58 protein-coding genes, 1 tRNA gene and 1 pseudogene (1 of these 60 running past the window's edge) are annotated in these 57,671 nt (G+C 43.2%); 30 read left to right on the top strand and 30 right to left on the bottom strand.

Features of this window, described 5'->3' with window-relative positions; genetic code table 11:
• Positions 1–637 precede the first annotated feature (637 nt).
• The 3 genes from ABD894_RS26300 (at position 638) to ABD894_RS26310 (ending at position 3,055) form a co-directional block, all read left to right on the top strand.
• Entirely contained in the window at positions 638–1,147 is a 510-nt protein-coding gene (locus tag ABD894_RS26300) for a hypothetical protein (RefSeq protein ID WP_345214084.1), read from the top strand.
• Between the two features lie 31 nt (positions 1,148–1,178).
• A complete protein-coding gene (locus tag ABD894_RS26305) occupies positions 1,179–2,111 on the top strand; it encodes a bestrophin family protein (RefSeq protein ID WP_345214085.1) in 933 nt (310 codons plus the stop codon).
• A gap of 248 nt (positions 2,112–2,359) precedes the next feature.
• On the top strand, positions 2,360–3,055 hold the full coding sequence (locus ABD894_RS26310; protein WP_345214086.1) for a response regulator transcription factor: 696 nt from the start codon (positions 2,360–2,362) through the stop codon (positions 3,053–3,055).
• 58 nt (positions 3,056–3,113) lie between these two features.
• Here ABD894_RS26310 and ABD894_RS26315 read toward each other — a convergent pair whose 3' ends face one another.
• Positions 3,114–3,317, bottom strand: a complete 204-nt coding sequence (locus ABD894_RS26315; protein WP_345214087.1) for a hypothetical protein — start codon at positions 3,315–3,317, stop codon at positions 3,114–3,116.
• 217 nt (positions 3,318–3,534) lie between these two features.
• The gene (locus ABD894_RS26320; RefSeq protein ID WP_345214088.1) at positions 3,535–5,262 is read right to left on the bottom strand and encodes a tetratricopeptide repeat protein; all 1,728 of its coding nucleotides are present in this window, start codon (positions 5,260–5,262) and stop codon (positions 3,535–3,537) included.
• Between the two features lie 281 nt (positions 5,263–5,543).
• Here ABD894_RS26320 and ABD894_RS26325 point away from each other — a divergent pair, with 281 nt between their 5' ends.
• Positions 5,544–7,073, top strand: a complete 1,530-nt coding sequence (locus tag ABD894_RS26325; protein ID WP_345214089.1) for a choice-of-anchor I family protein — start codon at positions 5,544–5,546, stop codon at positions 7,071–7,073.
• A gap of 75 nt (positions 7,074–7,148) precedes the next feature.
• Here the strand turns inward: ABD894_RS26325 and ABD894_RS26330 are convergent, their stop codons facing one another.
• Positions 7,149–7,490, bottom strand: coding sequence for a hypothetical protein (locus ABD894_RS26330; RefSeq protein ID WP_345214090.1), 342 nt, complete (start codon positions 7,488–7,490; stop codon positions 7,149–7,151).
• Between the two features lie 120 nt (positions 7,491–7,610).
• Positions 7,611–8,042, bottom strand: coding sequence for a DUF1801 domain-containing protein (locus tag ABD894_RS26335; protein WP_345214091.1), 432 nt, complete (start codon positions 8,040–8,042; stop codon positions 7,611–7,613).
• Between the two features lie 212 nt (positions 8,043–8,254).
• Between ABD894_RS26335 and ABD894_RS26340 the strand changes: the two genes are divergently transcribed.
• Positions 8,255–9,430 (top strand): GAF domain-containing sensor histidine kinase, encoded by a 1,176-nt coding sequence (locus ABD894_RS26340; RefSeq protein WP_345214092.1) that lies wholly within the window; start codon positions 8,255–8,257, stop codon positions 9,428–9,430.
• A gap of 5 nt (positions 9,431–9,435) precedes the next feature.
• Here the strand turns inward: ABD894_RS26340 and ABD894_RS26345 are convergent, their stop codons facing one another.
• Entirely contained in the window at positions 9,436–10,131 is a 696-nt protein-coding gene (locus ABD894_RS26345; protein ID WP_345214093.1) for a proline and serine-rich protein 1 family protein, read from the bottom strand.
• A gap of 193 nt (positions 10,132–10,324) precedes the next feature.
• Positions 10,325–10,615, bottom strand: a complete 291-nt coding sequence (locus ABD894_RS26350) for a glycosylhydrolase-like jelly roll fold domain-containing protein (protein ID WP_345214149.1) — start codon at positions 10,613–10,615, stop codon at positions 10,325–10,327.
• Positions 10,616–10,928: 313 nt separating this feature from the next.
• Between ABD894_RS26350 and ABD894_RS26355 the strand changes: the two genes are divergently transcribed.
• The 3 genes from ABD894_RS26355 to ABD894_RS26365 all read left to right on the top strand — a co-directional run bounded on the left by ABD894_RS26355 (position 10,929) and on the right by ABD894_RS26365 (position 12,832).
• Positions 10,929–11,000, top strand: a tRNA-Arg gene (locus tag ABD894_RS26355).
• Positions 11,001–11,208: 208 nt separating this feature from the next.
• Positions 11,209–12,243: a hypothetical protein gene (locus tag ABD894_RS26360; protein WP_345214094.1), complete on the top strand. Its 1,035-nt coding sequence runs from the start codon at positions 11,209–11,211 to the stop codon at positions 12,241–12,243.
• A gap of 124 nt (positions 12,244–12,367) precedes the next feature.
• A complete protein-coding gene (locus tag ABD894_RS26365; protein WP_345214095.1) occupies positions 12,368–12,832 on the top strand; it encodes an OmpA family protein in 465 nt (154 codons plus the stop codon).
• A gap of 362 nt (positions 12,833–13,194) precedes the next feature.
• Here the strand turns inward: ABD894_RS26365 and ABD894_RS26370 are convergent, their stop codons facing one another.
• Both ABD894_RS26370 and ABD894_RS26375 read right to left on the bottom strand, forming a co-directional pair.
• The gene (locus ABD894_RS26370; RefSeq protein ID WP_345214096.1) at positions 13,195–14,118 is read right to left on the bottom strand and encodes a helix-turn-helix domain-containing protein; all 924 of its coding nucleotides are present in this window, start codon (positions 14,116–14,118) and stop codon (positions 13,195–13,197) included.
• A gap of 9 nt (positions 14,119–14,127) precedes the next feature.
• Positions 14,128–15,168 carry an NAD(P)-dependent alcohol dehydrogenase gene (locus tag ABD894_RS26375; protein ID WP_345214150.1) on the bottom strand — a complete coding sequence of 347 codons (1,041 nt, stop codon included), beginning with the start codon at positions 15,166–15,168 and terminating at the stop codon, positions 14,128–14,130.
• 184 nt (positions 15,169–15,352) lie between these two features.
• Here ABD894_RS26375 and ABD894_RS26380 point away from each other — a divergent pair, with 184 nt between their 5' ends.
• Together ABD894_RS26380 and ABD894_RS26385 are read left to right on the top strand one after the other, a co-directional pair.
• Complete coding sequence (locus tag ABD894_RS26380; protein ID WP_345214097.1) at positions 15,353–15,721, top strand: BlaI/MecI/CopY family transcriptional regulator; 369 nt, start codon at positions 15,353–15,355, stop codon at positions 15,719–15,721.
• Complete coding sequence (locus ABD894_RS26385; protein WP_345214098.1) at positions 15,718–17,895, top strand: M56 family metallopeptidase; 2,178 nt, start codon at positions 15,718–15,720, stop codon at positions 17,893–17,895. Before ABD894_RS26380 ends, ABD894_RS26385 begins: the two co-directional genes overlap by 4 nt.
• Positions 17,896–18,171: 276 nt before the next feature.
• Here the strand turns inward: ABD894_RS26385 and ychF are convergent, their stop codons facing one another.
• The gene (gene ychF, locus ABD894_RS26390) at positions 18,172–19,275 is read right to left on the bottom strand and encodes a redox-regulated ATPase YchF (protein WP_345214099.1); all 1,104 of its coding nucleotides are present in this window, start codon (positions 19,273–19,275) and stop codon (positions 18,172–18,174) included.
• Between the two features lie 200 nt (positions 19,276–19,475).
• On the opposite strand from ychF, the gene mgtE reads away from it, so the two are divergent.
• Positions 19,476–20,849, top strand: a complete 1,374-nt coding sequence (gene mgtE, locus ABD894_RS26395; RefSeq protein WP_345214100.1) for a magnesium transporter — start codon at positions 19,476–19,478, stop codon at positions 20,847–20,849.
• Between the two features lie 382 nt (positions 20,850–21,231).
• On the opposite strand, the gene ABD894_RS26400 is transcribed toward mgtE, so the two are convergent.
• Complete coding sequence (locus tag ABD894_RS26400; RefSeq protein WP_345214101.1) at positions 21,232–21,552, bottom strand: DUF3276 family protein; 321 nt, start codon at positions 21,550–21,552, stop codon at positions 21,232–21,234.
• A 229-nt stretch (positions 21,553–21,781) separates the two neighbouring features.
• Complete coding sequence (locus ABD894_RS26405; RefSeq protein WP_345214102.1) at positions 21,782–23,566, bottom strand: ABC transporter ATP-binding protein; 1,785 nt, start codon at positions 23,564–23,566, stop codon at positions 21,782–21,784.
• A gap of 553 nt (positions 23,567–24,119) precedes the next feature.
• Between ABD894_RS26405 and nusB the strand changes: the two genes are divergently transcribed.
• From nusB to ABD894_RS26445, 8 genes are all read left to right on the top strand, one after another.
• A complete protein-coding gene (nusB, locus tag ABD894_RS26410) occupies positions 24,120–25,067 on the top strand; it encodes a transcription antitermination factor NusB (protein ID WP_345214103.1) in 948 nt (315 codons plus the stop codon).
• Positions 25,068–25,129: 62 nt separating this feature from the next.
• Positions 25,130–25,594, top strand: coding sequence for a DUF1573 domain-containing protein (locus ABD894_RS26415; protein WP_345214104.1), 465 nt, complete (start codon positions 25,130–25,132; stop codon positions 25,592–25,594).
• A gap of 29 nt (positions 25,595–25,623) precedes the next feature.
• Positions 25,624–25,917: a preprotein translocase subunit YajC gene (yajC, locus tag ABD894_RS26420; protein WP_345214105.1), complete on the top strand. Its 294-nt coding sequence runs from the start codon at positions 25,624–25,626 to the stop codon at positions 25,915–25,917.
• Positions 25,918–25,983: 66 nt separating this feature from the next.
• Positions 25,984–26,931: a CdaR family protein gene (locus ABD894_RS26425; RefSeq protein WP_345214106.1), complete on the top strand. Its 948-nt coding sequence runs from the start codon at positions 25,984–25,986 to the stop codon at positions 26,929–26,931.
• Positions 26,931–27,530: a dephospho-CoA kinase gene (gene coaE / locus ABD894_RS26430; RefSeq protein WP_345214107.1), complete on the top strand. Its 600-nt coding sequence runs from the start codon at positions 26,931–26,933 to the stop codon at positions 27,528–27,530. Before ABD894_RS26425 ends, coaE begins: the two co-directional genes overlap by 1 nt.
• The gene (locus ABD894_RS26435; RefSeq protein ID WP_345214108.1) at positions 27,530–28,468 is read left to right on the top strand and encodes an MBL fold metallo-hydrolase; all 939 of its coding nucleotides are present in this window, start codon (positions 27,530–27,532) and stop codon (positions 28,466–28,468) included. The genes coaE and ABD894_RS26435 overlap by 1 nt, the downstream gene beginning before the upstream one ends.
• A gap of 2 nt (positions 28,469–28,470) precedes the next feature.
• On the top strand, positions 28,471–28,632 hold the full coding sequence (locus ABD894_RS26440; protein ID WP_345214109.1) for a C1orf53 family protein: 162 nt from the start codon (positions 28,471–28,473) through the stop codon (positions 28,630–28,632).
• Positions 28,633–28,664: 32 nt separating this feature from the next.
• On the top strand, positions 28,665–29,114 hold the full coding sequence (locus ABD894_RS26445) for a MarR family winged helix-turn-helix transcriptional regulator (protein ID WP_345214110.1): 450 nt from the start codon (positions 28,665–28,667) through the stop codon (positions 29,112–29,114).
• Between the two features lie 159 nt (positions 29,115–29,273).
• Here ABD894_RS26445 and ABD894_RS26450 read toward each other — a convergent pair whose 3' ends face one another.
• Positions 29,274–29,984, bottom strand: a complete 711-nt coding sequence (locus ABD894_RS26450; RefSeq protein ID WP_345214111.1) for a ZIP family metal transporter — start codon at positions 29,982–29,984, stop codon at positions 29,274–29,276.
• Complete coding sequence (locus ABD894_RS26455; RefSeq protein ID WP_345214112.1) at positions 29,985–30,548, bottom strand: phosphatase PAP2 family protein; 564 nt, start codon at positions 30,546–30,548, stop codon at positions 29,985–29,987.
• Between the two features lie 120 nt (positions 30,549–30,668).
• On the opposite strand from ABD894_RS26455, the gene glmM reads away from it, so the two are divergent.
• The 3 genes from glmM (at position 30,669) to ABD894_RS26470 (ending at position 33,933) form a co-directional block, all read left to right on the top strand.
• Positions 30,669–32,057, top strand: coding sequence for a phosphoglucosamine mutase (gene glmM / locus ABD894_RS26460; RefSeq protein WP_345214113.1), 1,389 nt, complete (start codon positions 30,669–30,671; stop codon positions 32,055–32,057).
• Between the two features lie 84 nt (positions 32,058–32,141).
• A complete protein-coding gene (locus tag ABD894_RS26465) occupies positions 32,142–33,278 on the top strand; it encodes a cysteine desulfurase family protein (RefSeq protein ID WP_345214114.1) in 1,137 nt (378 codons plus the stop codon).
• Between the two features lie 124 nt (positions 33,279–33,402).
• A complete protein-coding gene (locus ABD894_RS26470; RefSeq protein ID WP_345214115.1) occupies positions 33,403–33,933 on the top strand; it encodes a hypothetical protein in 531 nt (176 codons plus the stop codon).
• A 118-nt stretch (positions 33,934–34,051) separates the two neighbouring features.
• Here the strand turns inward: ABD894_RS26470 and accD are convergent, their stop codons facing one another.
• The gene (gene accD, locus ABD894_RS26475) at positions 34,052–34,906 is read right to left on the bottom strand and encodes an acetyl-CoA carboxylase, carboxyltransferase subunit beta (RefSeq protein ID WP_345214116.1); all 855 of its coding nucleotides are present in this window, start codon (positions 34,904–34,906) and stop codon (positions 34,052–34,054) included.
• Between the two features lie 626 nt (positions 34,907–35,532).
• Between accD and fbaA the strand changes: the two genes are divergently transcribed.
• The 3 genes from fbaA to ABD894_RS26490 all read left to right on the top strand — a co-directional run bounded on the left by fbaA (position 35,533) and on the right by ABD894_RS26490 (position 37,590).
• On the top strand, positions 35,533–36,612 hold the full coding sequence (gene fbaA, locus ABD894_RS26480) for a class II fructose-bisphosphate aldolase (RefSeq protein WP_345214117.1): 1,080 nt from the start codon (positions 35,533–35,535) through the stop codon (positions 36,610–36,612).
• A gap of 83 nt (positions 36,613–36,695) precedes the next feature.
• Positions 36,696–37,202 (top strand): low affinity iron permease family protein, encoded by a 507-nt coding sequence (locus tag ABD894_RS26485; protein WP_345214118.1) that lies wholly within the window; start codon positions 36,696–36,698, stop codon positions 37,200–37,202.
• A complete protein-coding gene (locus tag ABD894_RS26490; protein WP_345214119.1) occupies positions 37,159–37,590 on the top strand; it encodes a GNAT family N-acetyltransferase in 432 nt (143 codons plus the stop codon). The genes ABD894_RS26485 and ABD894_RS26490 overlap by 44 nt, the downstream gene beginning before the upstream one ends.
• Positions 37,591–37,896: 306 nt before the next feature.
• Here the strand turns inward: ABD894_RS26490 and ABD894_RS26495 are convergent, their stop codons facing one another.
• The 6 genes from ABD894_RS26495 to ABD894_RS26520 form a co-directional block, all read right to left on the bottom strand.
• Complete coding sequence (locus ABD894_RS26495) at positions 37,897–39,216, bottom strand: NAD(P)/FAD-dependent oxidoreductase (RefSeq protein ID WP_345214120.1); 1,320 nt, start codon at positions 39,214–39,216, stop codon at positions 37,897–37,899.
• 111 nt (positions 39,217–39,327) lie between these two features.
• Complete coding sequence (gene secDF, locus ABD894_RS26500; protein WP_345214121.1) at positions 39,328–42,285, bottom strand: protein translocase subunit SecDF; 2,958 nt, start codon at positions 42,283–42,285, stop codon at positions 39,328–39,330.
• A 118-nt stretch (positions 42,286–42,403) separates the two neighbouring features.
• The gene (locus ABD894_RS26505) at positions 42,404–42,886 is read right to left on the bottom strand and encodes a dihydrofolate reductase (protein WP_345214122.1); all 483 of its coding nucleotides are present in this window, start codon (positions 42,884–42,886) and stop codon (positions 42,404–42,406) included.
• 8 nt (positions 42,887–42,894) lie between these two features.
• Positions 42,895–43,269, bottom strand: coding sequence for a type II toxin-antitoxin system death-on-curing family toxin (locus tag ABD894_RS26510; protein ID WP_345214123.1), 375 nt, complete (start codon positions 43,267–43,269; stop codon positions 42,895–42,897).
• Positions 43,266–43,448 carry a hypothetical protein gene (locus ABD894_RS26515; RefSeq protein WP_345214124.1) on the bottom strand — a complete coding sequence of 61 codons (183 nt, stop codon included), beginning with the start codon at positions 43,446–43,448 and terminating at the stop codon, positions 43,266–43,268. Before ABD894_RS26515 ends, ABD894_RS26510 begins: the two co-directional genes overlap by 4 nt.
• Positions 43,449–43,867: 419 nt before the next feature.
• On the bottom strand, positions 43,868–44,689 hold the full coding sequence (locus ABD894_RS26520) for a thymidylate synthase (RefSeq protein ID WP_345214125.1): 822 nt from the start codon (positions 44,687–44,689) through the stop codon (positions 43,868–43,870).
• Positions 44,690–44,890: 201 nt separating this feature from the next.
• Here ABD894_RS26520 and ispE point away from each other — a divergent pair, with 201 nt between their 5' ends.
• A complete protein-coding gene (gene ispE, locus ABD894_RS26525) occupies positions 44,891–45,694 on the top strand; it encodes a 4-(cytidine 5'-diphospho)-2-C-methyl-D-erythritol kinase (protein WP_345214126.1) in 804 nt (267 codons plus the stop codon).
• Here the strand turns inward: ispE and ABD894_RS26530 are convergent.
• The 6 genes and pseudogenes from ABD894_RS26530 to tgt form a co-directional block, all read right to left on the bottom strand.
• Complete coding sequence (locus tag ABD894_RS26530; RefSeq protein ID WP_345214151.1) at positions 45,691–46,128, bottom strand: NAD-binding protein; 438 nt, start codon at positions 46,126–46,128, stop codon at positions 45,691–45,693. The two genes, ispE and ABD894_RS26530, sit on opposite strands and share 4 nt — an antisense overlap.
• Positions 46,111–46,590, bottom strand: a pseudogene (locus ABD894_RS26535) (NAD(P)-dependent oxidoreductase); the annotation flags it as partial. The gene ABD894_RS26530 and the pseudogene ABD894_RS26535, both read right to left, overlap by 18 nt.
• The gene (locus tag ABD894_RS26540; RefSeq protein ID WP_345214127.1) at positions 46,584–46,862 is read right to left on the bottom strand and encodes a hypothetical protein; all 279 of its coding nucleotides are present in this window, start codon (positions 46,860–46,862) and stop codon (positions 46,584–46,586) included. The gene ABD894_RS26540 and the pseudogene ABD894_RS26535, both read right to left, overlap by 7 nt.
• 889 nt (positions 46,863–47,751) lie before the next feature.
• Positions 47,752–48,657: a DMT family transporter gene (locus ABD894_RS26545; RefSeq protein WP_345214128.1), complete on the bottom strand. Its 906-nt coding sequence runs from the start codon at positions 48,655–48,657 to the stop codon at positions 47,752–47,754.
• The gene (locus ABD894_RS26550) at positions 48,658–49,764 is read right to left on the bottom strand and encodes an LptF/LptG family permease (protein ID WP_345214129.1); all 1,107 of its coding nucleotides are present in this window, start codon (positions 49,762–49,764) and stop codon (positions 48,658–48,660) included. It lies immediately after the preceding gene.
• Positions 49,765–50,895, bottom strand: coding sequence for a tRNA guanosine(34) transglycosylase Tgt (gene tgt, locus ABD894_RS26555; protein ID WP_345214130.1), 1,131 nt, complete (start codon positions 50,893–50,895; stop codon positions 49,765–49,767).
• Positions 50,896–51,009: 114 nt separating this feature from the next.
• On the opposite strand from tgt, the gene ABD894_RS26560 reads away from it, so the two are divergent.
• From ABD894_RS26560 to rsmG, 3 genes are read left to right on the top strand one after another with little or no spacing between them, the layout of a single operon-like run.
• The gene (locus ABD894_RS26560) at positions 51,010–52,128 is read left to right on the top strand and encodes a glycosyltransferase (protein WP_345214131.1); all 1,119 of its coding nucleotides are present in this window, start codon (positions 51,010–51,012) and stop codon (positions 52,126–52,128) included.
• Positions 52,119–52,724: an RNA polymerase sigma factor gene (locus tag ABD894_RS26565; RefSeq protein ID WP_345214132.1), complete on the top strand. Its 606-nt coding sequence runs from the start codon at positions 52,119–52,121 to the stop codon at positions 52,722–52,724. The genes ABD894_RS26560 and ABD894_RS26565 overlap by 10 nt, the downstream gene beginning before the upstream one ends.
• On the top strand, positions 52,714–53,340 hold the full coding sequence (gene rsmG, locus ABD894_RS26570) for a 16S rRNA (guanine(527)-N(7))-methyltransferase RsmG (RefSeq protein ID WP_345214133.1): 627 nt from the start codon (positions 52,714–52,716) through the stop codon (positions 53,338–53,340). The genes ABD894_RS26565 and rsmG overlap by 11 nt, the downstream gene beginning before the upstream one ends.
• 2 nt (positions 53,341–53,342) lie before the next feature.
• On the opposite strand, the gene ABD894_RS26575 is transcribed toward rsmG, so the two are convergent.
• Together ABD894_RS26575 and ABD894_RS26580 are read right to left on the bottom strand one after the other, a co-directional pair.
• The gene (locus tag ABD894_RS26575; RefSeq protein WP_345214134.1) at positions 53,343–55,037 is read right to left on the bottom strand and encodes a TonB family protein; all 1,695 of its coding nucleotides are present in this window, start codon (positions 55,035–55,037) and stop codon (positions 53,343–53,345) included.
• 67 nt (positions 55,038–55,104) lie between these two features.
• Positions 55,105–55,482: a BlaI/MecI/CopY family transcriptional regulator gene (locus ABD894_RS26580; protein WP_345214135.1), complete on the bottom strand. Its 378-nt coding sequence runs from the start codon at positions 55,480–55,482 to the stop codon at positions 55,105–55,107.
• Between the two features lie 126 nt (positions 55,483–55,608).
• Between ABD894_RS26580 and dprA the strand changes: the two genes are divergently transcribed.
• Complete coding sequence (gene dprA / locus ABD894_RS26585; protein ID WP_345214136.1) at positions 55,609–56,709, top strand: DNA-processing protein DprA; 1,101 nt, start codon at positions 55,609–55,611, stop codon at positions 56,707–56,709.
• Here dprA and ABD894_RS26590 read toward each other — a convergent pair.
• Entirely contained in the window at positions 56,706–57,182 is a 477-nt protein-coding gene (locus ABD894_RS26590; RefSeq protein ID WP_345214137.1) for a SixA phosphatase family protein, read from the bottom strand. The two genes, dprA and ABD894_RS26590, sit on opposite strands and share 4 nt — an antisense overlap.
• Before the next feature lie 74 nt (positions 57,183–57,256).
• On the bottom strand, positions 57,257–57,671 hold the 3' portion of the coding sequence (locus ABD894_RS26595) for a porin family protein (protein WP_345214138.1). It continues 332 nt past the right edge of the window; the window shows 415 of its 747 coding nt (coding positions 333–747); its start codon lies beyond the right edge, outside the window; it ends in the stop codon at positions 57,257–57,259.

Genomic DNA, 57,671 nt, shown 5'->3' on the forward strand with positions numbered 1-57,671 from the left:
TGAAAGCTGATGAACAACTTTTCCTGGTGGCTTTTCTTCCCTTGCATATTACAAGATAAGAAACACCTCGCCTTTCATTATTAATGTCTTTTCAACATTGTGTTAGTTGTGCAACAGCCACTTTCTCCCAAAAGAAAAAAGTACCAAAAAAGAAAAGTCGCGGCTGCGCAAGGAACTGTGTTGGCGTTGTGCTGTGGCAGGGATAGTACTCCCGTTCCTTACGATGCCGCATTTTTTAGGTTATGTTAGGGTAGTGCTTTTGCATAGTTATGAATAACTTCTGAATGCGCCTTGCTGCATGGTCCTCTATTTCGCAAGCGAAAAGAGGACGCAAATAAATTAAAAATTAGAATTTCAAATCCCTCTTTACGAAGTAGAGAGGGTGATCCAGCGAAGCGAAGATCGGGTGAGTTGCTCTAACGCGTTCTGCGCCCCCGCAGTCGCTTGGCTCCAGCCAAGTGTCAGCTATCCCGCGGCGTCCCGCCGCACTATAAATAACAAGCAGTAAAAAGCCCCCAATTTCCTCACATATAAATTATTTTCAATTCTAATCATTCTCTAATCTCGCTCTTAAATCATTCTAATGCGCTGTGCGGATACTTGTAGTATCAAAGTTGAACAATAAAATTTAATACCTATGCAAGTAAAAAAGATCATAATCCCTACAGATTTCAGGATGGAATCTTTGGATGTTATCCATTCGTTAGTATTAAATCAACCTAACGATAAATTCGATATCGTGTTGATGCACTTCTTTAGCTTGTCCGATTCTATAACTGATCTGCTGATGCTTTCACGCCGCAGCCGCGAGTATCAGTACGTGAGCGAAGAGTTTAATGATAAATGCCTTGAATTAACAGCTTTTTACAGCGATAATATCAGCAATATCAGGGTAGAGTTTTTCTACGGCAACACCGTTACATTGTTTAAACACTTCATCGAAGCTCACGAGATTGACGCCATCGTTAACCTGCAAGGTTATACTATTGCAAAATTGGCCAAAAATAGCTTCGACCCGGCTACGCTGATAAGCCGTTGCGGCCTGAGCGTAATAAACCTGCCGTTAACCGAGGTGGACATGGCTCCGCAGGCTATTGCCGAAACACCGGCCACCGTACAGGCGGAGCTGGAAGAACAGGAAGTTTAAAACCGGTTTTATACACTTTAAAACTTAAACTATGTTACTAAAGCAAAACATACCCATTAAATATGTGGTAGAAAAAATAAAGTACGAATTGATATTAGTGAGCGTATTTGCGGTTAGCATAGCATTGGTACACCAATATTTTCCGCACATGCGTATCTCAATACCTATTGCGGTACCGGCCATACTGGCTACCATCATATCGCTGCTGCTGGCTTTCCGGTCAAACCAGGCGTATGACAGGTGGTGGGAAGCCCGCGGCATCTGGGGTTCTATCGTGAACGATTCGCGCTCGCTTACACGCCAGCTTACTACGTTTTTAGATAATAATGGCTTTAGCGAAGAGGTAGAATCATTTAAAAAACGCTTTGTAAGGCGGCAGATAGCCTGGTGCTACAGCCTTAGCGACTCGTTACGTAATCAAAATGCGTACGGGCGCAGCACCGAGTTTTTGCTTGATGAAGAAATAGAATACACCAAACGTTTCAGCAATATGCCTAACAGCTTGCTGAAACTACATGGTATGGATATACGCCTGGCTTATACCAACGGCTGGATCAACGAGTACCAGCAGGTAGAGCTTGACCGTACCCTTACCCGTTTGTGCGATTCTATGGGTAAATGCGAGCGCATCAAGAACACCGTATTCCCGGTAACCTATAGCTTGTATATACATTTTTCGTTGTACCTGTTCATCGCGCTGATGCCTTTCGGACTGATAGAATATTTCGGGATGTTTGAGGTGCCATTGATTGTTGCTATTGCAGCCGCGTTTATGCTGGTTGAAAAAATGGCCATCCATTTGCAGGATCCATTTGAAAATAAACCTACCGATACGCCCACAACGGCTATATCGCAAACTATTGAACGCGATTTGAAACAGATGTTAAACGATAATCACAGCGAGGATAAGCACGCGCCGGTGCATAGTGGTAATGCGCAGGCCAATGTGTTTTATATTCTTTAAATGAGGTGGGGACTTAGTTTATAGTATAATCCTCCTGTGATTGTTGTTATTAGGTTTGGTAAACAAAACCTGTTTGTGAGAGAGTGGGTAGCCTTGCGGCTGCCCGCTTTTTTTATGTAGCTTTGTTAATAAGTTTAGATGTAGGAAGTTAGATGCGAAATTAAGAAACGAAACAAGGATGCACTTTGGTCCGCTTTGATTCTTAAACCTGCATTCTTAGGCCTGCTCTGCTACATAATTAACTAAACATGCCGCCACCACAGCAAGTAGTTTTACCAATACTGCAATACAATATTAACGAAACAATTGCGGGTATTGCCGCAACGGCCGATAGTTTGCCCGGCGTAGCTATTATTCATCTTATGCCGTCCTTCCAAATTTTATACATGTCGGCCCCGGGATTGCAGCATTTGGGTACTACTTTGGATGAAGTAAAAAGCCTTACAGTAGAAGAATATCATTCCCGTTATTTCAATGCCGCTGATGCCGCTCAGTATATACCGGCTATCAGCAAAATGCTGGAGCGTAATACCGATGATCCGATAACTTTTTTTCAGCAGGTGCGTGCCACTAATGATAGCCCATGGATATGGCACATGAGCAGTATGCGTATATTGATGCGTAATTTGGAAGATAAACCACTGCTTACCATCACCATGTCGTTCCCGGTTGATCCGCTACAGCATATTACCACCAAGGTATCGAGGTTGTTGGACGAAAATAATTTTTTGCGCAAAAACTCACAGCAGTTCACTTTGCTGGGCAAGCGCGAACGTGAGGTTTTAAAACTGCTGGCATTAGGCCAAAGTGCGGGCGAAATTGGTAAACAGCTGCACATTTCATCCACCACAGTTGAAACGCACCGCCGTAACATTAAGCAAAAACTTAAAGTAAAAACACCTTATGAGCTGGCCGAATTTGCCCGTGCATTTGATTTAATTTAGTACAGGAAAGTCATAGCGCTCCGCGGATTTGACCCTTCCCGCAAGAGCGCCGACCCCACTAATTCACGTTAAGGTTCGTTAGTTGTTTGCTGCCATTGCGCTCTTCGAGCACATAAGTTTTTTGGTCGCAATAACTACACTTAAAGTGTTTGATAGATACCCAAAAGAGTAAGCTCTTTACCCAAAAGCCACGCTTAACGCGGGTGCTCAGGGTGCCTTTATTACATTTACGACATTGCCTGTCGGTTTGCATCAGTTTCATCGTTAGTTTAAATTAGTTTATGGATGCCGGGGCATCCATAAGAGGCAACTAAATTTATTAATAGGGGAATTTTAATCAACGTAACAATATTGCTTATTAAGCACCGCTAAGATAGTAGCGCGATATATCAGCCTGAAACAATACAGGGTGGACAAATGGTGGACAAACGATTTTTACACAGGTGGACAGATAGTGGACAGTGCTATGATACAGCCTGTTACAAACTTGATGTTATGCCTTCAAGGGTTTCTTCGGCATTAATATTCATCTTTTTACGAAGGCGCTGCTTGGCTTTTTTAACCCCTTCGTTGGTTATGCCCAGCATGTTGGACATCTCTCGATTATTAATTCCAAGTTTAATTAGCGAGAGCATGCGTACATCGGTTTCGCTGATATTGGGGTAGGCTTCTTTTAACTGGGGGAAAAAGCCCGGGTGAACCTTCATGAACAGTTGCTTAAACTCGTTCCACTTTTTATCCGTCATGATGTGGGTTTGCATCAGGTCGTTCAGTTGCTCCACCCGTTTATCATCGGCGTATTGTACGCTTAATTGGTCTATCTCGGTTTTAAAGTTTTGTATCAGGTCGTTCTTTTCCTGTATGTTTTGGGTATAGCGTATCAGCTCATAAGTGGCATTCTTCAGGTCAACATCGGCCTTATTCTTCTCTATCAGCAATATCTCGCTATCCTTGCGAATCTTCAGTAGCTTACGGTTATAGATCAGGGCGATAATAATAGTCACCAGCAGTAATACGATAATTACACTGTTGCGCCTTAGCGATTGCACCTGGGCGTTAATTTTTAATTGTTGCAGGCGGGCTTTATATTTCTCCTGCTCAAAATTGAGCCTTGCCCTTTCAACCGCCGCCACATTATCGCGCATGGCTAAGGCAAATCTGGTTGCCTCAAACTTTTTGCGGTAATTAAGCGCATCCTGCAACCTGCCCGCTTTTTCGTAGTAAATAGAGTTGAGCTCATACAAATGCACCAGTAAATTTGGCGAATCTTTTTCGAGGGCTATCAATTGCGTGGCTTGTTTCAGCATCTCCCCCATTTTGGCTGTCTGGTTTCTGTAAGCCGCAATGGTTGTAAGGCGTAAAAGGGCCAGTGTAGCATTGTTATATTCCTTGTATTTTAATGATGCATTATAATCGTTTTCAATAAAGGGTATGGCCTTATCGTATTGCCGCTGCATAAAATATACCGAGCCTATATTGCCATTGGTAATACCCATCCAGGCACTGTCGCGTAGTCGTTTGGCCATATCAAGCGCCTGGTTAAAATAGGTTAACGCGCGGGCGTAGTGTTTCCAGTTACGGTAAACAAGACCCATGGTGTTAATAGTATTAATGGTTCGGCGGGTATCGCGCTTGTTGTATTTTAAAGCCCTGTTAGTGTAAATTAATGCAGCGTGGTAATCACCTATACCATAATAAAAATCACCCATCTGAAAAAAGTACAGGCTTATATTAGGTACTTTCCCATATCCCACCTTCTTAAAAATTTCCAGCGCTTGCAGCAGGCAGCGTATGGCTTGGGTATTGTGTTTAAATATGGAATAATAAATGGCCTTGCGGTGCAGGTAGATGGCCTCCTCTACAGGCATTTCGTTTTCACGCGCGAAATTAACAGCTGCCTGATAGTAGCTATCGCTTTTGGCGTTATAGCCATAATTTACCGAGTAATAATCGGCACGCATATCATAAACTGCGCATTCCAGTTGTTTATTGGCTGTGTTTTGGGCCAGCAATGTAAGCTTATCCAGCTGAGCCATGGCGGTAGCTTCATTAAGTTCGCGGCAGGTAGCTTTATAAAGATTTTGGGCGAGTTCTATCAGGTTGGTATCCCTGCTGGTTTCGAGTTTGCTAAAAAAACCATACTTCGAATTAAGCTCGGTTACAGATTGCGCACAGGCATTATAAACCGCAACGCAGCAAAAAAACACAAGAATGTTTAGCCGTATTATAAAGTATTTAAGGGGCATATACTATGGGCGAAATATACGCAAATAGCAGATAAACAGTATTAAAATTATAATATTAACACATATGAGCTATTTTTTTGCCAATGTTAAAATGCTTATAGGTTAAATCAACTTGTATTTACAGCTAAATGATTAACTACGGTGTATATACAATCGATATTATTAACAAACACTTAACGCTAATGTTAATTACTCTTAACCCTGGCTTAATAGTTTTGAAGCTTACACTAATTCAACACACTATGAAGCGTTATCTACTATTTTTACTTGTTTTAGTTGGCCTTGCAAGCTGTAAAAAAGACAAGCCGGCAACCAATCCGCCAACGGAAGAACCTGAGTTTTTTGTTAATGAAGACCCTGCCACCTTTGCCGAAGTAGGCACACTTAACATTGGCGAAGCCGGCGCGGCAGAGATTTCGGCATTTGACCCTGCCACTAATCGTCTGTTTGTGGTAAACAACGGCGGCGTAAATAAAATTGACGTGATCGATTTTAAAGATCCACCAAAAATGACTGTGATCCACTCTATATTGATGGCTCCTTATGGCGGCGCGGTAAACAGCGTTGCGGTAAGCAATGGCAAACTGGCCGCGGCTATCGAATCAAGCGACAAGCAAGCTAACGGTAAAGTGGCTGTTTTTAAAACCGACGACTACAGCGAAGTAAAAGTAATCAACGTTGGCGCTCTGCCGGATATGATCACCTTTTCACCGGATGGCAAATACATCATGACCGCCAACGAAGGCGAACCGAACACTACTTATACCAATGACCCTGAAGGTTCAATATCTATTATATCGGTAGCTGATAATTACACGGTTACTACCATCAACTTTGCTGCTTTTGCAAGCAAAGAGGCTGAATTAAAGGCCAAAGGTTTCAGGATATTTGGCCTGGGTAATAACTTTTTAAAGGATATCGAGCCGGAGTACATCACCATCTCTGACGATTCAAAAACTGCCTGGGTTACTTTGCAGGAGAACAACGCCATCGCTAAAGTTGATATCGCCTCAAAAACCATTACCAACATCTTCCCGCTTGGCTTTAAAGATTACAACGTTGCCGGTAACGAAATTAACGTGAGCGACAAGGATGACAATTCAATGGAGTTAGCAAAATGGAATGTTAAAGGTATTTATATGCCGGATGCTATCGCGGTAACCGAGGCTAACGGTATCCCATATTTATTTACAGCCAACGAGGGTGATGCCCGCGAGTATGATGCATTTGCCGAAGTAAAAAGAATAAAAGACATTAAGCTCGACGCGACCGCTTTCCCTGACGCAAGTAATTTGCAGAAAGAAGGCAAACTGGGTCGTCTTAACATTACTACTACCCTGGGCGATACTGATAACGATGGTGACTTTGATGCGCTTTACTCATTGGGTTCACGTTCATTCAGCGTTTGGAATGGTAATGATGGTACACAGGTATTCGATAGCAAAAACGAACTGGATGTTAAAACAATTGCCGCCACCGCGTATGATGACGGCCGCAGCGATGATAAATCAGTTGAGCCAGAAGGCATAGCCATTGGTAAAATAGGCAATAAAAAAGTAGCTTTTGTAGGCATGGAACGTGCCGACGCGGTTGCGGTTTATGATATTACCGACCCAACCAAACCTGTATACCTGCAATTACTAAAAACAGGCGATGCGCCAGAAGGTGTACTGATCATCCCTGCTAAAAACAGCCCTACCAAAAAGAGTTTACTGGTAGTAAGCAGCGAAGGCGATGGTGTATTAAAAGTATACGCACCAAATACTATTTAATCCGTAGATACATAAAAAAGAAATCCGCCTCGCTTAATAGTGAGGCGGATTTCTTTTTTATCGATAGTATGTTGCCTATTTATAGGCAGATACATGAGTAGTTTTTATAGTTAATAAGAAGGTTTTACCTACACTTATTTTAACGCTGCGATTTTCTAACAGAGCTTTGATGGCATCGTCAGATTTCAGGGCTTCAAAAAGGTCGCGTGCTACTGCCGATCCGCTGATGTTGTTGGTTACCTTACCGTTATCCATAGCCAAGCTAAAAGTATAGCCCGATTTCCCGCGGTCGCCGGCCGATTCAAAATCTGTAATATTGAGCTTAAAACTTTGATCTTCCACCAGGCTCTTTTTGAGGTGCAAACGAATTACCGGGAGGTATCGTTTCCAGGTAGTTAAATATTTTCTTTCTTCCATTGTGTGCTGTAAAGGTATAATTTAAAGCCGGGTAATTAGCAGACATGGCATTTTTTGATGATTCAATATTAAATTAGCGGTTTTAAGCAATCCTGAAATTTAATATTCTCCCGTTTTAATTTACTTTTCACTGGTTACCGCAACACCATATCGTATGGCTGCTTCAAGTACATCAAGGTTTATATCCTTCAAACTTTTAAACTTAATGCAATAGCCGGTCATGCTTGCCTTGCCTAATTCTTTACCATAGGTTTGGGCCAAGTAGGTTTTATCTTCAATACCAAGTATATAAATAGAAATACCCGTAGTGTTTGCACTCATACCAATTTGATAAAATTCCCTGCTTTTTCCATTTGCATATTTTATGGTGTAAATTCCATATCCTATACTGGGGTTACTAACGGTTTTGTTCTCACTATTTTTTCCGTCCTCAAACCATAGTTTACCTTCGGGTAATACTTTAAGTATAAGTTGATGCAGCGTTTCTATGTCACCACGTTTTGTTTCGGGCTGACCAGAGATGTAGTCTTTTATTTGTTCCTGAATGTTCATTAGTGATAGAAATGATAGGTGTCTTAATTATCCGTTTTGTCTTACCTTATTTTTAGTATCGGAAATATGATTAAATAAGTAAACAAAACAGCTGAAATAATACTTATTAATTTATTAAATTAGTTAAAATAACATTGTATAATTACTTTAAATTTAACGGGTTGCAGGCATAGCCTGTAAATTTAGTAAGATATTCTTTTAAACTATTGAGAGTGAGTAATAATGAGATTAATATACAGGCAGATATAGAAAAAATTGCCCGTATAGATGCAGTATCGAATATACTTGATGTAGTATGCCTTACTACCGGAATGGGCTTTGCCGCCGTAGCGCGCGTTACCGATACCAAGTGGGTAGCCTGCGCCGTTCGCGATGATATACAGTTTGGCCTTGCCCCCGGCGGCGAACTAAAGCTGGAAACCACTATTTGCAACGAGATACGTGAAAGCCAAAAGGTGGTAGTGATAGACCACGTAGCTAAAGACCCGCTTTTCGCGACGCACCATACGCCTGCTATGTATGGCTTTCAAAGCTATATATCAATACCCATCACGCTAAAAACGGGTGAGTTTTTTGGTACCCTCTGCGCTATCGATCCCAGGCCTAACGAGCTGAACAATACCAAAACGCTGGGTATGTTCCAACTATTTGCCGATCTGATCGCTTTCCATATCCATTCGGCCGAGCAACTGGCATTATCTGAAAGTAACCTGCACGAAGAACGCCAGACAGCCGAACTGCGCGAACAGTTCATTTCCATATTGGGGCACGACCTGGGTAATCCGCTGGGCGCGGTATCCAGCAGCGCGCAGGTGTTGCAGCGTATGCCTTTAACGCCCGATGCCGCCAATTTTGTGCGCATTATAAAAAATGCGTCGTTCCGGATGAAAGGGCTGATAGATAACATACTTGATTTTGCCCGCGGCCGTATGGGGGATGGTATAACCCTGCAAAGCAAAACTTGCGACCTGCAGCCTATATTAACCCAGGTAATTGAAGAACTCCATGTTATGTGGCCTGATCGTACTATCGAAACCGAATTTGAACTCCGGGAACCATTTAATTGCGATGGCAGGCGTATAGCCCAACTATTCTCTAACCTGCTGAACAACGCCCTTACCCACGGCCAAAAAGATACGCCAATCAAAATAAATGCCGATACACACAAAGGCGTTTTCACCCTATCGGTAACCAATGCCGGGCAGCCAATACCCGAAGCAGCCATGGCAAGGTTATTTAACCCCTTCTCGCGCGGCGAAGTAAAACCCGGTCAGCAAGGCCTCGGCCTGGGCTTGTACATAGCATCCGAAATTGCCCGTGCGCATAACGGCTCACTCAATGTGGTTTCTACAGAAGAGGAAACTAAGTTTACGCTGCGGTTGGGGTAACAATTCTATTTTTTCAGTACCAGGTCATCTATTTCGCGTTTGCCGCTTTCAAAAGTGAAGGTATCGCGCACTTGGTAAAAGTTGCGGGCATCGCTCACATAGTTATAAGCAAATACCGCGCTTTCAAGGCGTTTATCATCAAAAGTGAACATCTTAAGCAAATCGGTTAATTGTCCGGTTGATATTTGGCTGTTTTTTAGGCCCACTTTTAATACCTTCAGTTTACCTGAATCAAAGGCTTCGGCTTTTATGGTATTATAGAGGTAAGCGTACTCGCGTTGTTCCATGCCATTAACCCGCACAGGTCCGCGGCCGTTACCACCTTCTTCGGGTCGAAATAATACATTATTCCAGTTATCAAGGTTATATTTTCCGCGCACAATAATATCCAGTTCTTCGGTAACTTTTAAACCGGTGGCGGCACTATAACCGGCTATGAGGCGGGTATTCGGTTTAATGCTCACATAGTCTTTATACAGCACCCGGTTCCCTTGCGATATGGTAAGCAAATTACGCCCCGGCTGTACCTCGAAAAAGCGAAAGCGCTGCAAACGCGAACCAATAAACTGATCATCAAGTTTGATGGTATAATTGCCGTTCTCACGGATGGCTATAAATACTTCGGCAGGAGGATTAAAAGATTGCGCGCTTGCACTGATCACTAACAGTAATAATGATAGGGTATAAAATATTCGTTTCATTGCGATACAAGGTTAATTGTTTTATACCTGTATGACGCTGCTTGTAAGCATTTCGTTTAATGGTTACGCACATTTATTGTGGAGCATTAAGCTAAGTAGCAGATAATGAGTGTAAAATACTAAAGACACCTATGATTACTTTTTTAAGCATGATATGTAAGCTCTTTAAACATAATAAATAATCATATCTATTTTAATAATTAACAAGATCTATTTTTACCGGGCCAAGTAACCCCGAGGGCTCCAAGCCAGCTCCCTGGTCAACGCGGAGATGGGTTGAGGTTATTCGCTTTTCGACAGGCAGCAGCGCGTCGCCCTGTAGTCGGTTTACCCAGGTATTCACCACTTTTATGTCAAGTGTATTTTCGCCTTTTTTGAGGGCTTTGGTAATATCTACCTGATATGGCGGTGTCCAGGCGGCGCCTATTTCTATACCGTTTACGGTTACTTTGGCAATGTCTTTAGCAAGCCCCAAATCAATTATATAGCGTGTGCCTTATTTATAGTTTTTATCCGGAAAGTATTATGATACGATGCCGCGCCCGAATAATATTTTATACTATCATTAGCGTTTACCGACCAATCGGTAAGGGTGTTAAATATTACAGGCTTAGCCAGTACCCTGATGCCATGGTTTAATTTAATTGGTATTGCACTGCAATAGTAGGTTTAATCCTTTCTGTTGGCAAGCTCATCTCTCTTGTACTCAAAAAAACATCTAATATGGTTATTAGTAATATCAATTCTTCAAAATCAAATTCAAAATAAATAGATGATTTATCTATATTTGCGCGCTTGTTCCCGTAGTTCAATGGATAGAATGTTAGATTCCGGTTCTGATGATGGGGGTTCGAATCCCTTCGGGAACACTTAAAAGCCGCTTGTGTAATTACAGAGCGGTTTTTTTTATGAATTGCAATTCGGTTATGAGCATCCTGCTTAATGGTTTATCCGATTGGATAACAAACCGTGAGATTTTGTGAAAATTGCACGATAATTCACAAATAATTAACAATCAATATTTTAACAAAACCGACTGTGTGTTATAGCACGTAGTTTGCTCTGTATATACCACTTATGAGCAACATGGTTAAAGGCAAAAAAGGTTACTACGGATATGTTGAACCCCCAAAACGGTTTGGCGTAACGCAGTACGTTGTAGCTATCAGTATTTTTCTAATTACTGCCTATGGTTTGTACAGATGGTTTTATCCGCCCGGGTATGATATCGCTTTAACCGTGGCATCAAACGTTAACAAAGGCGTTACGCTTCAGGTGGAAAATTTGAAAGATAAGTTTGTACCGCACAACTACCATGGCAGCATTGCCGTTACACCAGCTGAAGGTGATGATAATACCGTAACCCTTAAATTGAAAACAGATTCGCCGGCCAAAGGCGAACAGGTATTGCGTGGCATTGTGCGTAAATACAACGCTAAACACAGCAAGCCAGATAACCGGGTTAAACGGGCTACCGAAGTTAAGGATAGCATACAGCTTGTTTCAAAAAGATTGGCAAGCTATGCTTCGGCTAATGGTGAACAAACGGGGCGTGAACATATTGTGCAGGTGATAAAATCATTACAGGCGCTGGATTATTATGTTAAAAAGCCTATCGATCATTTCGAGCAGATCCCCAATACGTTTGAGGTAGATAGCAAGGTGATCATTACCCTGGTTGATTATTATAACAAACTGCAAAACGATAAGCAGCATCTGTTGACTGCCGATTTTGACGTAAGCGATGAGCTTGCTTTTGTAAACAAGCAGTTACTGGCTGTGCAAAACCAGTTAGATACGGGGATAAACGCCAACATATTAAAACTGCAAACCCGGCTGAACAACCGCAACGCATTCAACAAAAGCTTTAAAGCCGAGCAAAACGAACTGTTAGCGATAAAAACACGATTACTGCACGAAAAAGCGCAGGAAACTCAATTAGATGCCGATACTCAATCATTAAAAATTGTAGGTGAACCGGTTATAATGGTAGCCAAGCCGCCTTACCTGGCCATAGGCGCTTTGGCCCTGTTGATGGGCTTATTATTTATGCTGGCCTATAATTATTTAGTGTTGGGTGATAATAACTACCATATAGGTAAAGGATTGTAAAACAATAGTTTCACACTTTTTCGCTATGTGTTTACAACACTGTTGTAAAGCTGAACAAGTACCTGTTTGCAGCGGTGCGGTAATTGCGACGAGCCATTAATCAATAAACTTAAAATACATTCGCATGAAAACAAAATTTTTAAAGATGACGGCTCCGCTGTTGGCGGGTATGGCCGTGGTGGTATGTTCAATGGTTTACGCGCACGCTAAGCCTAAACCGCCAAAAGATAAAATTATCCCGGCCAAGGTATTAGCCGCCATGACGTTCAAAAACGTGGAGTTCGAGTTTAATAAAGCCACCGTGCCCGAAAGCGCGTATGCTACCTTAAACAAAGTGGCCAAACTAATGGTAGATAACGATGCAGCCTTAAAATTGGGCGGTTATGCCGATAACAAAGGGGGCTATGTATACAACTGGAAACTCTCGAAAGCACGTGCCGATGCTGTTAAGGCTTACCTGATAAAAAGCGGCGCTAAAGAATCTCGCATCGCGGCTACCGAATATGGCTATACCAAACCCGTTGCTACCAATGCTACCGCTAATGGCCGTAAAAAGAACAGAAGGGTAGAGATTAAATTTGCCGAATAACACAAGGTCTAATGAGCCACCTAAATAGAGATGACCATTTTTATGTTGATCATAAAAATGGTCATTTTTTATAAAGTGTATTGATAATGAGTGTTGTTATGCGAAATGTAGACTGTTGGACATACAACAACTTGTTTCACACTCGTATTCCTTAAAGGAGTGAATGTGTGTATTTGTGAAGCAGTGTTCACATAGCTGTTGAGAACTATAAAAGTAATGCTGAATTTATTTCAGCATCTCATCAGCAGGGTTGGCACTTTGCTTATCTGAGACTTTTCTAATGAGATGCCGAAATAAATTCGGCATGACGGATATATGAAATTAGTCTTGTCAACAGCCCGGCTTCACAACGTTTCGTTGTATTAGTTACCGTGAAACGATTGCCTGAACTCCAGCGGCGATACATTGGTTTTACGTTTAAATAGTTTATTGAACGATTGGGGATGCTCAAAACCAAGCTGGTAAGCTATTTCGGCAATGGTTAGGTTGGTGCTGCTCAATATATCCTTCGCTTTTTCAATCAATTTATTATGGATGTGCTGCTGGGCATTTTGCCCGGTAAGTACCCGCAACATATCACTCAAATAACGCGGCGAAACATTCAGATCGTCGGCTATTTGTTGTACCGATGGTAGGCCCGAGAGCAATGATTTTTCTGAATCGAAATAGTTTTCAAGCAGATCTTCCAGCTGGCTTAGCAAATCGTGGTTAACGGCCTTTCGGGTTATAAACTGCCGGTTATAATAACGGTTGCTGTAGTTTAAAAGTAGCTCAATTTGCGACACAATCACATCCTGGCTATACTGATCGATGGGCAGTTCGAGCTCTTCCTGGATACTTTTAAATATCCTGATGATGGTTTCCTTCTCTTTTTCTGACGGATGCAGCGCTTCAGATGCAGTGTACGAAAAGAAGCCGTAATTTTTGATGCTCTTGCCCAGCGGGTAATTCCTGATAAAATCGGGGTGGAACATCAGCGAAAACCCCTCATAGTCAAGCGCCGGTTCTATGTTTGAAACTATCTGATTGGGTGATATAAAGCACAGCCCGCCCTCGTCAAAGTCATAATACTGCTGTCCGTACTTTATTTTACCCGAAAAATGTTTTTTGTAAGATATCTTATAAAGATTGGTGATCATACCCTTTGATAGCTCGGTGGTATCGGCAGTAATATTTTTATAATCATTTAGCGCTATCAGCGGGTGCAGCGGCTTGGGCAGACCCAAGGCCTGGTTTAATTCGGCAACCGAATTGAAAATGTATGGGGGCTTATGCTCTGCTTTCATCTTATTTACTTATAAAGTAGCCATATCTATCACAAAACGGTACAGTACATCGCCTTTCAGCATACGCTCAAACGCGGTATGTATATCTTTTATGTTGATCAACTCAATGTCGCACACAATGTTGTGTTCGGCACAAAAATCGAGCATTTCCTGTGTTTCGGGCAACCCGCCCGCACCCGAACCAGCCACTACCTTATTCCCGGTAGCCAGGCTGAACGATGAAAGTTTCCATGGTTCGGCAGGCATACCCACGTTAATGTACACGCCATTGGTTTTCAATAAAGCAAGGTACGGATTGATATCATGATCGGCGGCAACGGTATCGATAATAAAATGGAACGATTTCAGCGCCTCTTTCATTTGTTCCTCGTCTTTAGTTACCACAAAATGGTGCGCGCCCAGTTTTTTTGCAGCTTCGGCTTTGTTAGGGGAGGTGCTTAATACAGTTACTTCGGCACCGAAGGCCACACCAAATTTTACGGCCATGTGCCCTAAGCCCCCCAAGCCAACCACGGCCAGTTTATGGCTTTCGCCAACTTTCCATTTACGCAGAGGCGAGTAAGTGGTGATGCCCGCGCAAAGCAGGGGAGCTACCGCCGCGAAATCAAGCTTTTCGGCCACATGCAGGGCGAAATGTTCGGGCACTACAATGTTGCTGGCATAACCGCCATATGCGGGAGTGCCGGTTTTATCAAGATTGTTATAGGTAAGCACCGGGCTAATGCTGCAAAATTGTTCCTGTCCATTCAGGCAATCTTCGCAGTGCAGGCACGAATCTACCATTACACCAACGGCTGCACGGTCGCCCTGTTTAAAGTTTTTAACGTGGCTGCCAACCTCGGCGATGTGGCCAACAATTTCGTGCCCCGGCACCATCGGGAAGATGCCCGGGAACCACTCGTTACGGGTGAGGTGAATATCGGTATGGCAAACACCGCAATAGGCTATATTAATGAGCACATCATGCGGACCAAGCTCGCGTCGTTCAAAATTCCATGGGGTTAAATCGCTTTCAGCGCTTTGTGCTGCATATCCTTTGGCTGCTATCATGAGTTTCTTAGTTTTTGATACAGCAAAGATGCCGTGTAAGTACAAGAGGAGTGTAGCCGTTTTGGTTTTTGTTGTATCCAAAATGACCGCCGTTTTTAATTCATTTCAACCTGAAAACTGAATAATAAATTATATAACTGAAAAATAAGTTGTAAAACTGAAAATTTAGTTATAGGTTTGTTGTATGGAAGAGTTAACCAAAACCGAAGAGCATATTATGCAGGTGATGTGGAGGCTAAAAAAGGCCTTTGTAAAAGATATTATTGAAGCCCTGCCCGATGACCCTAAACCGCCTTACAATACCATATCATCGGTAGTGAGGCTGCTCGAAAAAAAAGGATATGTGGGCTATAAGGCCTATGGTAAAACGTACGAATACTTCGCCCTTATTTCAAAAGCCGATTACCGTAAGGTGTCGTTCAAAAAAATGCTGTCGGGCTATTTTGATAATTCGGCCGAAAGCCTGTTATCATTTATGGTAAAAGAGCAAAAACTCGGCGAAGACGAGATCAGGAAGATACAGGATATCATCAACCCAAACACCTCAAAATGAAAACACTCATTTATCTGCTCCAGGTATCGGCCTGTACCGGGCTGTTCTACCTGTTCTACTTTTTATGTTTGCGCAGGTTAACGTTCTTCACGCTTAACCGCTGGTATTTGATAGGTTCGCTGGCGCTAAGCTTTGTAATACCGGCGCTTAGTATACCCGTAAGTGCCGTGCCCGAAGTAATAGTGCAACAACCCATTATGCAGCAATATGTGACCCCGCAGGTGCAGCAGCAAATTACAGTAACCGCGCCCGTTGCGGCAGAGGAAGGTATTAACTGGATGGAGTGGATCAAAATGGGTTATTACGCGGCAGCGATAGCTTCCATGGCGCAATTGCTGATCACCCTGGTGGTGTTTGCTATACGCACCCGTGGTGAAAAGCTGATGCAGATAGGTAATGTAAAGGTGCTTAAAAGCAGGGGCAAGGGTACCAATAGTTCATTCATGAACATCGTGTTTTTAAACGACGATGAACTTAATGCCGACGAGATTAAGCAGATACTGGCGCACGAAATGCTGCATGTAAGGCTCTTCCATTCGGCAGACAGGTTGTTGGTACGTTTGGTGCAGATCATTCTGTGGTTCAATCCCTTTGTTTACGCTTACATCCGTTCTATAGAAGAAAACCACGAGTTTGAGGTAGATCAAATAGCCGCCCGCGATGCCGATAAAGGCATGTATGCCAATTTACTGCTCCGGCTTTCAATTGCCGATAACAACCTGTTATACCACAGTTTTAGTAAGGTGCCGCTTAAAATGCGCATCAGTATGTTGTTCAACAAACCCTCATCAAATATGAAAAAGTTAATTTACGTACTTATGCTGCCGGTGGCAGTGGTAAGCTGTTTGGCCTTCGCCAATTTTAAAACCGATAACGGTAAACAGCAACAGCAGCGTATCAGTGCCGTTGGCAAGTTGGATAAACTGGGTCCGCACCCGCTGGTAATTATCCAGGGTAAGGAATACAGCGACGAACTATTGTACACCATCAGCGGCTCGTGCATATCATCATCCAGCATTACAGCTGCGGGCAAGGATACCAAATACGGCGCTAAGGGTAAAGATGGCGTGGTGGAGATAAGAACGAACGGCAAAATTGTAAAAATGACGGCCATTGAAAAAGGAAACCTCATTAAGGAAGCCGCCGTTCCCGAAGGACAGTTTTACACCCGCCTGCGTTTAAAAAATAACGACGGTACCGAGTTTGATAAAGTAATATTCCACATGCCATCGGGTGGTGGTATGAGCAATGATTTGCAAACAGGCGAAATACCGGCCTATGTGGTAGATAATAAATTGTATACCGAAGCGGACATGGCTAAAATTGAAGAAATAGTAAAAGCCAACGCCATTAAAAACTTTGGTACAGGTAACGTAAGCTATAAAAGCACGGATTTGAAAGTAGACCTTAAAGGGTATAACAACTTCTTTTATTTTACTACCGATACTACTAAGTACAGGCAAAAAGTAAAGCGCTCGTCTGCTTATTTAAAAAGTACTGCCGAAACCGAGGTGTTTAAAAACTCTGCCGAGTTTAAGCAAAAAACCGCAGCCTCTAATCTTGTCCTCGGCAAAGCACAGCAGTATAAAGTAACAGGCCAATATGATAGTGTAGGGCCGCATGGCAAGGCATCGGGCTATAAATTAACCACCGGCGGTTACGAGTATACCATGCGTACCCAATACGGGCAGGAAAAGCAATTAAAAGGCGAGCTAAAAATCGGCGATATGATAACGCTTACCGCCTTTAGTACAGTTACCGGTAAGGGTAAACCGGTAGATATACAGCCGGCCAGTATAGTTAAAAACGGTGAAAAGATATTTCAACTGGTTGAAGCCGATAAAATACCCCAATACCCGTTCTTGTACGAAGTTAACAAAGTACGTTTTACCGACGGGCAGGTAACAGCCATCCAAAAATATCCTAACGGAAAATGGAAAAGCGCCGTGGTTGAAGTGGTGAACGGCTACAAAATAAAGTTCAACATAAAACCCAATGCACCAACCTTCGACGGTATTGAGCAAGGCGACCACGTACGTTTCCGCTTTGTAAACGAAGTGAAAACAGGCGCTAAAGAATACACGGTAAATAACTGGGTATCGCTATCTTCCGATATTAAAAACTACGGTATCAAAAACCCGGATGTGTTCTATAAATTTTACGAGAAAGCATGAGGGGGAGATTCAGGAATTGAGAATTAGGAAACAAGACAACAGGTAATAAACAACAAGAGGCGGGGACATCCCGCCTCTTGTTGTTTATTCAGGTTCTATAGTCGGAAACCTTGAATTTGTCATTGCGAGGTACGAAGCAATCTCGTAGCGTTTTAATCTGCTCTTTATAGTTCGCGATTGCTTCGTACCTCGCAATGACAAAAAACAAAAAAAGCCAGGAACCAAAACGATGCAACTCATCCTGATTCCTGACTCTTAATTCTTACTTCTCAGCAACTATACGTTAAACCTGAAGTGCATAATGTCGCCATCCTGCACTATGTAGCTTTTGCCTTCTACGGCCATTTTACCATTTTCTTTTATCACAGCTTCTGATCCGTTGAATTTTACGAAGTCCTCGTATTTGATCACCTCGGCACGGATAAAACCTTTCTCAAAGTCGGTATGGATAACACCTGCTGCCTGTGGCGCGGTAAAACCCTGGGTGATGGTCCAGGCACGTACTTCCTGCACACCTGCGGTAAAGTAGGTAGCCAGGTTAAGCAAGCGGTAAGCCGCTTTAATCAGTTTGTTTACGCCAGATTCTGTTAACCCAAGGTCATTCAAAAATTCCTGACGTTCCTCGTACGATTCCAGTTCGGCAATTTCGGCTTCTATCTGCGCGGAAATAACCAGTACCTCGGCACCTTCTTCTTTAGCTACGGCCTTTACTTTTTCAACGTAAGCGTTACCTGTAGCTACCGAACCTTCGTCAACATTACAAACGTACATTACCGGTTTGGCGGTAAGCAGCCAAATATCGGCGATGTATTCTTTATCTTCTTCTTCAACAGGGGCAGTACGGGCGCTTTTGCCTGTAAGCAGGTGGTTTTTGTAAACCGTAAGCACGTCATAAGTTTTTTTAGCTTCCTTATCGCCGCCTGTTTTGGCCATTTTTTCTACCTTCTGGATCTTTTTTTCTATCGAATCCAGATCTTTCAACTGCAATTCGGTATCAATGATCTCTTTATCGCGGATAGGATCAACCGAGCCGTCAACGTGTATCACATTATCGTTATCAAAGCAACGCAACACGTGGATAATGGCGTTTGTAGCACGTATGTTAGCCAAAAACTGGTTACCCAAACCTTCGCCTTTGCTGGCACCTTTTACCAAACCGGCAATGTCAACAATCTCAATAACATTGGGTACAATGCTTTTAGGGTTAACTATTTCGGTGAGTTTTGTAAGGCGCTCATCGGGCACGGTAATTACGCCCACGTTTGGCTCAATAGTGCAAAACGGAAAGTTGGCAGCTTGTGCCTTGGCGTTTGATAAGCAATTAAAAAGTGTTGATTTGCCCACGTTTGGTAAACCAACTATACCACATTGTAAACCCATTTTTTATGTATAAAGTTGTGTGTAGTTAGCACTTAATAAGCCATAGTTGCAATGGTTTAACACTGCTGCTTACGGGCTTGCGGCTATCTACTAAATTCGCGCAAAGATAACAGAAAAAAGTTGCCTTGTAATTTGAAAAAATAAACGACTTTTGCGGGCATAAAAGCAAACAGAAGTTAAATATGTAACAGGGGAGTTTTATGGAAGAAATGGTTGACCAAGTAGCGGAATTGCTGGAGCAGGAGAATAATGAAGAAGCACTACGTGAATATCTGAACAACCTAAATATATCAGATGTTGAAGAGCTGATAGATGAACTTCCGGAACATGGCCCCCGTTTTATTGAAACCCTGTCGCTTAACCGCGCTGTAAATGTATTCCGCATTCTTGATTTTCCAAAACAGGAGCGTATCATCAAAAAACTTTCGGGCGAGAGGGTAACCGGTATCATTAACGAACTGCCGCCCGATGACCGTACCGCTTTTTTCAGCGAGTTGCATGGCGATGCCGTAGCCAAACTGATACTGCACCTGCCGCCTGCCGAACGCAAGGAAGCCCTCTCTTTATTAGGTTACGAAGAGGATAGCGTAGGCCGTATGATGACGCCCGACTACATCGCCGTAAAAAAAGAATGGGATGTAAGCCGGGTACTATCGCACATCAGGCGCTTTGGTAAAAACTCCGAAACCATTGATGTGATCTACGTGGTTGATAATAACCGTGTATTGCTGGATGATATCCGCATCCGCGAGATCTTACTGGTAAAACCTGAAACTAAAATAAGCGACCTGATGGACGGGCGCCTCATTTCCCTCAATGCTAACGACCCGCAGGAGGATGCTATTAATATATTCAGGATGAACAACCGTGTGGCTTTGCCCGTGGTTGATAGTGAGAATATTTTGCTGGGCATTGTAACGGTAGATGATATCCTTTGGATAGCCAACGAAGAATATACCGAAGACATACAAAAGATAGGTGGTACCGAAGCGCTTGACGAGCCGTATTTGGACGTATCGCTGCTTACCCTGGTTAAAAAGCGGGTAGGCTGGTTAATTATATTGTTTTTAGGGGAGATGCTTACCGCCACGGCGATGGGCTATTTTGAACATGCTATAGAAAAAGCGGTGGTACTGGCCCTGTTTATCCCCTTGATCATTTCCAGCGGTGGTAATAGCGGTTCGCAGGCATCTACCTTAATTATACAGGCCATGGCGCTTGGCGAAGTTACCCTGAGCGATTGGTGGCGTGTAATGCGCCGCGAACTGCTGGCAGGTTTTATGCTGGGGCTAACGCTGGGCGTGATCGGTTTTATGCGTATTTACGTGTGGACGCTGTTTTCTAATATATATGGTCCGCATTGGTTTTTGGTTGGCCTTACTGTAGGTATAGCGCTGATAGGGGTGGTGCTTTGGGGATCGTTATCGGGTTCCATGCTCCCTCTACTGCTCAAAAAGCTTGGCGCCGACCCTGCTACCTCATCGGCCCCATTTGTTGCAACCCTTGTAGATGTTACCGGTTTGGTGATCTACTTCTCGGTAGCAGTAATGCTGATGAAGGGTACTATGATGTAAATTAAGTTGGGTTAGAGATAAGTAAAAATAGCCGCATAGCGCATCACTCTTCATCGCCTAAACTTCCTCTAAAACTACTGTACATACATCTTTTTCACAAAGATTTATGATGATGCTCCGTAGGAGCTACCGATTTGTAGAAAAGATAAAAAGGTATGTTTTACCCCGTTAGGGGTTACCCCTCTACGAATGTGTAGCCGCCTAACGGGGCAAAAAGATGTATATTACGGTGCTACAAATCGGTAGCTCCTACGGAGCATCATAAAAGCGCCAACTCCACCTAAGAAGTGGTGAGGCTACAGAACCCCAACCTACATTAAATAAAAAAAGCCCTGCGGTTAACAGGGCTTCACAAAGAAAATAAGTTTATAATAGTATCTTATTAAAAGGAGAAATCTTCATCGGCGCGAGCTGTTTCAGGGGTTTCGTTAAATTCATAACGTTTTTCCTGAACATCCTGGTGGGCTTTGATGTAATCTACCGTGTCTTTTAAACCTTCGGCAAATTTTTCGAAATCTTCTTTGTACAGAAATATCTTGTGCTTAATAAATACACCATCCTCCAAACGCTTTTTGCTTTCGGTAATGGTTACATAGTAATCGTTTGACCGGGTTGCTTTTACATCGAAAAAATAAGTCCTTTTCCCTGCTCTTACCTTCTTTGAGAAAACCTCTTCACGCTCTCTGTTTTCAAAATCTCCCATGTGTATAAGTGTTGTAATTTAGTTTTGACTGGCATAAATATAAATATTTTTTCAATCCACAACTACTTTAATAACATTATTATCATTTTTTTTAAACTTTTGCAACGGTCGGATTGTATGCGCTAAGCTTAAATTCAGCAAACAATCGATAACGGTGTTTTAAATACTGTGGTTGTTATTTATGACGGATACAATAAAATAAGAGTGATTTTTGGAGGATTACAGCCGGTTAGGCATTCTCTTCTTCAAGCAACTGACTTTCGTAAAGCTCAAAATAAACGCTTTTTTGCTGCATCAGTTCGTTATGATTGCCTTGCTCAATTATGCGTCCGTTATCAATAACCAGTATTTTATCAGCGTTTTTTATGGTTGATATACGATGCGATATGATGATACTTGTACGCCCCTGCATTACACGGCCAAGGTTGTTCAATATCTCTTCTTCGGTTTTGGTATCCACAGCCGAAAGGCAATCGTCAAACACCATAATTTGCGGACCTTTCATAATGGCCCTCGCTATTGATACACGCTGTTTTTGTCCGCCCGAAAGGGTAAGGCCGCGCTCGCCGATGAGGGTGGTAAAGCCGTTCTCCAGCTCAATAATATTATTATATACGGCAGCATCTTTGGCGGCTTGCTCAACTTTGGGCATATCCAGCTTATCGGCACTGAAAGCGATATTGTTGGCAATGGTATCTGAAAACAGGAAAACATCCTGCGGTACAAAGCCGGTTTGCGAACGGAAACTGTTCAGGTCGAGATTTTGCAGCAGGGTATTATCAACGCGTATTTCGCCACCTGTGGTATCATACATGCGCATCAGTAAATTAGCGATGGTTGATTTACCCGAACCCGTGCGCCCGATGATGGCCACCAACTCGCCGGGTTTAACCGAAAAGGATACATCATCCAAAGCCTTAATGCCCGTATCGGGATAAGTGAACGATACATTTTTGAACTCGATATTACCCTCTATAGTTTTTTTGATGCCATGAGGCGATGTTACTTCGGGTTGCTCTTTTAAAAATTCGTTGATGCGTTTTTGCGAAGCAGCGGCACGCTGTATCAGCGAGGTTACCCAACCCAGTGCCATCACCGGGAAGGTGAGCTGGTTTACATAAACAATAAACTCGGCGATATTGCCGGGCGTGATATTGCCTTTCATTACCTCTACACCGCCTACATATATGGTAATTACATTGCTAAGGCCTACCAATAACAGCATCAGCGGAAAAAACATCGCCTGGATCTTCACCAGCGACATGGAGTGCTTTTTATAATCTTCACTTTCGGCCGCGAAACTTTTACGTACAAAGCCTTCGCGCACGTAAGATTTGATCACCCTGATACCCGAAAAGTTTTCCTGCACAAAGCTCGATAGGGAAGATAATCTTTCCTGTATCTGCTCGCTGCGGTAATTGATGATATTGTTTACATAATAAATAATAAAGGCCAGTACAGGCATGGGCAGCACCGAATATACAGCCAGTCTCACGTTTACGGTAAGCATGGCGTAGATAGCCAGCACAAACAGTACTACCGTATTAATGGTATACATAATGCCCGGGCCGAGGTACATCCGCACGCGGCTCACATCCTCGGTAACACGGTTCATGAGGTCGCCGGTGTTGTGGCGGCGGTAAAAGGCCAGCGATAGTAATTGGTAATGGTTGTAAATTTCGTTCTTAAGATCGTACTCGATATGCCGCGACATCAGGATGATAGTTTGCCGCATAAAAAACAGGAATAAGCCCCTGATTAAAGCCAATACCAGCACCAACACCCCAAAAAGGAACAAGCTTGAACCGAAGATATCATACACGATATGCTGCCTGTTAAAACCCGAATAAAGCTTATAGGTGGCAATGTTTTCGGTAACAAGATCAAATGCCACCCGGATCACCTGTGCCGGCAATACCGCGAAGATATTGGATATCACCACGAAAATAATACCCGGAATTAATCTCCAGCGGTATTTGTAAAAGAATTTATTCAGGTAAGCAAGGTGTTTCATAAAGCTCACGGCAAATGTAAACAATTTAGCCAAGCGGTTTTGCGGCGAGTTGTCAGTGTTGAGTAGTTATTGGTGATAGGCAAAATAACAAGAGTTTTCAGCTTCCCCTCCTTGGAGGGGGCGGGCAGATTGTGCGAGGGCAGGGGTGGGTTTCTTCGCCATACTGAAGATTGCTTATGCAGATAACCCCTGCCACTACACTTAGGTACACCCTCGGGGAAACATAGCCTTAAGCAAAACGCATAATTAACTCACCCGGTCTACGCTTCGCTGGACCTGCCCTCTGCGCAAGCGCAAAGAGGGCTAAAAAAACAAAAACCCTCTTTACGCTTGCGTAGAGAGGGTCGACGAGCGAAGCGATGTCGGGGTGAGTCAATTGGAGGGCGAATTTTATCAACAACCTTATTAAGTTGCCGGGTATGGGCACCAGTCTGTTACTCCAGTCACTCCCATCCATTATAAAAATATGCTTTGCTACTATCAAAAAAACATCTACTTTTGCATCGCATTATACTTACAACAAAACTCGACCGCACATCGTTCTTACAATACAATGCTAAATAGAAGACACTTAAGAGTAAAGGTACTACAATCCCTGTATGCGTACCATCAGTCAAGCAACCGCGACGTTAAACAACACCAGAAAAATTTATTGCAGAGTGTAGACAGCGTGTACGAAATGTACATCTGGATGCTGTCGCTTATTTCGGAAGTGGTAAGTTTTGCTGCCAATGATGCCGAAGAGCGCGCTAACAAACACTTACCTACGGCCGACGATCTTAACGCCAGCCTTAAAATTTTGGATAACAGGTTCATCACCTCGTTAAGCCAAAACAAGGAATACATTGCCGCGATAAAAAAATATAAAATAGACTGGGGCTTTGAACCTGAACTTTCTAAAACCCTCTTCAATGTTTTAAAAGCATCTGACGAGTATAAAGAATACCTGGCTAAAACCGACGATACCCTGCATTCTGATAAGGATATCATTAAGTTTATCTTCAAAAAAGTGATCCTTAAATCATCATTAGCCGAGCAGGTTTTTGAAGATAAGTTTATTGTTTGGCCGGTTGATAAGGATGTGTTGCAGGCTTTGATTGCTAAAACCTTCAAAAACTTCTCGCACGATGAGCCGCAGCTGAACAAGCTGGCCGAGGTTACCGGTAACTGGGAAGAGGACCGCGAGTTTATTATTGACCTGTTCGACAAATGCGTAAGGCACGATGCCGAATACCAGGAGATGATAGCCGCCAAAACCCAAAACTGGGAGCCCGAGCGCATAGCCATGATGGATACCCTGCTGATGAAAATGGCCTTAACCGAGTTTATCAATTTTAGTTCGGTACCGGTAAAGGTTACTATTAATGAGTACCTGGAGATCTCTAAAGAGTTCAGTACCCCTAAAAGTAATTCGTTCATCAACGGTATTTTAGATAAGATACTGGCCGAACTGAAAGCCGAAAACAAGATCAAAAAGTTTGGCAGGGGCCTGATTGAGTAATTGCTGAAAATTAATAGCTTTATTGCCAAAATAAAGCCATTTAATTAAACGTAATATATACTATGAAAAAGATATTTTTAAGCCTGGTTGCCGCCACTGTTATTTTAGCAGCTTGTAATCAATCAAAAACAAATAACAGCGAAAGCGCTGCTGATACCACTGCAACTAACGGTGTTACTGCCGCCTCTGCCCCGGTTGATTCTGCACAGGCACCGGTAATTCAGTTTGAAGTACCCATGTACCAGTTTGGTAAGGTAACCGAAGGCGAAAAAGTGAATTACGAATACAAATTTACCAATACAGGTAAATCGCCGCTAATTATAGCCAACGCTGTTGCAAGTTGTGGCTGTACTGTGCCTGAGTGGCCAAAAACGCCTATCGCGCCTAATGCCGGTGGTGTTATTAAAGTTACTTTTAACAGTGCCAACAAAGTAGGCGTGCAAGATAAACTGATAACCGTTACTGCCAATACCGTACCTGCACAAACTGTAGTGCATTTGGTAGGTGAGGTTGTAGCGAAAAAATAATTACACACTAATAAAATAAAAATTAAGCAATGGGTACCCAAACTCCGCAGTTGATAATGATGGGATTGATCATCCTGGTATTTTACTTCTTTATGATCCGTCCGCAGGTAAAAAAACAAAAAGATCAAAAAAAATATGTTGAAGAACTAAAAAAAGGCGACAAAGTTGTTACCACTTCAGGCATACATGGTAAAATTTTTGAAGTAGGCGAAACTACCTTCATCATCGAAATTGATAACGGTGTTAAGGTTAAATTTGATAAGGTAGCTATCTCTTTAGAGGCATCAAAAGCGCTTAATACGCCTGTTGTAGCTAAATCTTAATAAAAAAACATTATTTTTATAATGCCGTTCAATTGTATTAATTGAGCGGCATTGTAGTTTAATGGCATGGCAATAGTAAAATTATCACCTGTAGAACGAAGACGGCTTACCGCGTTTGCAAGCTGTTTGGCACTGGCTATTGTAGCCTGGGTGTTTACTGTGCTCTCTAACCCTTACGATTTTGTTATCCGCAAGGTGATCAGCTATAAAAATAGTCCGCAAAAGAAATCGTTCCATCAGTTGCAATCTGATACGGTAGACGCTACGGTGCATGGCACTGGCTGGCAAATGCTGTTTTCGAGGTTTACCGACGACTCTAAACCGCTGGATATTGACCTGCAAACACTGGATAAACGCAATTATGTGGTGTTGAGCACGCAACTGTTCGCCATTAATAAAAAACAAGCCGAAAACCGCCAGATAGTCGGTATAGATCCGGATACGCTGTACTTCGATTTCTCGAACCGCAGGTTTAAAAAAGTGCCGGTAAAGCTGGTGAAGTCTATCAAATACGAAAAGCAATATTTTCAGTCGGATGATATTGAGATAAAGCCAAGCGAAGTAACTGTAAGCGGCCCAAGCGAGGTGATCAGTAAAATTGAATACTGGAAAACCGATACATTGAGGGGTACAGATATCAACGAAACGCTACAGGGGCAGCTAAAACTGCAACCGGTAAAAGAAGGCAACATGAGCGTTTACCCTAAAACGGTACAGGTAAAAATACCGGTTGATGAGTTTACCGAAAAAAGCCTGCAGGTGCCCGTAAAGGTGATCAATAACAGCAATTATTACAACGTTAAGATCTTCCCCCAAAAGGTTAAGGTTACTTTTGTTACCTCTTTGAACGATTATCCTAATATCGACGAGGCTTTTTTCGTAGCCGCTGCCGATTTGGACCTGTGGCGTTTGCACGGGTACAATGTATTGCCGGTAAAAATAAACCGCTTGCCCCCCTATTGCCGTATTGTAAAGATAGAGCCTGCCAATGTTGATTTTATTATAAAAAAATAATGCTGAAAGTAGGCCTCACCGGTAACATAGGCAGCGGAAAAACCACCGTAGCGCAAATATTTGAAGTATTGGGCATCCCCGTATTTTATTCGGATACCGAAGCTAAAGCTGTAATGACCACCGATGCCGAGTTAATTGCCGGGATTAAGGAAACATTCGGCGAAGCATCTTACTTTGAAGATGGCAGCCTCAACCGCAAGCATATTTCGGGCCTAGTGTTCAACAACCCTTCCGAACTGGCCAAACTTAACGCGCTGGTACATCCGGCAGTTTTCAGGGCTTTTGATGCCCGTATTTTGCAGTTTGAGGGTAAAGTGCCCTACATTATTAAAGAAGCCGCCATATTGTTTGAAAGCGGCTCGTATAAAGATTGTGATGCCACTGTACTGGTTACCGCCCCGCTGGAAACACGGATACAACGGGTAATGCAGCGCGATAATTTACAGCACGATGAAGTGCTCAACCGCGATGCCCGTCAGTTCCTGGAAGCGGAAAAGCTGAAGATGGCCAATGAGGTGATCGTTAACGACGACTCGCAACTGGTGATTCCGCAGGTGCTGGCATTGCACAACAAATTCTTATCTCTCGTAAAAGTTTAATGATCCTCGACGATTTTTTGATTTACAATACCAACGGTTTATACTGTAAATGCGGTGATTTCTATCTCGACCCGCAGGTGCCGGTAACCCATGCCGTAATATCACACGCCCATGCCGACCATGCCGTAGCCAGTAATAACGAGGTTTATTGCACCGAAGCCACAGCAGCGTTTATGCAGTTACGGTATGCTAAAAATGCCGCTAAAGTATTTAATATCGCCGCCTATCATCAAAGTTTTGTAGTAGGAGGGGTGGCTGTCACATTTATATCGGCAGGGCATATGCTGGGTTCGGCACAGGTGCTGATGGAATATCAGGGCACTAAATACCTGTACACTGGCGACTACAAGATACAGCCCGATGCTACTTGCGAACCAATAGAATGGGCAAAAGCCGATGTACTGATCACCGAAAGCACCTTTGCCGATCCGGAAGTTTTACACCCCGATCCGGTAGTCGAAATAAAAAAGCTGAATGATATTTCGCTCAATATTATGCTGGGGGCTTACAGCTTAGGTAAAAGCCAACGGCTTATTAACCTGATAACCGAACATGCTCCGCAGAAAACGATACTGGTACATCACCGCATTATGCCTATAAACCAGGTTTACGAGCGTATGGGCTACAAGCCGGGTAAGTACCAGATATATGGCCGTAAGCTGATGAAGCAACAGGGGGGCTTTGTTTATATAGTGCCGCCTTTTACGTTTGATAGTTATGCGCGGGCAAAGGATGTAAAGCGCTTGTTTGCTTCGGGCTGGAAAAATTTGCAGGTAAATAAGCAGGATACGCTCTTCATATCCGATCATGCCGACTGGAACGATATCCTCGAAGCGGTAAAGCAGGTGCAGCCAAGCCAGATATGGACATTGCACGGCGACGGCAGGCATTTAAAAAATCATTTTAATAATGATATTTTTGTTAAATTGCTGAGTTGATAATGTTAACTGAAAACGTTGATTATTACATAAATGAGGAGGGTAATTTTGTTTTTACCCGCGAGTACCATTTAAAAAGAGGCTACTGCTGCAAAAATAAATGCCTGCATTGCCCCTGGGATTACGGTAAACCAAAACAAACCAAACAAATAAAAAAATTATAAACATATTTGCATTTCAGGCATTTATATAATTTATGCGTATCGAAGACGAAATACAAACCACCAATTTTGAAGATAATTACCATAAGGTAACTATCAATATTTCTTATACGTCCGGCTGGATGAGCAATTTCATGCGCCCGCATTTCGAGAAGTATAATCTTACCGTGCAGCAATTTAATATATTGAGGATATTACGCGGGCAATACCCTAAGCCAGCAACCATCAATTTGCTTAAAGACCGCATGATCGATAAAATGTCCGACGCGTCGCGCATTGTAGATCGATTGGTGCAAAAGGGCCTGGTATCACGCTGCACCAACTCTAAAGACAGGCGCGCCGTTGATATCCGCATCAGCGAAGAAGGCCTCGCCATACTCTCAAAAATGGATGTTGACTTCAAAGCCAAAGATCTTTTACGCAGCAACCTCAGCGAAGAAGAAGCCGGCACCTTAAGTGACCTGCTGGATAAGTTGAGAGGATAGTTTTTTAAGCTGAAAGGCTTCTTGAGGTAAAAGGAGAAAGGTTAAAGCTGAAAGGTTTCTTTTAAAGTTATTGATCCGATTGTCAGCTTTTAGCTTTAGTCTTTCAGCTGTACGCTTTTACCTTTCACCTTTATCCTTTCACCTTTTCGCTTTCAGCCTCTACAAAAGAAACCCTGCCAAGGCTATCCCAACACCTAACAATACTGCTACCAGTTTACGGAGGTTAAATTTATGGTCGGCACTTGATTCGAATAGGATGGTGGTTGAAATGTGCAGAAATATACCGATCACTACACCCATTATGCGGTTAAAATACTGTTGCAGGTTGCCGATATCGCCGTTGCTTAAAGCTGTGCTGAAGTAATAACCTGCCGGGGCCATAACGGCGAACAGGGTGATATAAAAGATAGTTTTATTGCGGCTTTGTCCGTTACCTAACAGAACGCTACCCAGAGCGAAGGCCGCAGGTATATGGTGCAGGGCAATGCCGAATATAAGCTGTTTCTGATGCCCTTCGGCGATAGGCATACCTTCTAAAAAGGCGTGCAGACAAAGGCTGATCATAATTCCCAGCGGAAACACCACATGCCCGTGATTGTGCGTATGAATATGTCCGTGTTCAATACCGTCCGAAAATTGTTCCATCAATATCTGGAACAAAAAACCGACTAATATAAATACCCCAACCAGGTTATCGTTGCCATGATAAGCATCAGGTATCAGGTGCAAAACAGTAATGCCGAACAGATAGGCACCGCTAAAGGATAATACCAGTTTAAGCAATTTATGGTTATTGCCCTTAAACAGAAACACGCTTAAACCACCCAATAAGGCACTCGAAAATAACAATATGATTTGCCAGGCGGTCATTTAAAACTTAGGTTGTAATTTCTTAAATAATAGGGCAAGGGCAAAGCCAACCAATAAACCGTACAGGGCTCCGCCGGTAACATCAATGGGGTAATGCACGCCCACGTATACCTGTGCAAAGCATATTATGCCGGCCCATATCATAGTAAGCGGCCATATCCAGCGCCAGCGTTTGCTGAAAACGAGGCTTAAAAAAGCAGCCATAGCAAAATGATCGGCGGCATGGGTTGAAGGGAAGCTGTAGCCAGATCCGCAGGGAATACGCTCCACATCGGTTTGCGATACAATAGGGTCGTTGCATGGCCGTAAACGCTTTATGGCCGGTTTAATAATGCTCGCGCTGGTAAAATCGGCAACGCCTGCACTGGCGGCCAGCATTAATACGATGATCACACCGGTTCTCTTAAACTTGTATATGCAGAAGCCTATGATGAAAACATATAGCGGTATCCAAAACCTTGGATTACGCATATAGGGCATAATCCAGTCAAAAAAAGCATTGCCCAGATCATGGTTAATAAAATAAAAAAAATGCCGGTCGAATTGTAATAGCTGGTCGGGCATTGGGTATTTGTTTTTTAAAAAGCGAGCGCAAATATAGCCATTAAAATGCTGGTTAAAACAACACTATTTTTACCCTGCTATCGTTTAAATATCTTTACTTTTGGCGCAAATATAATCGTTGTGACGTTAATCAAATCAATATCAGGCATCCGCGGTACCATAGGCGGTCCGGCAGGAGACGGCCTAACCCCCATAGACATCGTAAAATTCACATCAGCGTATGGCAGCTGGGCGGTAAAAAGAACAGGAATAAAGAAAATAGTATTGGGCCGGGATGCCCGCATTTCGGGCACTATGGTAAACAACCTGGTGATCGGCACATTGCAGGGCTTAGGCATAGATGTGGTAGACCTTGGCCTATCCACTACGCCAACAGTAGAAATAGCCGTTCCGCTGGAACAGGCGGCAGGCGGCATTATATTAACCGCCAGCCATAACCCCAAACAATGGAACGCGCTGAAACTGCTGAACGAAAAAGGCGAGTTTATTAACGATGCCGATGGTAAGGAAGTACTGGAAATAGCCGAGAACAGCGATTTTACCTATGCCGATGTAAACAACCTGGGCAAGGTAACCAACGACGATACTTACCTTCAAAAACACATCGACCAGATCCTGGCCTTGCCACTGGTAGATAAGGAAGCGGTAGCGAAAGCCAACTTCAAAATAGTGATCGACTGTGTGAACTCTACCGGCGGCATCTTTGTACCGGCACTGCTGAAAGCATTGGGTGTAAATACGGTACACGAACTCTATTGTGAACCCGATGGCGAATTTCCTCATAATCCGGAACCATTACCGGAAAACCTGATCGCGTTATCGCAGGAAGTAACCAAGAAACAAGCAAACCTGGGCATAGCGGTAGACCCCGATGTAGACAGGCTGTGCTTTGTATGCGAAGACGGCAGCATGTTCGGCGAAGAATATACATTAGTAGCCGTAGCAGATTATATACTGCAGCATACTAAAGGCAATACGGTATCCAACCTGTCCTCCACAAGAGCGCTAAGAGATGTCACCGAAAAAGCAGGCGGAACCTACCATGCAGCGGCAGTAGGCGAGGTAAACGTGGTGAACAAGATGAAGGAAACCAACGCGGTAATTGGCGGCGAAGGTAATGGGGGAGTAATCTACCCGGAACTTCATTACGGCAGGGACGCGCTGGCAGGTATCGCGCTATTCCTGACCCATCTGGCAAAATACAACAAGCCGGTATCGGTATTGAGGAGTTCGTACCCGAACTATTTCATCTCGAAGAACAAGATCACGTTGACACCGGAGATGGATATCGACGCGTTATTGCTGAAGGTAGAAGAGAAATACAAAAGTCAGCCGCATACCACAATTGACGGATTGAAAATAGAATTTGACAAAGAATGGGTACATTTGCGCAGATCAAACACTGAACCTATCATCCGCATTTATTCGGAAGGTAATTCAGAAACGGTTGCCAATAACCTGGCCAACAAGATCATTAGCGATATAAAGGAAATTTTACAACTGAATTAGTGTTGTTTGCAGTAGGATTAGGCCCCTATTGTAAGCTAACTGGTTCAATATTATATTAACTCTCACATAATTGACTGACTAAAAATGCGTGTTTATTTTGATAATGCAGCTACCACGCCGCTTGATCCTGAAGTATTAAAGGAAATGTACAAAGTAATGGAAAACCACTATGGTAATCCATCATCTATTCATGCTCACGGGCGCGAGGTTCGTACGCTTATCGAAAGGTCACGCAAAACAGTAGCCAATTTATTGCATACATCGCCTGCCGAAATATTTTTTACCAGTGGCGGCACCGAGGCAGATAATACAGCCATCAGGTGCGGCATTGCCGATCATGGTATTAAACATGCCATTACCAGCAAACTGGAGCATCACGCGGTGATCCATACGCTTGAAGCCATGCAAAAAGCGGGCGTTATCAAACTAAGCTTTGTTGATACCGACGATAAAGGTAATATCGATTACCAACACCTCGAAATCCTGTTACAGCAAAACGAGCGCACGTTTGTATCCTTAATGCATGCTAACAATGAAATTGGTACCCTTACCGATATTGAGCAGGTAGGTAACCTTTGCGAGCAATATAACGCCATCTTCCATTGCGATACAGTGCAAACTATGGGGCACTACGCGCACGATTTGAGCAAGCTTAAGGTTAACTTTTTAGTTTGCGCGGCACACAAGTTGCACGGCCCTAAAGGTGTCGGCTTTTTACATGTGAACCATAAACTGAAGATCAGTCCGATGATTTACGGCGGATCGCAGGAGCGTAACATGCGCGGTGGTACCGAAAACGTATATGGTATAGTTGGTTTGGCCAAAGCGCTCGAACTGGCCTACACCGAAATGGAACAACATCAGCAACATATTCAAGGCCTTAAAACCTACATGATAGATAAGCTGAAGCACGAAATACCGGGCATTGGCTTTAATGGCGAAACAGCGCCCGAAAAGAGCTTGTACACTGTGCTTAACGTATCATTCCCGGAAATGGATATGGCCGATATGCTGTTGTTTAACCTGGATATCGCGGGTATTTCGGCATCGGGCGGCAGTGCTTGCAGTTCGGGTACCGATATTGGTTCGCACGTACTTAATGCTATTGGCGCTAACCCTACAAGGCCGTCGGTTCGTTTCTCTTTTTCTAAGTATAACACTAAAGAAGAGATTGATTACACGGTGAACAAAGTACGCGAAGTTTGCCTGGTGAACGCCTAAGAACGTCTTTTTTTCATTTTTCTGATGAGCCGTATAGAGGCTTTTAATAGGCGTTGTTTTTTGTAATAATAAAAACAATAGGCTATTGCTATGGGTTTATTAATTAACAATTAAAACAAAACCTATGATAGCGATAACAGAAAATAATCTGAACGATCGGGAAGATTTGTTCGATGATAACGATAACCAAAATGGTTTAACTAATAGCGGCAGGGCATCTGATTTCGGCGACGAAGATGATGAATACGGCGTCGACCGCGATGAAATAGAAGAAGATAATATCGATGATGATGGTTATGATAACACCCTCACCGACGATGATTTGAATTACGATATTGACGACGAAGAAAGCGATGTAGATGAAGACAAGGATTTCGAGGCCCACCTGGCACCACAATCGGTAGATCCTGATCCGAATGAAACACCGGAAGAGCGTGAGGCAAGCGAGGAAAGCACAAGTTTCCCTTCAACACGTGAATATAGTCGTCCCCAGGAAGGTAACGATGCCTCGTACAGCGAGCAAACCGACGTTACTCCGCCAAACCCACATGAGTTTCCGTCAGAAGGCCCCGCGAAAGCTGATTTCAGCAGCCGTCCGCATGGCCGCACAACCGGCCGTATGTTAGGCCATGAGCCGGGTACGGAGGGAATATAACCCCCCAGTCCCCTGAAGGGGGGTGAAAAGCATCCTTAAAAGAAACGGGCCACAAAAAATTGCGGCCCGTTTCTTTTTGATGTATATTTTATAGCCTTGATTCTCAAAGGCTCCCCCTTCAGGGGGCGGGGGGGGCTAACATTTTTATAAACGAAGCCAGTCTTTCTTTCATTTCGCGGCGGTCAACTATAAAGTCGAGGAAGCCGTGCTCTTGTACAAATTCCGCGGTTTGGAAACCTTTTGGTAAATCTTTCTTGATGGTTTCTTTAATCACCCTTGGGCCTGCAAAGCCGATCAATGCACCCGGTTCCGCGATATTGATGTCGCCAAGCATAGCGTAAGAGGCTGTTACACCGCCTGTTGTAGGGTCGGTAAGTAAAGAGATGTATGGTATTTTAGCCTGGCTTAACAGGGCTAACTTAGCCGATGTTTTAGCCATTTGCATTAGTGAGAACGCGGCCTCCATCATACGTGCACCACCCGATTTGGATATCATCAGGAAAGGGATCCTGTTTTTGATGCTGTAATCGATAGAACGGGCAATTTTTTCGCCCACTACCGAACCCATTGAACCACCAATAAAGTTGAAATCCATACAGGCAATTACCAGATCCTGACCTTCAATTTTACCATGACCGGCGCGTATAGCATCGGTAAGGCCTGTTTTTTTGGTAGTTTCCTTTATCCTGTCGGTGTATTTTTTTGTATCCTCAAAATGCAGGGGATCACCCGATCTGAGGTCGGTAAATAGTTCTGTAAACTCGTTATTATCAAACAGTACAGAAAAGTATTCTTTTGAGCCAATACGTAAATGGTAGCCGCAATAGTGGCAAACATATTGGTTCTCAACTTGCTCTGAATAGTGTAAAGGTTTTTTACATTCCGGGCATTTATTCCAGATACCATCAGGTGCTTCTTTCTTTTCCTGAGTAGTCGTAATTATCCCCTTGATCTCTCGTTTAAACCACGCCATATCTTTTTCGAAGTCTTTCAATATGATGCAAAGAAACGAATTTTTCCTTTATTATCATTTATGAGTTTACATTGTGTGTTTGACATGAGTAATGAGCGGCAGTACTGTTAAGTTTTTAACCGCTGAGGAAGCTGAGGTTTTCGCAGAGAGCGGGGAGTCTTTTTACCTTTTCTTCCTGTCATCCTGAATGTAATGAAGGATCTTCTTCGATATGAAGGTTTTTGTTCAACCGTTAAGTGCAGGGCGTTTTTTTAACCACAAAGTACACAGAGGTTTCCACGGAGTTACACAGAGAATTTATTTGATGATACATTATACCTGCCCATGACATGCTTTGGAAAATGGGGCATCCTGAGCTTGTCGAAGGATTGTGTGTAAAGGCGTTGATCACGCACCATTAGGTGAAAGGCATTTTATCTTGATTCCTGATTCTCAACTCTTGCATCTAATTTAACACGCTTGTTTACATTATTTAATACTAAAATGGCATAAAAACAGGGGCTATTTATATAATAGTGTAGAAAATACACCATGTTGATAAAAAAGCACAGTGATTTAGTAGATTATATACATAAAACCATAGGAAATTTATATCTTCGGGCTCCAAAAATCAAATTTTTTAATTAATGAGTTTAAAAGATTACAAAGGTGTTTTGCACGGCGATCAGGTGCAGGAACTATTTGAGGCAGCTAAAAAGCATCAGTTTGCTTTACCGGCAGTAAATGTTATAGGTACCAACACTGTAAACGCTGTGTTAGAAACGGCGGCAGCTGTTAAATCTCCTGTTATTATTCAGCTATCAAACGGTGGCGCGCAATTTTACGCAGGTAAATCATTAGATAATTCAAAACTGCAGGCTTGCATTTTAGGTGGCGTATCTGCCGCTAAACACGTGCATTTGCTGGCAGAGCACTATGGTGTCGCGGTTATTTTACATACCGACCACGCTGCTAAAAAATTATTACCATGGATAGATGGTTTGCTTGATCACGGCGAGAAATTCTTTGCTGAAACAGGAAAACCATTGTTCTCATCACACATGCTCGACTTATCAGAAGAGCCTTTGGAAGAGAATATCGAAATATCTGCCAAATACCTTGAGCGTATGGCTAAAATGGGCATGACCATCGAAATTGAGCTTGGTGTAACCGGCGGCGAAGAAGATGGTGTTGATAACAGCGATGTTGACAGCTCAAAATTATATACCCAACCTGAGGATGTTGCTTATTCTTATGAGCACTTATCGGCAGTTAGTCACCGTTTTACCGTTGCTGCTGCATTTGGTAACGTACACGGTGTATACAAACCGGGTAACGTAAAATTACAACCGATAATTTTGCACAACTCACAAGAGTTCCTGAAAAAGAAACATAACATTACTGCTGAGAAACCGATCAACTTCGTGTTCCACGGTGGTTCTGGTTCAAGCCAGGAAGAAATCCGCGAGGCTATCTCTTACGGTGCTATCAAAATGAACATCGATACCGATATGCAATGGGCTTACTGGGAAGGTATAAAAAACTACTACCAATCAAAAGAAGCGTACCTGCAAGATCAAATTGGTAACCCTGAAGGTGTTGATTCTCCTAACAAAAAATATTACGATCCACGCGTTTGGTTACGTAAAGGCGAAGAGAACTTTGTAAAAAGGTTAACCGAAGCTTTCAGCGATCTTAACTGTATCGACGTTAACAGCAAGCTGTAATAGTCTTTAAAGCTATATTAAAAGAGTGCCAATTAAACATTGGCGCTCTTTTTTCGTTTAATACATCAACACATAAACAACCAATGGCCAGTAAAAAGAGTTTTTTTGAGCGTTTTGCCAACTGGGCAACCAGCGCTACGGGCAGTTCTGCCGCGTTTATTACCGCTATGTCGGTAATTATTGTTTGGGGGATAACGGGGCCCATATTTAAATACTCCGATACCTGGCAGCTTATTATTAACACCGGCACTACCATTGTTACCTTTTTAATGGTTTTTTTGATCCAAAAATCACAAAATAAAGACTCAAAGGCGATACATTTGAAGCTGAACGAGCTCATAGCGTCGCACCAGGGAGCCAGTAACCGCATGGTTGATATTGAAGACCTTAACGAAGAAGAGCTGAACAGCCTGCACAAGTTTTACGAGCAGTTATCTGATTTGGCCGAAGAGGAAGACGATATACTTTGTACGCACTCTATTGATGCCGCTACCGAAAACCATACCACTAAGTTGAACAGTTTAAAATCGAAAGAACATTATACCAATGCCCGCCAGTTACGACATAAAAATAAACACAGTAAGCAATAAAGAACAAGAGGCGGCCATGCAGGCCATCAGGTACGAGGTGTTTGTGGAGGAGCAAGGCTGCCCGCACGAACTGGAGATTGAGCACGATGAAGAAGCAACGCGCCTTTTAGCTACAGCCGATGGCATACCCGCCGGAGCCGCACGCTGGCGCAAAACAGATAAGGGCTACAAACTGGAACGCTTTGCCGTACTCAAGCAATACAGGGGCAAAGGGGTAGCCCAAGCGATGTTAAAAGCTATAATTGATAGTTTACCTGCCGATGCAAGCTATGTTTACCTCCACGCGCAAATACAGGCCGTAGGCTTATACGAGAAGAATGGTTTTGTACAGGAAGGCCCGGAGTTTGAAGAAGCCGGTATAAGGCATTATAAGATGGTTTTGAAGTGAAGTCAAAATTCAAAAGTTAAAATTCAAAAAATAGGGGCAAAGGGAACTATCCTCACAGCCATCGGAAAGGTAAAAGCGTGGGCAATGTGCGATTCCCTCCCTTGGGAGGGTGTAGGGAGGGGTTTCATCAAATGGTTTATGATTTTGCTGTAAAAACACATCTCGCTGCCACCCCAATTCCAAACGCACCCCTCCCAAGTGAGGGAATTAAAAAAATCCCAGTACTTACGAGACTTCAATTCCGTTTCAAAACAAGAAAGGCAATATGATGATCACATTGCCTTTCTTGTTCAGTAAAACCTTTGCTTACTGATCGTATTTAGTTACGGCATTCTTTTGCGCGTCTGATGTTTCTTTTACGAATTTGCGGATGATGATACGGTTACCGCCGTTGTAACTTACATAGCTGGCTACCCAGTTAATGAAAACTACCCAACGGTTACGGCCGCCCATTAATGAGATCAGGTGGATAAACATCCAGGTTAACCAGGCGAAAAAGCCCTGGAACTTGATGGTTTTGCTGATATCAACCACGGCTTTATTACGGCCAATGGTAGCCATTGATCCTTTATCAAAATAGCTGAACGGTACGGTTGGTTTGCCTTCCAGTATGTTCAAAATGTTTTTAGCTACGCTTTTACCTTGTTGCATGGCTACCTGTGCTACACCCGGGTGTCCGTTAGGAGTACCTTCGGTAATGCTGGCTGCAACGTCGCCAATAGCGAATACGTCGGTATGACCATCTACCTGGCAAATAGCGTTTGTTTTGATGCGGTTACCACGTATTACGGCATCTTTGCCCAAACCTTCGGGTACCTGGCCCATTACACCGGCCGACCATATTACACTTTTGGTACGAATGCTTTTGCCGCCTTCAAACACAATTACTTCGCCATCGTAGCTTTCTACCTTGGTGCCCAGCAATAACTCAACACCCATGCCTCTCAAAAACTTCTCGGCAGATTTTGATGAATCGTCAGACATCGGCCCTAAAACCTTGGGCAAAAAGTCTACAAGGTAAACCTTCATTTCTTCTTTGCGCAGTTCGGGGTAGTCTTTGGTGAGGATGTGGTTCTTGATCTCGGCCAGTGAACCGGCTAATTCAACACCTGTTGGGCCGGCGCCTACCAGTACAAAGTTCAGGTAAGGTTCGCGATCTTCTTTTGAGGCTTGCAATACAGCTGCCTCTAAGTTTTGCAGAATAAGGTAGCGTATGTTTAAGGCCTCGGGTATGGTCTTCATTGGCATGGCGAAGCGCTCAATTTCTTTGTTACCGAAGAAATTGGTGGTGGAGCCTGTTGCTACTACCAAATAATCATAAGCGATATCGCCTATATTGGTTTCTACGTGTTTGCTTTCAGTATTGATACCTGAAACTTCGGCTACGCGAAACCTGAAGTTTTTTTGCCCGTCGAACTTTTTACGCAGCGAAAATGCTATTGATTCGCACTCCAAACTGCCCATGGCTACCTGGTAAAGTAAAGGCCAAAAGCCGTGATAATTGTTTTTATCAAGCATTAAAACATTTACAGGTTTGTCTTTTAAATTTTCGGCAACCTGCAGCCCGCCAAAGCCGCCGCCGATAATTACTACTAAAGGGAAATTTGATTTGTTTGCGAGATCCATATATATATAATAATGGGGGTTATTTCAAATAAAGTTGTGTGCTGTAAAACATAAAACAAAAAGGCCCCAAATGTTCTTTGGGGCCTCTTAAATATTATAAATAAGTTTTATCTATTTAAGACCTTTTTTCCCAAAGTCAATGATTACCGGCGTTGCCACACAGATGGACGAGTATGTACCAAATATGATACCGATAAGCAGGGCGAAAGAGAATCCTCTGATCACGTCGCCACCAAAGATAAACAATACAATTAAAACAAACAGTACAGTTAACGAAGTAATTATTGTACGGCTTAATGTGCTGTTAATTGCAGTATTGATAACTGTTGTAGTATCCTCATTTTTAGAGCTTGGTAATTTCAGGTACTCGCGGATACGGTCGAACACAACCACGGTATCGTTAATTGAGTAACCGATAACGGTTAACAACGCGGCGATAAATGCCTGGTCAATATCAAGCGAGAACGGAAGCACATCTTTAAATAATGAGAAGAATGATAATACCAGCAATGAATCGTGCGCGGTAGCAACCATGGCACCAAGGCTGTATTGCCATTTGCGGAACCTGATCAGGATGTAAGCCGAGATCACCAGGATGGCGAATATAACGGTTAAGCCCGATGATGTTTTCAAATCGTTAGAGATGGTAGGGTCAATTTTTTGACGGCCCATGATCTCGTATTTGGTTGGCAGTTCGCTCAAACCTTTCTTAACGGCTGCTTCTACTTTCGCATCAGCGTCGTCAGCTTTGTCTTCAAGCAGGTAGTTGGTGGTGATACTTAATTTATCGCTGCCAAAAGTTTTAACCTCAGCTTTACCAACACCTAAGTATTTAACCAGTGCCTCACGTGCGTCATCAGCATTAACTGCCTGACCTTTTGCCTGTACAGTATAGTTACGGCCACCCTGGAAATCCACACCGTAGTTAAAGCCGCGGGTGAAGATAGAGATTAAGCCTGCTACGATGAATATACCTGAGAAAGCGTAGAATTTGAAACGGTTTTTAACAAACGCGTAGTTAGCGTTTTTAAAGGTATGTGAGCTCCAAGGGTGTGAGAATTTAACATCCCAGCCTTTATCAAGCATGTATTCGAAAATCAACCTTGAGATAAGCAATGAGCAGAATAATGAGGTAATGATACCGATCATTAAAGTACTTGCGAAACCTTTGATTGGGCCCGAACCGAACACCAGTAATATTAAAGCGGTAAGGAAGGTACTTACGTTAGCATCTAAAATTGATGACAAGGCGTGTTTGAAACCATCGGTAACAGATTGTTTAACTGTTTTGCCCAAGGCCATTTCCTCACGTACACGCTCATATACCAGTACGTTGGCATCAACCGCTATACCGAGTGTTAACACGATACCTGCGATACCCGGAAGGGTTAATACAGCGCCTAAGCTTACCAGTACACCCATCAGGAAGAATACGTTGAACAATACCGCGATTACGGCTACTGTACCTGCACGGTTGTAATAAACCACCATGAACACCAATACTACCACGAAACCAAGTACGCATGATAATAAACCGGCGTTGATAGCTTCCTGACCTAATGACGGACCAACCTCGGTATCGTTAACGATACGGGCAGGGGCTTTTAAACGACCAGCTTTTAATACGTTGGCCAAATCCTTGGTGTCTTCAATAGTGAAGTTACCTGATATTGATGATGAACCACCATTGATTTCGTTTTGTACAGTAGGGGCAGAGTATACGTTGTTATCCAACACAATGGCGATAGCCTGTTTGTACGCGCCGGATGAAGCTTCTTTAGTGATATCGGCCCATGCACGTGCACCATCAGAGTTCATTGACATGGTAACATCAGGGTTACCGCGCTCGTCAGTGCTGCTGCGGGCATCGGTAATGGCATCACCAGTTAATACCGGGCCATTTTGCGCGCCGGCCAGTTTAATGGCGTACAGGCTGTATATTTTAGTTTTTTCGCGTGCTTTAACATCCCACAGTAATTTCATGTTTTGCGGAATGGTCGCTTTTACTTCAGGGCTGTTCAGGTAAGCGTTTACTTTAGCAGTATCGGCTTGTGAAGCAAAACCCACAACCGGACCAGAACCTAATGCAGGCTGGTTGTTCTCATCGCGGCCAACATTTGGCGACAGGATAGAGAACAATGGGTTGCTTTTGCTCAGTTGGCTTGATTTGCTGGCCAGTGAAGTATCCTTGGCAGCATTTTTTTCAACCTTGCTTAATAATGAATTTTCTTTTTTGCTTGTATCGGCAACAGCGGCTGTTTTGGTATCTGCTTTTTTAGCAGTATCAGTAGTAGTCGCTTTTGCTTTATCAGCTAATAATTTATCAACGTTAGCCAGTAACTGGTAAACCTCGCGGTTGTCATAAGTTTTGTAAAACTCCAGCTTAGCCGAACCTTGTAATAGTTTACGTACACGCTCAGGGTCTTTAACGCCCGGCAGCTCAATCAATATACGGTTGGTACCTTGCTGTAACTGAATGTTAGGCTGTACCACACCAAACTGGTTGATACGGGTATCTAATACCGTGTAAGCTTGCTTAACCGCCGCGCTTGCCTGATCTTGCAGGTAGGCTTTAACTTCACCGTTTGAAGCATTGAACTTCAGGTTGGCCTGGTTATCTTTAGTGGAGAAGATAGCGGCCAGCTTACCGTTAGGGTTAAGCTTTTCGTATTCCTCAATAAACAGGGTGATGTAGTCTTTCTGGCTGGTGCGTGTAGCAACATCGGCGTTTTGCAGTGCCTGATTAAAGGCAGGCTCAGGATTGTTGTTTGATAACGATTGTACCAATTCACGTAATGATACCTGCATGGTAACATTCATACCGCCCTTAAGGTCCAAACCTAAAGCAAGCTCTTTACCTTTGCAGTACTGGTAAGTGTGACCCAACACAGGGTAAGCAGGAAGATCTGCTACTGAATCGAGATAAGCTGTATATTTTTGTGAATTGCCTTTCGCGTAATCCCGCGCATCTTGCTCAACCTTTTGGGCTACCCATGTGAAAGAAAGATAGTAAATACTAACCAGGGTTAGCAGTAGTGCAAAAAATTTAATGATCCCTTTACCTTGCATCGTGAAGTAAAACTATGTATATAAAATTGTCTATAACCTTTTTAAATAAGACCGGCAAATCTAATAAAATTTTGTAAGCGGAAAATTTTAAATTAAAACAAATTGATGACACAAAATGTTAGCCGCGTTTTAGTGTGATGAACGAGTATGGTATTGGGTTTTTCTCGTCGGCATCAAAATCTTCCCGCCCGGTTTCCTTCCACTCATCCGGGTTAATCTCCGGGAAAAACGTATCGGCATCAAAATCCTTATGAATAATGGTGAGGTAGATCACATCTGTTTTGGCCATGGCCTGCCTGTAAATTTCGGCCCCGCCCACAATAAACACTTCATCCTCGCCTGCGCAAAGGGCAATGGCTGCATCAATAGAATCCACCACCTCGCATCCCGGTATTTCAATTTGCTGCCGTGTTACCACAATATTGCGGCGTTTAGGCAAGGGCTTCCCTACCGAATCAAAAGTTTTTCGGCCCATTATAACCGTATGCCCGGTGGTAACTTCTTTAAAGTGTTTCAGATCGTGCGGCATGTGCCACAGTAACTGGTTGTTTTTGCCGATGGCGTGGTTTTGCGCTATGGCAACTATTATGCTTATGGTCATTAGTTTTTTTACTTGATTATATTTTGGCTTATCCACGCTTTTATCTCGTCAAACCGTAGGGCTCCTTTACTGGCTTCAATAACCATGTGGTATTTTTCTTCCTGAGTAGCGCCAATATCCAAATGATAACTCAATAATGTGGCACGCAGCATAAAGTACGCTATCCGTTTATTACCGTCAACAAAAGGATGGTTAATAATCAGGCTCTCAAAAATAGCGGCTGCCTTGTCAATTGGTGTGGGGTAAAGGTCTTGCTGGTCAAAAGTAGCATACGGACGGGCAAGCGCTGCCTTCAATCCTCCCTCATCTCTTATTCCCTTGCTTCCGCCAAACTTATCAATTAAAATGTTATGAATGGTTTCCACTTTTTCTAAAGTGATCATTGAGCAAGTTTTTTGAGTAGCTCCCTGTCTTCCGAAATAATTTTGGTCACTATATCGTCAGTAAGTATCGGGTGCTGATCTTTTACCTGGTGTAAATAATTCAAAATATCGGGCAACAAAGTTTCCGGAACCTCGTCTATCAGTTTTTGTATTTCTGTTTTTATCTCTACAGATGTCATTACACAAATCTAACAATCATTTTTTAATTCTTGGAGGTGTCTGCATTTTGGTTTGTTCGCGCATGTAGCAGGATTTCGAAAACGGGAGAGCTTTGACCGCTTTTTAAATTTGTCAAAGTTTTAGCCGGGATTTTTCTTTTGAAATCGCCGTTGATGACAACGCCAAATTTTTAATGGTCAGAAAAGCAATGCTTGTAGTGCTTTGGTCCGGATAGTCCCGTGATCCGCTCATACGCCCGCAGGCCTTATGCTTCGGGCCAGTATCCGCTTCTCCCGGGTTTAGGTTTGTCAAGGCTGTGCTGAATTGCATCGCGGATGCGAACCTTGACAACTTTTCAAATTTGTCAAAGGTTTGAAATAGTAATCCCTCTTTGCGCAGCAGAGAGGGAAGTCGAGCGCAGCGATGACAGGGTGAGTCCCTAAACCGCCACCGCGCCCTTAATATGTGGCCAGGCCTCGTAGTTCTCTAAAGTGAAATCTTCGTACCTGAAACTGAAAATGTCTTTCACCTCCGGATTGATGCGCATAGTTGGCAGCGGCTTCGGCTCGCGGGTGAGTTGCAGGTTGGCCTGCTCCAGGTGGTTGTTGTAAATGTGAGCGTCGCCAAAGGTGTGGACGAAATCGCCGAGGTCGAGGTCGCATACCTGTGCCACCATCATGGTGAGCAGCGCGTACGAGGCAATGTTGAAAGGCACGCCCAAAAATATATCGGCACTGCGCTGATACAATTGGCACGATAGCTTGCCCTTGGTTTCGCCTTTTCTGGCATCGGCAGGCTCCACGTAAAACTGGAAGAGGCTGTGGCAAGGTGGCAGGGCCATCTGGTTAACATCGGCCACGTTCCATGCGGATACCATAATGCGGCGCGAATCCGGATTTGTCTTAAGTTGGTGGATGATCTGGCTGATCTGGTCGATATGGCCGCCATCGGGTTTTGGCCACGAGCGCCATTGGTAACCGTACACTGGTCCAAGGTTGCCGTCGGCATCGGCCCATTCATCCCATATACGCACGCCGTTATCTTTAAGATACTGAATATTGGTATCGCCGGTTAAAAACCATATCAGCTCATGGATGATAGATTTTAGGTGGAGTTTTTTGGTAGTCACCATCGGGAAGCCTTCCTTAAGGTTAAAACGCATCTGGTAGCCAAATACACTGATAGTGCCCGTGCCGGTGCGGTCGTGCTTTTGGGCTCCGTTTTCCATCACATGGCGCATCAGGTCTAAATATTGTTTCATTTTGTTGAATTAGAAATTTGGGGCGATGTAGCGAACAAGTCTGTTGCCGAATGAGCAGATGGTAATAGCGTGTTTCAAAAATTACCCACCCAATCGCTCAACCAACAATTCACTAAACCATATTTTCAGCCACAAAGAAAAATAATCTATTTTTGGTATCCTAACCGATGTGCAAAAATACAACGGTTGTTAATCATTTCTATGATCACATTTCCTAATGCAAAAATAAACATCGGCCTCAATGTTATTCAACGCCGTGCCGATGGCTACCACAACCTCGAAACTGTTTTTTACCCCATCAACATAAAAGACGCGCTCGAAATTTTGCCGGCCGATAAATTAAGCTTTCAATCTTCGGGTATCGATATCCCCGGCCGCATGGAAGACAATCTTTGCATCAAGGGCTACCACCTCATAAAACGCGACTACGATTTGCCGCCCGTAAAAATTCACCTCCACAAAAATATCCCGATAGGCGCGGGGCTTGGAGGAGGCTCGGCCGATGCGGCTTTTTTTATCAAATTGCTCAATCAGACCTTTGCACTCGATTTAACTATTGAGCAAATGACGGACTATGCCCGGCAGCTCGGTGCCGACTGTGCTTTCTTCATCGAAAGCAAACCGGTGTACGCTTTTGGAAAAGGGGACGAATTTTTGGCTTTAAATCTTGACCTCTCGCGGCATAAAATAGTATTGGTAATGCCGGAAGCTCATGTATCTACCGGAGAGGCTTACAGGGGCGTAAAAGCGGCTCCAGTGCAAGGTGTGCTCCGCGAGCAGATTTTAGAGCCCATCAGCGAGTGGCGGCACAACATTAAAAATGATTTTGAAAATTCGGTGTTCAGGAACCACCCGGTGATAAGAGGGGTGAAGGCGGCGCTGTACGAGGCGGGGGCTTTGTATGCCAGCATGAGCGGGAGCGGGGCTTCGGTTTTTGGCATCTTTAATGAAACACCCGATCTGTTGGTTTTAGAAAAAACAAACCGGGTGTTTTATAACGTTTAAATTCCGGCGTCGTCATCCACACCGCCACCCACGCCTTCTGCCCAGTCGGTGTCGCCCTTGCCTTTTGCAACGGCCGTTAAAAGGCGGTTGTGCACCAGCGTTGCCAACGGCATCGGTGCGTTGCTTTTTTGCGATAACGCGAAGGCCAGGCGGGCATCTTTAAATCCAAGTTTTGTTTTAAAACCTACGGGCTCGTATTGCTTGTTGGCAATCAATTTTCCGTAGTTGTTAAATATCGGCGAATTGAAAATAGTGGAGCCAAAAAAGTCTGCCACGTTGGTGCGGTCAAGCCCGTTCTTTTCGGCCAGTGTAAAGGCCTCTGCCATCATCTCCATTGATGCCATGATCATGAAGTTGCCGGTTATCTTTACCACGTTGGCGCTGCCCACACCCTCGCCAAAATCAACCACGCCCTGCCCCAAGTTTTCGAGCACCGGTTTGGCCCTTTCTTTTAAGGCTGCGTCACCCGAAACACAGATCCATAATTTCTTCGCCGCAGCTGCTTCCGGTCGCCCAAAAACAGGGGAGGCGAGGTAGTGGTTACCGGCCTCGTCGTGCAGCTTTTTCAGCGCCTCGGCGGCATCCGGTGAGATGGTGCTCATGGAGATGTGCAGCGCGTTTTTCGGCAGCGTTTTCAGGATGCCGTCAGCGCCGGCCACGGCCTCAATCAGGATATCGTCTTCGGGGAGCATGGTTACCACAAAATCAACATTGGCGGCTGCCTCAGCAGGGGTTTTGCAAACGGTAATTTTTGACTGATCGAGAGCGGAGGCTTTGTCGGCCGTACGGTTATACACTTGCAGGTGGTAGCCTGCCTCTATTAAATTTTTGGCCATGGGTAAGCCCATGTTGCCAAGGCCAATAAAGCCAATCTTATTTTCCATAAATATTAATTGATGTAGTCTCTGTCTTCGTCGCTTAGTGTATCGGGTTTGTCTTTGTTGAGCACGTTGTCGTGATAGGCCTCAATATCGTACTTGGCTTTTTTAGGCCTGCCAACTATTACTCCTAATATAAAGGCTACCACGGCCACGCCGCTCAGCACAACCAGTTTTGAAATGTAGGTGGTGGTGAAAAGAATGGTGAACGGAACCTCATTATTGTTTTGCATGATCACCACGGTAAGCAGCACGGTGATCACGATAGCGACGATGGTTTTAAAACTCATGATGTGTTTAGTTTATGTAAGTAACCAATATCCGCAATTTATGTGTTTATAAAAAATGCGATTGCCGACAGCGGTTATTTGTGTCTCCTCGTATCTCCCCCGCGATTTGTAAACCTGGAAAAATGCCCCTCCAAAATTTCAATGCTGCAACCCGGATTTTTTGCCGCTGTTTTACGGCTTAATATATGGTGATGTTGATTTGATGTTGTGGTGCTCTTCGGGAGTTTCAAGGATAGGAGCAAGTCGTTTTTAATGCTTGGAATTATGCTGCCACTGATCAAAAATCCTGCGCCCGTAGCGGTGCGAAAATTCAAAAATCTTGTGTAGCTGTATACAGATAGCGGCACTGGTTCAAATTTTGACAATTCCTGAAGTAATACTTCATTACACTATCACTTTCTTGATAACAGATTTATAGTGCGCGTATTTTTACTATATGTAATCTTCATAAAGCTTTCATATTAAGTTTAATAATTTACTTATTTTAAGTGATAAATATCAAATGCTAATATTGTTAGTATTTTGGTGTTTTAGATAAATTCAATTTGTTCAATTTTTGATTTATTTAAATTTTATAAGTATCTGATTTTTAAAAGTATATTTATATCATATAAATTGATATTTCATTTTTATTTTCTGTTTTATTCTAAAATAATAGGTAATTGAGGTGTGGCGATGTTTGTTTGCTATTGTACACTAAGCAATTTTGTGAAAATTCGCTGGTTGCGACGGAGGTGCGCAAAACGGTATAAAGTATGCCTGAAAATATGGGTGGCTTAAAAGGGCTTAAAATGGCCTTAAATGAGAAGGGGGAATCTCATCCCCTATCCAAGGATGGGCATGTATGCTGTATATATATTATCGGGAAATTGGTAAGAAAAATAACGAATTAACGCGCGGCTTTACGGCGTGAAATTTCCTTCTGTACGAGCGGAAACAGGAAGATGGTAGACAGTATAAGGATAGCTCCGGCCCAAAAACCTGGTGTCATTTTCTTCATATCGCCGAAAAAAACAAAGGCCATAACAATACCGTAAACCGGCTCAAGGTTGGTGATGAGCGCTACCTTGAATGCCGAAAGTTCGCGCATAACAGATACACCGGCAACGTAGGCGAGCGACGTGCAGATGGTGCCAAGGATGAACAAATAACCCATGTCGGGAGTATTCAGGTATATGCTTTTATTGAAGCCTGATGTGCAAAGCATGTATATACTGATCCATACAAAGGCTCCCGAAAGTTCATAAAAAGCGATAACAGGTGGCGTGTTTTTTTGCACCTGGCGCGAGTTGATAATAGAAAAAAGGCTGGCAAAAAGCGCGCTCACAAGCCCGGTGATGATGCCCTTAGTGTAATGACTTTCAAATTTAAATATCAGTAATATCCCGGTAATGATGAGCAAGCCGGCTACGATCTCCAGTTTTGAGATCGCCTTTTTATTGATGATGGGCTCCAGTATCGCGGTAAATAAAGTGATGGATGAAAGGCAAACCAGCGTGATAGAAACGGTAGAAAACTTGATGGAAGCAAAGAATAATATCCAATGCCCGCCCACTAAAGCACCCGTAAAAAGCAGCGTTAACAGCGTCTTTTTATCAACCCTGAAAGCCGTTTTGTTAAACTTGAAATACAGGAATAACGAGGCCGCAGCGATGAGTACACGGTACCAAACAAGCGGTATAGCCGATATGGAAATCAACGCCCCAAGGATGCCCGTAAAGCCCCAGATGAACACGGTGAAATGCAGTATCAGCAGGTTCTTGTTCATCGTTGGTTCGGTGCTTTTTTCAGCCATTTATTTAGGCGCTTTTAGTAGTAAATAATAGCCCACAATACCAAATGTAACGTTAGGTATTGACACGGCAATGAGCGGCGACATGCCCCCTTTTACGGCAAAAACCCAGGCAAATTTATCTACTACGATGTATGTAAAACACAAGAAAATTCCTATCCCCAGCGGCAATCCTATACCCCCGCGTACCTTCCTGGAGGAGATGGAAACGCCCATTAAAGTGAGTACGTAGGTAGATAACGGATAGATAAAACGGCGGTATTTTTCGAATAAAATTTCGGTCAAAACTTCGGGGCGGCGCAGCTTTTCTTTCTCAATATTCTGGTTAATTTCGGAGAGCGGCATGGCCGTATATTCATTATCTATCTTCACAAAATCGGATGGGTGCATGTCTAAAACTGTGTCCATTTTGGAGTTTCTTTCCACCCATTTTTCCTTCAATCCGTCCACATATTTTATCTTCGGATACATAATAGACCACACCTTTTTTACGGTGTCAAACACGATCTGGTCGGCCGTTAATTTCTCTCTCAGCACGTCGCCATCGTACTTTTCGAGGATGAATTTATAGCCCGTTTTTACCACCTTATCGTAGTTTTGGAGGTATACAAAAGTGTGTTTATCTATCTGCATGTGCACCTCGCTTTTGGTCGGATCGTCGTTTCCGTTGAAGCCGTTTTCGTTTTCAAAGGTGATTTTTATCCTGTTTGTATACGGTATAAGGTACACGTTGGCGTATAACGAAACCATAAATATCAGCGTGGCCGATATAAAATAAGGCCTTAAAAAGCGGTTAAAACTGGCCTTGCTACTCAGTATAGGTACTATCTCGGTTTGGTTAGCCATCTTGGCGGTGAAGAAAATTACCGCCAAAAAGTTGATCAGCGGCGATAGCATATTCATATAGAAGGGGATGAATCCCCCATAATATTCTACCGCTATTTCACTTACCGACCGGCCCGATTGCAGGAAGTTATCAATGTGCTCGGATATATCGAACACAACGGTAATCACCACAAATATCATGAGTGTGAACACAAAAGTGCCCAGGTATTTACCCATTATATAGCGGTCAATTACCTTAAAGTAACTGTGATATAGTTTTTTCATTTATATTTTTTGCCCAAGGCGCTTAACCATGGTGTTCTTCCAGTCGTAAAAATCGCCTGCAATTATCTTTTCACGGGCCTGTTTTACCAGCCATAAATAGAAGTGCAGGTTATGCAGTGTAGCTATCTGCGCCCCCAATATCTCACCCGAATGGATGAGGTGGCGTAAATAGGCTTTTGTATACACTTTATCGGCAAACAGGTCACTATCGGCCTCAATCGGCGAAAAATCGTTCTTCCATTTTTCGTTCTTGATGTTGATAATACCATCTTTTGTAAAAAGCATACCGTTGCGCGCGTTACGTGTAGGCATTACGCAATCAAACATATCAATGCCTAAAGCTATATTTTCCAATATGTTAACCGGTGTGCCTACACCCATTAAATAACGTGGTTTTTGCTCCGGTAATATATTACACACAATTTCTGTCATGGCGTACATTTCCTCGGCCGGTTCACCTACCGAAAGACCGCCAATAGCGTTGCCCTCACGCTCAAAAGAAGCGATTACCTCTGCCGAACGCACCCGCAGATCTTTATATACAGAGCCCTGTACTATCGGGAAAAGGGTTTGGCTGTAGCCATATTTAGGCTCGGTGGTGTCAAATCTGTCGCAGCAGCGCTTCAGCCAGCGGTGCGTCATCTCGATAGAATTTTTCGCGTAACGATAATCGCAGGGGTAGGGCGTGCATTCGTCAAAGGCCATAATAATATCGGCGCCAATAACGCGCTGAATATCCATCACATTTTCGGGCGTAAAAAGGTGTTTTGAGCCATCAATATGCGACCGAAATGTAACGCCTTCCTCCTTTATTTTACGCACTTCGGTAAGCGAATACACCTGGTAGCCGCCGCTATCGGTCAATATAGGGCCTTCCCAACCGTTAAATTTATGCAAACCACCGGCCTGCTCAATGGTGTTTAAGCCCGGGCGCAGGTATAAATGGTAGGTATTACCTAATATAATTTGTGCCTTAATATCCTCCTTTAATTCATGCTGATGAACTGCTTTTACTGTGCCGGCAGTGCCTACAGGCATAAAAATGGGGGTTTGTATGGTGCCGTGATCGGTGGTAATTTCACCCGCACGTGCCTTGGATAATTTATCCTGTGCTGTTAAATTGAATTTCATTATAAGTGGGCAAAATTAACAAATAACTACATACTAATTATTTGTTTATTTTTAAGGTACATTAAGTATAATTATCGCTGATTTTTAACAATTTTGCAGCTATATTATTTTTGTTTGGAAACATATATACAACAGGCTCTATTTCTTCTTTTTCAGGTATGTTTTATAAGTCAGCTTTATTACCTGGTTGGCATTCACAGTAAGCTGGCAAGCTACAAACCGGTACCCGGTCTTTTACCCGTAAACATCCCAGTATCGGTAATTATTGCAGCCCGCAATGAAGTGGCCAATTTGCGGTACAATCTGGTACAAATATTAACGCAAAATTATCCCGATTTTGAGGTGGTGGTAGTGAACGATTGCTCTACCGATGGCTCCGATATGCTGCTTTTAGAGATGCAGGCCGCCTATCCTAACCTTAAAGTGGTAACCATTACCGAGCACCAACGCTATAAAACCGGGAAAAAATTTGCCCTTACATTGGGGATAAAAGCGGCAAAAAACGAACATTTACTATTTACCGATGCCGATTGCACCCCCGCTACCGACAATTGGATAGCCGGTATGATGGCTAACTTTACCGGCAGCACACAAATTATTTTAGGATTTTCGCCATATAATAAAACCGGAAACTTTTTAAATCCGTTTATAAGGTTTGAAACGGTGAAGACGGCCATGAGCTACTTGTCATCAGCGTTGAAAGCTGACCCGTATATGGGTGTTGGTCGTAATTTGGCTTACACTAAAACATTGTTTTTCAGCAATAAAGGTTTTGCCTCGCACATGCATGTATTGCCCGGAGATGATGATCTGTTTGTTAACGAAAACGCGACCCCTGATAACACTACTATTGAAATACATCCTGACGCTTTTGTATTTACCGATGCCAAAACGAGTTTAGGCGGCTGGTTCAGGCAAAAGAAACGCCACATGGGCGTAGGTAAACTGTATAAAAGTAAGCACCGCCGTATGCTAAGCTGGGATGCGGTAAGCGGCTTTCTTTTTTATACCTTATTAATATTGTGTTTTGTGTTTAAGTTTGAACCATTACTGGCATTAGGTTTGTATTTGTTTAGACTTATGACGCAAATTTTAATCTATAGTAAAATTTTTAAAACTCTTAACGCAAAAGATTTGTTATTCTATTTGCCGGTGTTTGATGTGATATATTATGTTTATCTGAATGTTTTTGGATTGGTTGGAACCTTTATTAAAACAACCCAATGGAAGTAAATACTAATTTTACCGAAAACGCGAAGAACGACTTCCACCTTGTGGTTAAAGCAAGGCAAGGCGACCAAAAAGCGTATGCCGACCTGATGGTAAGGTACAAGGATTCTATCTATTTTATGATCCTGAAAATGGTGAATAACAAGGAAGATGCCATGGATTTAATGGTTGAAACCTTTGCCAAAGCCTTTGAAAAGCTGGATAAATACCAGCCTGATTATGCGTTTAGCACCTGGTTATTCAGGGTAGCTACCAATAATTGTATCGATTTTATCCGTAAAAAGAAGCTAAATACTATGTCAATTCATGGTATGACGGATGAGGACGGCGACGAAATTCCGCTGCAAATTAAGGCAGATGTGCTTAACCCGGAAGAAACATCTATCAAAAAACAACAAACAAAAGAGTTAAAAACACTGATAGAAGGGCTGCCTTTACGCTACCGCAACCTCATTACGCTGCGTTATTTTGATGAGTTATCATACGAAGAAATAGCCACCCAGCTCGACCTGCCTTTGGGTACAGTGAAGGCGCAATTGTTTAGGGCGAGGTACCTTCTTGGTAACATCATTAACCGTTTTAACAGGGATGACATCTGATATTATAACTAAGTATTTTCCGGATCTGACAGCAAAGCAACTGCAACAATTTGAGCAATTGCCCACACTTTATACACACTGGAACAGCCAGATCAACGTAATTTCTCGCAAAGATATTGATCAATTATATGAACGGCATGTACTCCATTCGTTAGGGATAGCCAAAGTTATGGCCTTTAAACCCGGCGAAAAAGTGCTGGATGTAGGCACCGGCGGCGGTTTCCCGGGCATCCCTTTAGCCATATTATTTCCCGAAACACAGTTTCATCTGGTTGATTCTATCGGTAAAAAAATCAAGGTAGTAACTGAAGTAGCCAAAGCTATTGGCCTGCAAAACCTGAAAGCATCGCACTCGCGTGCCGAAGAAGTTGACGATAAATTCGACTTTGTGGTATCGCGCGCGGTTACCCGTTTAAAGGAGTTTTACCCATGGGTAAAGGGGAAATTCAGCAAGCAATCAAACAATGCTTTAGCTAACGGGATACTATATTTAAAGGGGGGAGATCTGGAACAGGAAATTGCCGAATCGGGTTTAGCCGTTCAGCAATACCACCTCAATCAATTTTTTGATGGGGAGTTTTTTGAAACCAAGCAGGTTATCTATGTAAAAGCTTAAGCTTATTTTGCATAGGCAACTATCACTACTTCATCCAGATAGGCCGATTTATTTTCCAGCGGACCGTCTTGTTTGTATTTTCCATCAGCATATGATAATGCGAATGATACAGGTAATTGATAAGTGCCCGGCCCATTAGGGAACTTGTCGGTATAGGCTTTTACACACCTAACCACCTCATTACCCAAGCCGCCGCTTGCACCTTTTACAAGGCTTACGCCGCTTATTTGGTTATCGTTATTTACAGTAATACTTACTATAACCCTGCCGGCTATATCTTTATTGCGGGCTTCTGCCGGATAACGTACATTCTTGCCTATATAGCTGTAAAACTGTTGTATTGGTGATTTTACAAGTTGCATGGTATCAGATATTCTTATAGCCTGAAAAGTGCCTTTTTGAGCGACTGAAGCATTTTGCGCGATCATTTTTTGTTGCGACACGGCCTTGTCTGATGCTATTGGCTCATCTATCCTGATCTCAACATTCTTAAGTGCTTTTGCTGATTTTGCGTCAGCTTTCACCGGATCAAGCTTGATGTTCAATACTTTAGGCGGCGGAAATTTTATCACTTTTACTTGCTGCGGCGTACCGGTTTTAGCGTCGGCCTTTACAATTGGCGGCGGAAATTTTACCACTTGTACTTTAGGCGACGCACCTTTTTTACCATCGGCTTTTACAATTGGCGGCGGAAACTTTACTACTTTCACTACAGGTGGCGGCGGTGTAGGTTTAATTTTGATATCCACTACTTTAGGTGCCAACGGTACAGTATCAGCCGGCATACGCGCTTGCGATACCGAGGGCGCTGCCTTTGCGGGCAACACATCAACCCATCCATAGGTTTTGCTGAACGCCAGTGTAGATGCGCACAGCATGCCTGCACCAAGCGGCACAGCTATCAGGAACTTTAGCCTGGCTAATTTTCCCGAACGTTTTTGGTTTAACATAATGATCCTCTTTTTTAGTAAGTTATAATTGAAAAATGAATGTGTTACCGATGAACCGCTCAGTCCGTAAGCGTTATTGAGCAGGAAGGATGAGTAAGCGAGGGCATCGCCATTATAAGCCGCCGCTTTCTCATCGGCAATGTATTCGTGTACCGATTTTAGGCTGTTTTGCAACAGATACAGCAATGGGTTGAACCAGTTTAAAGCCTTCAATATCTCCACAAACAGAATATCCCAGGAGTGCTTTTGGCCGATATGCGCCAGTTCGTGCCTAATGATGGTATCAATTTCGGGCGTGTTTTTACCTATAAAAAGATAGTTGAAAAACGAAAAAGCCGTGTTATCATCATCTACATAAACCACTTTATAGCTGCCCTCAAGTGTATAAGTTTTACTTTTTATCAGCCTGAAAAGCTTGTAAACTTTAAAGCTGAACAAGCAAAAACACACCGCCGCGCCTGCTATATACAGGTAAAAAAGTGCCTGCTGCAAAGTGAAAACACTGGCCTTGATAGCTACTTTTGGGGTGTTGCCCGAGGGAATAATCAGCACAATTTGCTCCACCGTTTCTACCGGTTTCAGGTATCCAAGTTGTAAAAACGGGATAACAAAAGCGAGTATACAAGTGGTGAGCAGGTAGGCCCGGTTAAGGTTATAATGAGTATCCTTACTTAAAAAAAGGAAGTAGCCCACGTAAAATATGCTCAGGTAAAGGTTAGCTTCTAACAGATAATGCAGCCAATTCATAGGTTTATTTGTTTAATTGGTTTGTAAAAAGCGGGTGATAGGGTTTAGGTATAATAATAATCGGTACTTATTTCTTTTCGTTTTTAAGTTTTTCAATCAGGGCCGATAGTTCATCCAGTTCATTGATACCTATTTTGCGGTTATCGGCAATAAACGATACCAGGCTTTTGTAGGAGTTATCAAAATAATTGCTCATCATTTTGTTGAAAGTGAACTTCTTATATTCTTCTTCGCTGATGAGCGGAAAATACACGTGCGAGTTACCGTAAGCTTTGTGATCTATAAATCCTTTTCCTTCCAACACTCGTACCACAGTTGATACGGTATTATAAGCAGGGCGCGGATCGGGCATTCTTTCTAATATCTCTTTTACAATGGCTTCGTTTAACTGCCACAGTATCTGCATTATTTGCTCTTCGGCTTTGGTGAGTTCCTTGATATTCATAGTAAACTATTTTTATAGTTAAACAAACGTACAACTATTTTTATAGTTTGCAAACTATTTTTATAGTTTTTTATTTATTGCTAATAATATTAGGATTTTGTATACTTTAGTCGCACTGATTAAAATATGTCGTTACTACACCAAATAGCTTTATCACTCGTAAAAAATATAGGCCCGGCACGGGCTAAACTGATGCTTGTACGCTTTGGCGACGCTCAAAAAATTTTTCAAACTCCCGAGGAAAAATTCCTGTCCATACCCGGACTTATCGATAAAAGGGCGATAAGGCAAAGCCTCGACGACGCCTTGCGCAAGGCCGAAGAGGAGCTGAAATATGTGGAGAAGAACAACATCGATGTAATCTTTTATAACGATGCGCGCTACCCAAACCGTCTTAAAAACTGTAACGATTCGCCAATATTGTTATATAGCAGGGGCAATGCCGACCTTAACAGCCGTCGTGTGATCAGTATTGTGGGTACCCGTAACGCTACCGATTATGGTAAACAATTATGTCACCAGCTAATTGAAGAATTACAGCAGCATAATGTTTTAATAGTAAGCGGTTTAGCTTTAGGGATTGATGTTTGCGCGCATCGCGAAGCGCTGAAATTCGATATGCCCACAGTAGGCGTATTAGGCCACGGACTGGACAGGTTATACCCGCACCAAAACCGCGCAACGGCAGATAAGATGCTGGAGAATGGTGGTTTACTCAGCGAATATACTTCGGGTACAAAGCCTGACCGGGAGAATTTCCCGGCCCGGAACCGCATTGTTGCAGGAATGGCCGATGCTACTGTGGTGATTGAAGCCAGCCTGAAAGGCGGCGCGTTGATCACGGCCGAAATCGCTAATTCGTATAACCGTGATGTTTACGCTTTTCCCGGCAGGTTGGGCGATGAATATTCTGAAGGTTGTAACTTCCTGATCCGTAATAATAAAGCCGCCCTGCTTACCTGCGTGGCCGATTTGGCTTACAGCCTGGGCTGGGAGAGGGATGCCAATGCCAAACCGGCTAAAGAACAATGGACCCTGCCTTTAGATATGACAAAGGATGAACGCAGCATATTCGACATTTTACAGCAAAACAATGGCCCCTTAGCCATTGACGAGCTTACTTTGAAGACAAATATGCCCGTAAGCCTGCTGGCCATGAACTTGCTAAATATGGAAATGCAGGGTTACATCACCTCGTTACCGGGTAAGGTTTACCGTATTGGTTAAAGCTTTGGCGAATCAAAATGTACCAGTTTGCCCACGTTTTCGGTAATGGTGGCCCAGCTATCATCCTGAAAAACAAGCAGCGCAATACCGCATGTATCCATTTCCCTTGGTTCGCCGCTCAGGTAATATAGTATTTGGCTGATACCGGGGTTATGCCCTACTAAAGCCACAAACTCGTACTGATCGGGCAGTTGGTTGATCACCTTTAACAGCGTTTTTTCCGACGCGTCGTAAATTGCTTTGTCGGTAATAGGTTCTGGTCGTGATAAATGTTCTGAAAAAATATTGGCTGTTGAAAGGGTTCGCAGTGCCGGGCTCGATACAATTACCTGTGGTACAAGCGAGAGACTGTCAATACGGGCTGCCATTACGGCGGCATCACGTACACCGGAATGGGTTAACGGTCTTTCATAATCCTCAAAACCACTCTCGTGTGTGGCTTTAGCATGGCGTATTAGTAATAGTTTTTTCATGGGATGAGGCAAAAAAAAGGAGAAGATCGCTCCTCTCCATTTAACTTTAATAATATTGTTTTGTTTTGATCATTTTAGAAAGTATAACCTACCGATAAACTCAACGTACGTGTTTTAGGGCTGATATTTATATCGGCATCTTGCTGTTGAGCCTGGCTGCTGTTATAAGGCTGAATATTGCATAAACCAAAATCATAGCTTGCGTTTACAGAGAAGCCAGTCCAGAATTTAAAGCCCACTAAGGCAGTCGCACCGTAATCGGTTGACCGCACAGTGCTTTCCTCCGGGTTATTGCCAAATATTACTTTTTGATCGAAACTGGTAGTTTCAGACATTCCTTCCGCGATAATTGTAGCAGAGCCTTTTTGCCTGCCCGAAAGACCAACAGCGATGTAAGGGCCTGCACCAAAAAACAAGTGGTTATCGCCTACAGGCATGGTATAAACCAAATTGACAGGGAGTTGCAGATAGTATAACGATAGTTTTTCG

The organism is Mucilaginibacter gynuensis (assembly GCF_039541195.1).
GTDB lineage: Bacteria > Bacteroidota > Bacteroidia > Sphingobacteriales > Sphingobacteriaceae > Mucilaginibacter > Mucilaginibacter gynuensis.

Bases quoted from the DNA above. Each gene is read 5' to 3' on its own strand.
- ABD894_RS26425 (WP_345214106.1), top strand. From the start codon at position 25,984: ATGGCAATAGTAAAATTATCACCTGTAGAACGAAGACGGCTTACCGCG.
- ABD894_RS26305 (WP_345214085.1), top strand. From the start codon at position 1,179: ATGTTACTAAAGCAAAACATACCCATTAAATATGTGGTAGAAAAAATA.
- ABD894_RS26490 (WP_345214119.1), top strand. From the start codon at position 37,159: ATGCCCGCCAGTTACGACATAAAAATAAACACAGTAAGCAATAAAGAA.
- ABD894_RS26370 (WP_345214096.1), bottom strand. From the start codon at position 14,118: ATGAAAGCAGAGCATAAGCCCCCATACATTTTCAATTCGGTTGCCGAA.
- ABD894_RS26590 (WP_345214137.1), bottom strand. From the start codon at position 57,182: ATGAAAAAACTATTACTAATACGCCATGCTAAAGCCACACACGAGAGT.
- ABD894_RS26360 (WP_345214094.1), top strand. From the start codon at position 11,209: ATGAGCAACATGGTTAAAGGCAAAAAAGGTTACTACGGATATGTTGAA.
- yajC (WP_345214105.1), top strand. From the start codon at position 25,624: ATGGGTACCCAAACTCCGCAGTTGATAATGATGGGATTGATCATCCTG.
- ychF (WP_345214099.1), bottom strand. From the start codon at position 19,275: ATGGGTTTACAATGTGGTATAGTTGGTTTACCAAACGTGGGCAAATCA.
- ABD894_RS26405 (WP_345214102.1), bottom strand. From the start codon at position 23,566: ATGAAACACCTTGCTTACCTGAATAAATTCTTTTACAAATACCGCTGG.
- ABD894_RS26315 (WP_345214087.1), bottom strand. From the start codon at position 3,317: ATGAAACTGATGCAAACCGACAGGCAATGTCGTAAATGTAATAAAGGC.
- coaE (WP_345214107.1), top strand. From the start codon at position 26,931: ATGCTGAAAGTAGGCCTCACCGGTAACATAGGCAGCGGAAAAACCACC.
- ABD894_RS26520 (WP_345214125.1), bottom strand. From the start codon at position 44,689: ATGAAACAATATTTAGACCTGATGCGCCATGTGATGGAAAACGGAGCC.
- ispE (WP_345214126.1), top strand. From the start codon at position 44,891: ATGATCACATTTCCTAATGCAAAAATAAACATCGGCCTCAATGTTATT.
- ABD894_RS26545 (WP_345214128.1), bottom strand. From the start codon at position 48,657: ATGGCTGAAAAAAGCACCGAACCAACGATGAACAAGAACCTGCTGATA.
- ABD894_RS26580 (WP_345214135.1), bottom strand. From the start codon at position 55,482: ATGAATATCAAGGAACTCACCAAAGCCGAAGAGCAAATAATGCAGATA.
- ABD894_RS26415 (WP_345214104.1), top strand. From the start codon at position 25,130: ATGAAAAAGATATTTTTAAGCCTGGTTGCCGCCACTGTTATTTTAGCA.
- ABD894_RS26505 (WP_345214122.1), bottom strand. From the start codon at position 42,886: ATGACCATAAGCATAATAGTTGCCATAGCGCAAAACCACGCCATCGGC.
- ABD894_RS26445 (WP_345214110.1), top strand. From the start codon at position 28,665: ATGCGTATCGAAGACGAAATACAAACCACCAATTTTGAAGATAATTAC.
- accD (WP_345214116.1), bottom strand. From the start codon at position 34,906: ATGGCGTGGTTTAAACGAGAGATCAAGGGGATAATTACGACTACTCAG.
- ABD894_RS26300 (WP_345214084.1), top strand. From the start codon at position 638: ATGCAAGTAAAAAAGATCATAATCCCTACAGATTTCAGGATGGAATCT.
- ABD894_RS26330 (WP_345214090.1), bottom strand. From the start codon at position 7,490: ATGGAAGAAAGAAAATATTTAACTACCTGGAAACGATACCTCCCGGTA.
- ABD894_RS26435 (WP_345214108.1), top strand. From the start codon at position 27,530: ATGATCCTCGACGATTTTTTGATTTACAATACCAACGGTTTATACTGT.
- rsmG (WP_345214133.1), top strand. From the start codon at position 52,714: ATGACATCTGATATTATAACTAAGTATTTTCCGGATCTGACAGCAAAG.
- secDF (WP_345214121.1), bottom strand. From the start codon at position 42,285: ATGCAAGGTAAAGGGATCATTAAATTTTTTGCACTACTGCTAACCCTG.
- ABD894_RS26515 (WP_345214124.1), bottom strand. From the start codon at position 43,448: ATGACATCTGTAGAGATAAAAACAGAAATACAAAAACTGATAGACGAG.
- ABD894_RS26310 (WP_345214086.1), top strand. From the start codon at position 2,360: ATGCCGCCACCACAGCAAGTAGTTTTACCAATACTGCAATACAATATT.
- dprA (WP_345214136.1), top strand. From the start codon at position 55,609: ATGTCGTTACTACACCAAATAGCTTTATCACTCGTAAAAAATATAGGC.
- ABD894_RS26380 (WP_345214097.1), top strand. From the start codon at position 15,353: ATGGAAGAGTTAACCAAAACCGAAGAGCATATTATGCAGGTGATGTGG.
- ABD894_RS26375 (WP_345214150.1), bottom strand. From the start codon at position 15,168: ATGATAGCAGCCAAAGGATATGCAGCACAAAGCGCTGAAAGCGATTTA.
- ABD894_RS26575 (WP_345214134.1), bottom strand. From the start codon at position 55,037: ATGAATTGGCTGCATTATCTGTTAGAAGCTAACCTTTACCTGAGCATA.
- ABD894_RS26470 (WP_345214115.1), top strand. From the start codon at position 33,403: ATGATAGCGATAACAGAAAATAATCTGAACGATCGGGAAGATTTGTTC.
- ABD894_RS26440 (WP_345214109.1), top strand. From the start codon at position 28,471: ATGTTAACTGAAAACGTTGATTATTACATAAATGAGGAGGGTAATTTT.
- nusB (WP_345214103.1), top strand. From the start codon at position 24,120: ATGCTAAATAGAAGACACTTAAGAGTAAAGGTACTACAATCCCTGTAT.
- ABD894_RS26455 (WP_345214112.1), bottom strand. From the start codon at position 30,548: ATGCCCGACCAGCTATTACAATTCGACCGGCATTTTTTTTATTTTATT.
- ABD894_RS26510 (WP_345214123.1), bottom strand. From the start codon at position 43,269: ATGATCACTTTAGAAAAAGTGGAAACCATTCATAACATTTTAATTGAT.
- ABD894_RS26495 (WP_345214120.1), bottom strand. From the start codon at position 39,216: ATGGATCTCGCAAACAAATCAAATTTCCCTTTAGTAGTAATTATCGGC.
- ABD894_RS26385 (WP_345214098.1), top strand. From the start codon at position 15,718: ATGAAAACACTCATTTATCTGCTCCAGGTATCGGCCTGTACCGGGCTG.
- ABD894_RS26325 (WP_345214089.1), top strand. From the start codon at position 5,544: ATGAAGCGTTATCTACTATTTTTACTTGTTTTAGTTGGCCTTGCAAGC.
- ABD894_RS26565 (WP_345214132.1), top strand. From the start codon at position 52,119: ATGGAAGTAAATACTAATTTTACCGAAAACGCGAAGAACGACTTCCAC.
- mgtE (WP_345214100.1), top strand. From the start codon at position 19,476: ATGGAAGAAATGGTTGACCAAGTAGCGGAATTGCTGGAGCAGGAGAAT.
- fbaA (WP_345214117.1), top strand. From the start codon at position 35,533: ATGAGTTTAAAAGATTACAAAGGTGTTTTGCACGGCGATCAGGTGCAG.
- ABD894_RS26550 (WP_345214129.1), bottom strand. From the start codon at position 49,764: ATGAAAAAACTATATCACAGTTACTTTAAGGTAATTGACCGCTATATA.
- ABD894_RS26335 (WP_345214091.1), bottom strand. From the start codon at position 8,042: ATGAACATTCAGGAACAAATAAAAGACTACATCTCTGGTCAGCCCGAA.
- ABD894_RS26365 (WP_345214095.1), top strand. From the start codon at position 12,368: ATGAAAACAAAATTTTTAAAGATGACGGCTCCGCTGTTGGCGGGTATG.
- ABD894_RS26450 (WP_345214111.1), bottom strand. From the start codon at position 29,984: ATGACCGCCTGGCAAATCATATTGTTATTTTCGAGTGCCTTATTGGGT.
- ABD894_RS26345 (WP_345214093.1), bottom strand. From the start codon at position 10,131: ATGAAACGAATATTTTATACCCTATCATTATTACTGTTAGTGATCAGT.
- ABD894_RS26540 (WP_345214127.1), bottom strand. From the start codon at position 46,862: ATGAGTTTTAAAACCATCGTCGCTATCGTGATCACCGTGCTGCTTACC.
- ABD894_RS26400 (WP_345214101.1), bottom strand. From the start codon at position 21,552: ATGGGAGATTTTGAAAACAGAGAGCGTGAAGAGGTTTTCTCAAAGAAG.
- ABD894_RS26485 (WP_345214118.1), top strand. From the start codon at position 36,696: ATGGCCAGTAAAAAGAGTTTTTTTGAGCGTTTTGCCAACTGGGCAACC.
- tgt (WP_345214130.1), bottom strand. From the start codon at position 50,895: ATGAAATTCAATTTAACAGCACAGGATAAATTATCCAAGGCACGTGCG.
- ABD894_RS26465 (WP_345214114.1), top strand. From the start codon at position 32,142: ATGCGTGTTTATTTTGATAATGCAGCTACCACGCCGCTTGATCCTGAA.